Annotated in this window: 51 protein-coding genes and 1 pseudogene (1 of these 52 running past the window's edge); 14 read left to right on the top strand and 38 right to left on the bottom strand. The window is 71.3% G+C overall.

All coding sequences use genetic code 11. From position 1 onward, the window contains the following. Together ACWEKM_RS11760 and hisI are read right to left on the bottom strand one after the other, a co-directional pair. A protein-coding gene (locus ACWEKM_RS11760) for an anthranilate synthase component I (protein ID WP_451621001.1) crosses the window boundary here: on the bottom strand, positions 1–1,147 show its 5' portion. Its footprint begins 386 nt before the window's first position; only the first 1,147 of its 1,533 coding nucleotides appear in the window; its start codon is at positions 1,145–1,147; its stop codon lies off the left edge, out of view. Positions 1,148–1,158: 11 nt separating this feature from the next. Beyond that, positions 1,159–1,617: a phosphoribosyl-AMP cyclohydrolase gene (gene hisI / locus ACWEKM_RS11755; RefSeq protein WP_451621000.1), complete on the bottom strand. Its 459-nt coding sequence runs from the start codon at positions 1,615–1,617 to the stop codon at positions 1,159–1,161. Between the two features lie 121 nt (positions 1,618–1,738). On the opposite strand from hisI, the gene ACWEKM_RS11750 reads away from it, so the two are divergent. Next, positions 1,739–2,374 carry a TIGR03085 family metal-binding protein gene (locus ACWEKM_RS11750; protein WP_451620999.1) on the top strand — a complete coding sequence of 212 codons (636 nt, stop codon included), beginning with the start codon at positions 1,739–1,741 and terminating at the stop codon, positions 2,372–2,374. Between the two features lie 399 nt (positions 2,375–2,773). Here the strand turns inward: ACWEKM_RS11750 and ACWEKM_RS11745 are convergent, their stop codons facing one another. From ACWEKM_RS11745 to hisD, 10 genes are all read right to left on the bottom strand, one after another. After that, a complete protein-coding gene (locus tag ACWEKM_RS11745; RefSeq protein ID WP_451621027.1) occupies positions 2,774–4,165 on the bottom strand; it encodes an MFS transporter in 1,392 nt (463 codons plus the stop codon). 134 nt (positions 4,166–4,299) lie between these two features. Beyond that, positions 4,300–4,887 carry an ArsR/SmtB family transcription factor gene (locus ACWEKM_RS11740; protein WP_451620998.1) on the bottom strand — a complete coding sequence of 196 codons (588 nt, stop codon included), beginning with the start codon at positions 4,885–4,887 and terminating at the stop codon, positions 4,300–4,302. Positions 4,888–4,988: 101 nt separating this feature from the next. Continuing rightward, on the bottom strand, positions 4,989–5,744 hold the full coding sequence (gene hisF, locus ACWEKM_RS11735; protein WP_451620997.1) for an imidazole glycerol phosphate synthase subunit HisF: 756 nt from the start codon (positions 5,742–5,744) through the stop codon (positions 4,989–4,991). Further along, the gene (locus tag ACWEKM_RS11730) at positions 5,741–6,172 is read right to left on the bottom strand and encodes a RidA family protein (RefSeq protein ID WP_451620996.1); all 432 of its coding nucleotides are present in this window, start codon (positions 6,170–6,172) and stop codon (positions 5,741–5,743) included. Before ACWEKM_RS11730 ends, hisF begins: the two co-directional genes overlap by 4 nt. Beyond that, on the bottom strand, positions 6,169–6,894 hold the full coding sequence (gene priA / locus ACWEKM_RS11725) for a bifunctional 1-(5-phosphoribosyl)-5-((5-phosphoribosylamino)methylideneamino)imidazole-4-carboxamide isomerase/phosphoribosylanthranilate isomerase PriA (protein WP_451620995.1): 726 nt from the start codon (positions 6,892–6,894) through the stop codon (positions 6,169–6,171). The genes ACWEKM_RS11730 and priA overlap by 4 nt, the downstream gene beginning before the upstream one ends. Beyond that, entirely contained in the window at positions 6,891–7,538 is a 648-nt protein-coding gene (hisH, locus tag ACWEKM_RS11720; RefSeq protein WP_451620994.1) for an imidazole glycerol phosphate synthase subunit HisH, read from the bottom strand. The genes priA and hisH overlap by 4 nt, the downstream gene beginning before the upstream one ends. Further along, positions 7,529–7,693, bottom strand: a complete 165-nt coding sequence (locus ACWEKM_RS11715; protein ID WP_451620993.1) for a hypothetical protein — start codon at positions 7,691–7,693, stop codon at positions 7,529–7,531. The genes hisH and ACWEKM_RS11715 overlap by 10 nt, the downstream gene beginning before the upstream one ends. A 3-nt stretch (positions 7,694–7,696) precedes the next feature. After that, positions 7,697–8,299 (bottom strand): imidazoleglycerol-phosphate dehydratase HisB, encoded by a 603-nt coding sequence (gene hisB / locus ACWEKM_RS11710; protein ID WP_451620992.1) that lies wholly within the window; start codon positions 8,297–8,299, stop codon positions 7,697–7,699. After that, complete coding sequence (locus ACWEKM_RS11705) at positions 8,296–9,405, bottom strand: histidinol-phosphate transaminase (RefSeq protein WP_451620991.1); 1,110 nt, start codon at positions 9,403–9,405, stop codon at positions 8,296–8,298. The genes hisB and ACWEKM_RS11705 overlap by 4 nt, the downstream gene beginning before the upstream one ends. Next, entirely contained in the window at positions 9,402–10,745 is a 1,344-nt protein-coding gene (gene hisD / locus ACWEKM_RS11700) for a histidinol dehydrogenase (protein WP_451620990.1), read from the bottom strand. The genes ACWEKM_RS11705 and hisD overlap by 4 nt, the downstream gene beginning before the upstream one ends. A 182-nt stretch (positions 10,746–10,927) precedes the next feature. On the opposite strand from hisD, the gene ACWEKM_RS11695 reads away from it, so the two are divergent. From ACWEKM_RS11695 to ACWEKM_RS11670, 6 genes are all read left to right on the top strand, one after another. Beyond that, positions 10,928–12,505, top strand: coding sequence for an oxidoreductase (locus tag ACWEKM_RS11695; RefSeq protein WP_451620989.1), 1,578 nt, complete (start codon positions 10,928–10,930; stop codon positions 12,503–12,505). 854 nt (positions 12,506–13,359) lie between these two features. Then, a complete protein-coding gene (locus ACWEKM_RS11690) occupies positions 13,360–14,415 on the top strand; it encodes a hypothetical protein (RefSeq protein ID WP_451620988.1) in 1,056 nt (351 codons plus the stop codon). A gap of 11 nt (positions 14,416–14,426) precedes the next feature. Then, positions 14,427–15,167, top strand: coding sequence for an LON peptidase substrate-binding domain-containing protein (locus ACWEKM_RS11685; RefSeq protein ID WP_451620987.1), 741 nt, complete (start codon positions 14,427–14,429; stop codon positions 15,165–15,167). A gap of 13 nt (positions 15,168–15,180) precedes the next feature. After that, positions 15,181–15,684, top strand: a complete 504-nt coding sequence (ybaK, locus tag ACWEKM_RS11680; protein WP_451620986.1) for a Cys-tRNA(Pro) deacylase — start codon at positions 15,181–15,183, stop codon at positions 15,682–15,684. 377 nt (positions 15,685–16,061) lie between these two features. Then, entirely contained in the window at positions 16,062–16,715 is a 654-nt protein-coding gene (locus ACWEKM_RS11675) for a DUF6232 family protein (RefSeq protein ID WP_451620985.1), read from the top strand. Further along, complete coding sequence (locus ACWEKM_RS11670; protein WP_451620984.1) at positions 16,712–17,056, top strand: hypothetical protein; 345 nt, start codon at positions 16,712–16,714, stop codon at positions 17,054–17,056. The genes ACWEKM_RS11675 and ACWEKM_RS11670 overlap by 4 nt, the downstream gene beginning before the upstream one ends. 240 nt (positions 17,057–17,296) lie before the next feature. Here the strand turns inward: ACWEKM_RS11670 and ACWEKM_RS11665 are convergent, their stop codons facing one another. The 4 genes from ACWEKM_RS11665 to ACWEKM_RS11650 all read right to left on the bottom strand — a co-directional run bounded on the left by ACWEKM_RS11665 (position 17,297) and on the right by ACWEKM_RS11650 (position 21,257). Continuing rightward, on the bottom strand, positions 17,297–17,959 hold the full coding sequence (locus ACWEKM_RS11665) for an AAA family ATPase (protein ID WP_451620983.1): 663 nt from the start codon (positions 17,957–17,959) through the stop codon (positions 17,297–17,299). Positions 17,960–17,993: 34 nt separating this feature from the next. Next, complete coding sequence (locus ACWEKM_RS11660; protein WP_451620982.1) at positions 17,994–18,815, bottom strand: ABC transporter permease; 822 nt, start codon at positions 18,813–18,815, stop codon at positions 17,994–17,996. A gap of 142 nt (positions 18,816–18,957) precedes the next feature. After that, complete coding sequence (locus ACWEKM_RS11655; RefSeq protein ID WP_451621026.1) at positions 18,958–19,932, bottom strand: ABC transporter ATP-binding protein; 975 nt, start codon at positions 19,930–19,932, stop codon at positions 18,958–18,960. A 56-nt stretch (positions 19,933–19,988) separates the two neighbouring features. Next, on the bottom strand, positions 19,989–21,257 hold the full coding sequence (locus ACWEKM_RS11650) for an NYN domain-containing protein (RefSeq protein WP_451620981.1): 1,269 nt from the start codon (positions 21,255–21,257) through the stop codon (positions 19,989–19,991). A gap of 236 nt (positions 21,258–21,493) precedes the next feature. Here ACWEKM_RS11650 and ACWEKM_RS11645 point away from each other — a divergent pair, with 236 nt between their 5' ends. Then, the gene (locus ACWEKM_RS11645) at positions 21,494–21,673 is read left to right on the top strand and encodes a hypothetical protein (RefSeq protein WP_451620980.1); all 180 of its coding nucleotides are present in this window, start codon (positions 21,494–21,496) and stop codon (positions 21,671–21,673) included. Positions 21,674–21,843: 170 nt separating this feature from the next. Here ACWEKM_RS11645 and dnaE read toward each other — a convergent pair whose 3' ends face one another. Continuing rightward, on the bottom strand, positions 21,844–25,383 hold the full coding sequence (gene dnaE / locus ACWEKM_RS11640; RefSeq protein ID WP_451620979.1) for a DNA polymerase III subunit alpha: 3,540 nt from the start codon (positions 25,381–25,383) through the stop codon (positions 21,844–21,846). A gap of 224 nt (positions 25,384–25,607) precedes the next feature. On the opposite strand from dnaE, the gene ACWEKM_RS11635 reads away from it, so the two are divergent. From ACWEKM_RS11635 to ACWEKM_RS11620, 4 genes and pseudogenes are all read left to right on the top strand, one after another. Further along, positions 25,608–26,948, top strand: coding sequence for a DUF2252 domain-containing protein (locus ACWEKM_RS11635; RefSeq protein ID WP_451620978.1), 1,341 nt, complete (start codon positions 25,608–25,610; stop codon positions 26,946–26,948). Between the two features lie 66 nt (positions 26,949–27,014). Next, complete coding sequence (locus tag ACWEKM_RS11630; protein WP_451620977.1) at positions 27,015–27,782, top strand: hypothetical protein; 768 nt, start codon at positions 27,015–27,017, stop codon at positions 27,780–27,782. A gap of 107 nt (positions 27,783–27,889) precedes the next feature. After that, positions 27,890–28,732 (top strand): thioredoxin domain-containing protein, encoded by an 843-nt coding sequence (locus ACWEKM_RS11625; protein ID WP_451620976.1) that lies wholly within the window; start codon positions 27,890–27,892, stop codon positions 28,730–28,732. 18 nt (positions 28,733–28,750) lie between these two features. Continuing rightward, positions 28,751–29,173: pseudogene (locus tag ACWEKM_RS11620) on the top strand (alkaline phosphatase D family protein); the annotation flags it as partial. A gap of 7 nt (positions 29,174–29,180) precedes the next feature. Here the strand turns inward: ACWEKM_RS11620 and ACWEKM_RS11615 are convergent. Beyond that, a complete protein-coding gene (locus ACWEKM_RS11615; RefSeq protein WP_451620975.1) occupies positions 29,181–29,750 on the bottom strand; it encodes a dienelactone hydrolase family protein in 570 nt (189 codons plus the stop codon). A 102-nt stretch (positions 29,751–29,852) separates the two neighbouring features. On the opposite strand from ACWEKM_RS11615, the gene ACWEKM_RS11610 reads away from it, so the two are divergent. Further along, positions 29,853–30,959 carry a mechanosensitive ion channel family protein gene (locus ACWEKM_RS11610; protein WP_451620974.1) on the top strand — a complete coding sequence of 369 codons (1,107 nt, stop codon included), beginning with the start codon at positions 29,853–29,855 and terminating at the stop codon, positions 30,957–30,959. A gap of 30 nt (positions 30,960–30,989) precedes the next feature. On the opposite strand, the gene ACWEKM_RS11605 is transcribed toward ACWEKM_RS11610, so the two are convergent. The 6 genes from ACWEKM_RS11605 to ACWEKM_RS11580 all read right to left on the bottom strand — a co-directional run bounded on the left by ACWEKM_RS11605 (position 30,990) and on the right by ACWEKM_RS11580 (position 36,901). Beyond that, positions 30,990–31,730, bottom strand: coding sequence for an SDR family NAD(P)-dependent oxidoreductase (locus ACWEKM_RS11605; protein ID WP_451620973.1), 741 nt, complete (start codon positions 31,728–31,730; stop codon positions 30,990–30,992). A 288-nt stretch (positions 31,731–32,018) separates the two neighbouring features. Beyond that, positions 32,019–33,605: a Na+/H+ antiporter gene (locus tag ACWEKM_RS11600; RefSeq protein ID WP_451620972.1), complete on the bottom strand. Its 1,587-nt coding sequence runs from the start codon at positions 33,603–33,605 to the stop codon at positions 32,019–32,021. Between the two features lie 86 nt (positions 33,606–33,691). Next, positions 33,692–34,159, bottom strand: a complete 468-nt coding sequence (locus ACWEKM_RS11595) for a GNAT family N-acetyltransferase (protein ID WP_451620971.1) — start codon at positions 34,157–34,159, stop codon at positions 33,692–33,694. Further along, positions 34,156–35,100 carry an RluA family pseudouridine synthase gene (locus ACWEKM_RS11590; protein WP_451620970.1) on the bottom strand — a complete coding sequence of 315 codons (945 nt, stop codon included), beginning with the start codon at positions 35,098–35,100 and terminating at the stop codon, positions 34,156–34,158. Before ACWEKM_RS11590 ends, ACWEKM_RS11595 begins: the two co-directional genes overlap by 4 nt. A 111-nt stretch (positions 35,101–35,211) precedes the next feature. Then, positions 35,212–35,802 (bottom strand): signal peptidase II, encoded by a 591-nt coding sequence (lspA, locus tag ACWEKM_RS11585; RefSeq protein WP_451620969.1) that lies wholly within the window; start codon positions 35,800–35,802, stop codon positions 35,212–35,214. A gap of 67 nt (positions 35,803–35,869) precedes the next feature. After that, on the bottom strand, positions 35,870–36,901 hold the full coding sequence (locus tag ACWEKM_RS11580) for a TraR/DksA C4-type zinc finger protein (RefSeq protein WP_451620968.1): 1,032 nt from the start codon (positions 36,899–36,901) through the stop codon (positions 35,870–35,872). 606 nt (positions 36,902–37,507) lie between these two features. Here ACWEKM_RS11580 and ileS point away from each other — a divergent pair. Beyond that, a complete protein-coding gene (gene ileS / locus ACWEKM_RS11575) occupies positions 37,508–40,645 on the top strand; it encodes an isoleucine--tRNA ligase (RefSeq protein WP_451620967.1) in 3,138 nt (1,045 codons plus the stop codon). 286 nt (positions 40,646–40,931) lie between these two features. On the opposite strand, the gene ACWEKM_RS11570 is transcribed toward ileS, so the two are convergent. From ACWEKM_RS11570 to ACWEKM_RS11505, 14 genes are all read right to left on the bottom strand, one after another. Beyond that, positions 40,932–42,128 (bottom strand): DivIVA domain-containing protein, encoded by a 1,197-nt coding sequence (locus ACWEKM_RS11570; protein ID WP_451620966.1) that lies wholly within the window; start codon positions 42,126–42,128, stop codon positions 40,932–40,934. A 53-nt stretch (positions 42,129–42,181) separates the two neighbouring features. After that, positions 42,182–42,466: a YggT family protein gene (locus ACWEKM_RS11565; RefSeq protein ID WP_388720719.1), complete on the bottom strand. Its 285-nt coding sequence runs from the start codon at positions 42,464–42,466 to the stop codon at positions 42,182–42,184. A 50-nt stretch (positions 42,467–42,516) separates the two neighbouring features. Then, a complete protein-coding gene (locus tag ACWEKM_RS11560) occupies positions 42,517–43,158 on the bottom strand; it encodes a cell division protein SepF (RefSeq protein WP_451620965.1) in 642 nt (213 codons plus the stop codon). A 128-nt stretch (positions 43,159–43,286) separates the two neighbouring features. Continuing rightward, positions 43,287–44,030, bottom strand: coding sequence for a YggS family pyridoxal phosphate-dependent enzyme (locus ACWEKM_RS11555; protein WP_451620964.1), 744 nt, complete (start codon positions 44,028–44,030; stop codon positions 43,287–43,289). Positions 44,031–44,036: 6 nt separating this feature from the next. Next, complete coding sequence (gene pgeF, locus ACWEKM_RS11550) at positions 44,037–44,765, bottom strand: peptidoglycan editing factor PgeF (RefSeq protein WP_451620963.1); 729 nt, start codon at positions 44,763–44,765, stop codon at positions 44,037–44,039. After that, entirely contained in the window at positions 44,762–45,961 is a 1,200-nt protein-coding gene (gene ftsZ / locus ACWEKM_RS11545; protein ID WP_451620962.1) for a cell division protein FtsZ, read from the bottom strand. The genes pgeF and ftsZ overlap by 4 nt, the downstream gene beginning before the upstream one ends. Positions 45,962–46,238: 277 nt before the next feature. Then, positions 46,239–47,033 (bottom strand): cell division protein FtsQ/DivIB, encoded by a 795-nt coding sequence (locus tag ACWEKM_RS11540; RefSeq protein WP_451620961.1) that lies wholly within the window; start codon positions 47,031–47,033, stop codon positions 46,239–46,241. A gap of 140 nt (positions 47,034–47,173) precedes the next feature. Then, positions 47,174–48,268 carry an undecaprenyldiphospho-muramoylpentapeptide beta-N-acetylglucosaminyltransferase gene (gene murG, locus ACWEKM_RS11535; protein WP_451620960.1) on the bottom strand — a complete coding sequence of 365 codons (1,095 nt, stop codon included), beginning with the start codon at positions 48,266–48,268 and terminating at the stop codon, positions 47,174–47,176. A gap of 6 nt (positions 48,269–48,274) precedes the next feature. After that, positions 48,275–49,636 (bottom strand): putative lipid II flippase FtsW, encoded by a 1,362-nt coding sequence (gene ftsW / locus ACWEKM_RS11530; protein ID WP_451620959.1) that lies wholly within the window; start codon positions 49,634–49,636, stop codon positions 48,275–48,277. A 133-nt stretch (positions 49,637–49,769) separates the two neighbouring features. Next, positions 49,770–51,194 carry a UDP-N-acetylmuramoyl-L-alanine--D-glutamate ligase gene (gene murD / locus ACWEKM_RS11525; protein WP_451620958.1) on the bottom strand — a complete coding sequence of 475 codons (1,425 nt, stop codon included), beginning with the start codon at positions 51,192–51,194 and terminating at the stop codon, positions 49,770–49,772. After that, positions 51,176–52,264 carry a phospho-N-acetylmuramoyl-pentapeptide-transferase gene (gene mraY / locus ACWEKM_RS11520; protein WP_451621025.1) on the bottom strand — a complete coding sequence of 363 codons (1,089 nt, stop codon included), beginning with the start codon at positions 52,262–52,264 and terminating at the stop codon, positions 51,176–51,178. The genes murD and mraY overlap by 19 nt, the downstream gene beginning before the upstream one ends. Continuing rightward, a complete protein-coding gene (locus ACWEKM_RS11515; RefSeq protein WP_451620957.1) occupies positions 52,264–53,679 on the bottom strand; it encodes a UDP-N-acetylmuramoyl-tripeptide--D-alanyl-D-alanine ligase in 1,416 nt (471 codons plus the stop codon). Before ACWEKM_RS11515 ends, mraY begins: the two co-directional genes overlap by 1 nt. Positions 53,680–53,683: 4 nt before the next feature. After that, the gene (locus ACWEKM_RS11510; RefSeq protein WP_451620956.1) at positions 53,684–55,204 is read right to left on the bottom strand and encodes a UDP-N-acetylmuramoyl-L-alanyl-D-glutamate--2,6-diaminopimelate ligase; all 1,521 of its coding nucleotides are present in this window, start codon (positions 55,202–55,204) and stop codon (positions 53,684–53,686) included. 171 nt (positions 55,205–55,375) lie between these two features. Beyond that, on the bottom strand, positions 55,376–57,293 hold a 1,918-nt coding region (locus tag ACWEKM_RS11505; RefSeq protein ID WP_451620955.1), incomplete at its 5' end, for a peptidoglycan D,D-transpeptidase FtsI family protein.

Genomic DNA, 57,293 nt, shown 5'->3' with positions numbered 1-57,293 from the left:
TGACGTGCGAGTACCGCTCGATGGACATGAAGTCGACGACCTCGACCGAGCCGGGCTCGCAGACCCGGCCCAGGTCGTTGCGCCCGAGGTCGACGAGCATCAGGTGCTCGGCGCGCTCCTTGGGGTCGGCGAGCAGTTCGTCGGCGAGCGCCTGGTCCTCCTGCGGGGTGGCGCCGCGCGGCCGGGTGCCGGCGATGGGGTGGACCATGGCCTGCCCCTCCTCGACCTTGACGAGTGCCTCCGGGGACGAGCCGACCACGTCGAAGGCGCCCCCGGCCCCGTCGGGCAGCCGGAGCAGATACATGTACGGGGACGGGTTGGTGGCCCTCAGCACCCGGTACACGTCCAGTGCGCTCGCCGTGCACGGCGTCTCGAAGCGCTGCGAGGGGACGACCTGGAATGCCTCGCCGGCCCGGATGCGCTCCTTGACGTCCGCCACAGCCTCCTGGAAGTCGGGGCCGCCCCAGCGCGCGGTGTACGGGGGCAGTTCAGAGGGTGGCAGCACCGCGGGCGGCTGGGCGACCGGGCGGCAGAGGTCTGCCTCCATGGCGTCCAGGCGGGCCACGGCGTCGGCGTGGGCCTCGTCGACGCCGGTGTCCAGGTCGTTGTGGTTGATCGCGTTGGCGATCAGCAGGACCGTGCCCTCCCAGTGGTCCATGACGGCCAGGTCGCTGGTGAGCAGCATGGTCAGCTCGGGCAGCTTCAGGTCGTCCCGCTCGCCGGGTCCGATGCGCTCCAGGCGGCGGACGACGTCGTAGCCGAGATAGCCGACCATGCCTCCGGTGAAGGGCGGCAGGCCCAGGTCGTGGGCGAGGTCGCGGGGGGTGTGCAGGGCCTCGACGGCGGCGCGCAGGGCGGCCAGCGGGTCACCGCCGAGTGGGACGCCGACGGGTGGGGTGCCGAGCCAGTGGGCCCGGCCGTCCCGCTCGGTCAGGGTGGCGGCCGACCGGACGCCCACGAAGGAGTAGCGGGACCACTGAAACGCGGCGCGGCCGTTCTCGGCGGACTCCAGCAGGAAGGTGCCGGGGCGCTCGGCGGCCAGCTTGCGGTACAGCGCGACCGGGGTGTCGCCGTCGGCGAGGAGCTTGCGGGTGACCGGGATGACCCGGCGGTCGCCCGCCAGCTTGCGGAACGTCTCAAGATCCATGGCGGCAGACCTTACTGACCCGGGCTCTTCGCCCGCGACTGACCCGTGCTCTTCGCCCGCGCCTGCGGGGAGCCGGAGTCCTGGGTGGCGGCCGGCGCGCCGGGGTCGGCGTCCTTGAGGAGCACGTCGGCGTCGAAGCAGGTGCGGGCGCCGGTGTGGCAGGCTGCACCCACCTGGTCGACCTTGACCAGCACCGTGTCGGCGTCGCAGTCGAGGGAGACCGACTTCACCCACTGGACGTGCCCGGACGTGTCGCCCTTGACCCAGTACTCGCGGCGGCTGCGGGACCAGTAGGTGCAGCGGCCGGTGGTCAGCGTGCGGTGCAGCGCCTCGTCGTCCATCCAGCCCAGCATCAGCACCTCTCCGGTGTCGTACTGCTGGGCGATGGCCGGGAGAAGCCCGTCGGCGCTGCGCTTGAGGCGCGCGGCGACCTCCGGGTCGAGGCTGCTGGGCTGGGGCGTGCTGGTCATGGATGCCATTGTGCCGCGCGGCACCGACAGTGCCCGGAGCTGTCCAGTGGTTGGGCGCCGAGAGGGGGGCGGCGCGGGGCGACGGGTGGGCGGAGCGCGAGCCTGGTCGTAGGCTGACGGTATGTCGACCTTCGCCAAGCGTGAACGGCTTCTGCTCGCCGACCTCTTGGAAACCACCGGCCCCGAGGCACCGACCCTCTGCGAGGGCTGGCAGACCCGCGACCTCGCCGCGCACGTGGTGGTGCGCGAGCGCCGCCCGGACGCCGCCGGGGGCTCGCTGATCAAGCAGCTCGCGCCGCGCCTGCAAAAGGTGATGGACGAGTACTCCGCGAAGCCGTACGAGGAACTGCTCCAGCTGATCCGTACCGGCCCGCCCCGCTTCTCGCCCTTCCAGCTCAAGCAGATCGACGAGGCCGCCAACACCGTCGAGTTCTACGTCCACACGGAGGACGTCCGGCGCGCCCAGCCGGACTGGACGCCGCGCGAGCTGGACCCCGTCTTCCAGGAGGCCCTGTGGTCCCGGCTGGAGCGCACCGCCCGGCTGCTGGGCCGGGGCGTGCCGACGGGCCTGGTGCTGCGCCGCCCCGACGGCCAGACGGCCGTCGCCCACCGGGGCGCGCCCGTGGTGACGGCGACGGGCGAGCCCTCGGAACTGCTGCTGTTCGCGTTCGGCCGGCAGGCCGCGGCCGAGGTCGAGCTGACGGGCGACGAGAACGCGATCGCCAAGCTGCGGGAATCCAAGCAACTGGGCATCTGAGGCGCACGCACGCCTCCCACGGGGACGCCAACCTGCGCGTCCGGTGCGGGCAAGGTGCTCGGCAGGGCAGTCGGGGCCCGGCTGCGGTCCCGCGCGCCGGGCATCTGCCTCGCGGGGCGCCAACCGTCCAAGACGCACCAGCCGTCGCCCGCGTGGGCATCCGGGGGCGCGTGCCATGCCTCGCCCTCGGACAGGCACCGCATGGACATCATGGGCACCCCGTACCGTGCAGGTACGCGCGCGGGGCGCCAACCCTCCGAAACGCGCCAGCCGTCACTTTCATAGGCATCCGGGGCCTCTGGGCATCCGGGCCGCGCCGGGCCTCGGCCGGAAAGACACCTCCTGGACATTCATGGCCCCGGCATCTGAGCCGCGCGGGGCATTGCCCGTCCGGGGGCGTCAGCGGGGCAGTTCGGCGTGGCGCAGGCCCGGTACGCACAGGGCGACGATGCCGCCGAGCCCGCACACCGCGGCGCTGACGGCGAACACCGGGCCAAGACCCCAGGCACCGATCGCGGCCGCCGCGACGGGCATGCTCAGCGGAGCGAGACCGAGGCTGACCAGGCCGGCGACGGCAGTGACCCGGCCCAGGTAGGCGGGGTCGGCCTCGGTCTGCAGCAAGGCGATGCAGAGGGCGCCGCTCAGCCCGGCGAACAGCCCGACGAGGAGAGCCACGCCGACGGCGGCGAGGAGATACGGGACGAAGGCGAGGGCGCCGATCGCGACGGAGCCCGCAAGGATCGCATACCCGGCTACCAGGCCGGCCCGCGGCAGCCGGCCCCGGACGGCCAGCAGCAGCGACACGGCGGCCGCGCCGACGCCAAAGCCGGCGAGCACCCAGCCCATACCGGAGGCGCCCCAGCCGCGCCGGTCGGCCAGCAGGGTCAGGCCGACATTGAGCGGGCCGACGAACCCGAAGTCGCCGAGCGCGATGACCGCCATCAGCGGGGCCAGCACCCGGTGCCCCCGGATGTAGCGCAGCCCGCCCACCAGATCACCCCAGGCGCGGGACCGGGCCCTGGGGCGGTCGGTCCGCTCGGCGACATGTGCCTCCACGGCATGTGGCTCCACGGCATGTGGCTCCACGGCATATGCGGCGGCATGAGGCTCCTCGGCGGGACGTCCTTCGGCGACATGTCGCTGGGCCACATGTGGCGCGGAAACATGTGGCCCAGCCACATGTGGCCCAGCCACATGTGGCGCGCCCGGGTGTGGTTCCGAGGTACGTGGCCCGGGTAGCGGTACGGCGTCCGGGCCGGGGATCGTGGTGTCGGCCGGCAGGGCGCGGAACCGTACCGAGATCAGCAGCGGCACCGACGCGGCGATGAGCGCGCCCGCGAGGCCGAACGCGACCGCCGCGCCGCCGAGCGCCACACCCAGGCCGCCGAGCGGGGCGCCGACGACGCTCGCGAAGCGGCTGGACAGCCCGCGCATCCCCTGCACCCGGGCCAGCTGGTCCCTGCCGGTGATCCGGGCCGGGAGGGCGCCCACGGCGGGCATGAACACGGCGTCCACGGCGCCGAAGACCAGGGCGAGCAGGGCCAGGGACCACAGGCCGGGACTGGCGAGGAGGAGCAGCGCGGCCACCGCGAGGACCGCCGCGCAGCGCACCGCGTCGCTGCCGATGACGACCCGGCGCGGCCCGAACCGGTCGGCGACAACACCGCCCCCGAGCATCAGCACGGCTCGCGGCAGGGCGCCGGCCGACATGACGAGACCGGCCTGGGCCGGCGTCCCGGCCTGGACGGCGGCCCAGGACAGCGCGAGGAAGTAGACGTTGTCGCCGAGCATGGAGCAGGTGTAGGCGCTCAGCCAGCGCAGGACGTTGGGGTCGCGGTGGGCGGGGCGGGCGACGGCGGCGCCGGGCGCGGCGGACGGCGCGGTGGCGGAGGGCAAAACGGCGACCTCTCTCAGACGCGGAACTCTCAGACGCGGAATGGGAATCCGTGCACGTGCAGCGCGACGTTCTCGCGCCCGGCGGTGTCGCCGGCGGCCTCTGCGGCCCGGCCCTTCTCCTCGTACCTGCGCAGCAGCGCCGTCAACTCCTCGTGCAGCTCGTCCAGTTCGGCCGCCGTGAGCCTGACCAGCCACTCGCTGTCCGGTGCGGCGGAGTTCCATTCGGCGCTCCAGGTGGCCCGCTCGTCGAGGTAGCGCCGGTGCATGTCGGCGCGCTGGTGGTGGAGGAGCCGACTGGCCGCCAGGTGTGCCGCCGCCCGCTCGGGGGCGTCCCGGAAGTCCTCGTCCCGGATGCTCACGCCCCGCGAGGAGGGCCGCCACCACCGCTCCCGGCCGTCACCGCTCTGCCGCTCGGCCTCCTCGATCAGCCCGTGCTCGGCCAGCTTGCGCAGGTGGTAGCTGACCAGTGACACCGCCTCGTCGACCTGGTCGGCCAGCTGCGAGGCGGTCGCGGTCCGGGCGATGTAGAGCAGGCGGTACAACCGCATGCGCAGCGGATGGGTCAGGGCCTTCAGGGTGCCGAGGTCGGTGATCGGGCGGGTCTCCTCGCGTGCCATGCCATCACCGTAGATACGAAAGAAAAGTTGCACAACAGATTTTGCGCAACTTTCCTTTCGCGTTTCGGCGGACCGTGAGCGCAGGACGGCAGAACAGGGCGTCACCGCACGGGGTGGCCGGCCTCGCGTAGTGCCTGCTTCACCTGGGCGATCCGTAGGTCGCCGAAGTGGAAGACGGAGGCCGCCAGCACGGCGTCGGCGCCGGAGGCGACGGCCGGTGCGAAGTCCGCCAGCTTGCCCGCGCCGCCGGAGGCGATGACCGGGACGGTGACGTGCCCCCGCACGGCCGCGATCATCTCCAGGTCGTAGCCGTCCTTCGTGCCGTCCGCGTCCATGGAGTTGAGCAGGATCTCCCCCGCGCCCAGCTCGGCGGCCCGGTGCGCCCACTCGACGGCGTCGATGCCGGTGCCGCGGCGCCCGCCGTGGGTGGTGACCTCGAAGCCGCCCGGCCCGCTGCGACGCGCGTCGACCGAGAGGACCAGCACCTGGCGCCCGAACCGCTCGGCGATCTCGCGGATCAGTTCGGGGCGGGCGATCGCCGCGGTGTTCACGCCCACCTTGTCGGCGCCGGCCCGCAGCAGCTTGTCCACGTCCTCGGCGGTACGCACGCCACCGCCGACCGTCAGCGGGATGAAGACCTGTTCGGCGGTGCGGCGCACCACGTCGTAGGTCGTCTCGCGGTTGCCCGAGGACGCGGTGATGTCCAGGAAGGTCAGCTCGTCGGCGCCCTCGGCGTCGTACACCTTGGCCATCTCGACGGGGTCGCCCGCGTCGCGCAGGTTCTGGAAGTTGACGCCCTTGACGACCCGGCCGTTGTCCACGTCCAGGCAGGGGATGACTCGGACCGCCAGGGTCATGAATCCACGGCTCCTCTTGCTGCTTCTTGCTGCTTGTGGCCTCGGAAGGCTTCCAGTTCCACCTCGACCAGGATGCGCGGGTCGACGAAGCCCTCCACGACCAGCAGGGTCGAGACCGGGCGCACGGAGTCGAACAGCTCCTTGTGGGCCCGGCCCGCCTCGTCGACGTCCCGCAGATGGGTCAGATACATCCGGGTCCTGATCACCGACCCGGGCCCCAGCCCGAACTCGGCGATCGCCTCCAGCGCGCTGGTGAACGCCACCTTCGCCTGCTCGTACGGGTCGCCCTCCCCGTACAGCACCCGGCCCTTGAAGGCCGTGGTGCCCGCCACCAGCACACGGTCGCCCGCCGCGACGGCGCGCGCGAAGCCGAAGCTCTCCTCCCAGGGACTTCCGCTCTGCACGCGCCGCACGGCTTCGGACGTCATGACGACACAGCCTCCAATGCCTCTTCCAGGGTGAACGCCTTCGCGTACAGCGCCTTCCCGACGATGGCGCCCTCGACTCCGAGGGGTACCAGCTCGGCGATGGCCCGCAGGTCGTCCAGCGAGGACACGCCGCCCGAGGCCACGACCGGACGGTCGGTGGCCCCGCAGACGTTCTTCAGCAGCTCCAGGTTCGGGCCCTGCAGCGTGCCGTCCTTGGCGATGTCGGTGACGACGTAACGGGCGCAGCCCTCCTTGTCGAGGCGCGCCAGCGTCTCGTAGAGGTCGCCGCCGTCCCGCGTCCAGCCGCGCCCGCGCAGTGTGGTGCCGCGGACGTCCAGGCCCACCGCGATCCGGTCGCCGTGCTCGGCGATCACTGCGGCGACCCACTCGGGGCTCTCCAGGGCGGCGGTGCCGAGGTTCACCCGGGTGCAGCCGGTGGCGAGCGCGGCGGCGAGGGTGCCGTCGTCCCGGATGCCGCCGGACAGCTCCACCTTGATGTCCATCGCGCCCGCGACTTCGGCGATCAGCGCGCGGTTGTCGCCGGTGCCGAACGCGGCGTCCAGGTCGACCAGGTGCAGCCACTCGGCGCCCGAGCGCTGCCAGGCGAGGGCGGCCTGAAGCGGCGAGCCGTACGAGGTCTCGGTCCCGGACTCGCCGTGCACGAGGCGGACCGCCTGGCCGTCCCTGACGTCGACGGCGGGAAGGAGTTCGAGCTTGCTCACAGTGTTCCGATCCAGTTGGTGAGGAGCTGGGCTCCGGCGTCGCCGGACTTCTCGGGGTGGAACTGCGTCGCCCACAGGGCGCCGTTCTCCACGGCCGCCACGAACGGCTTGCCATGCGTCGACCAGGTCACCTTGGGGGGGTGCAGCAGCGGGTTCTGTGCCTCGAAGGTCCAGTCGTGGACGGCGTAGGAGTGCACGAAGTAGAAGCGGGCGTCCGCGTCCAGGCCCGCGAACAGTTCGGAGCCGGGCGGCACGGCCACGGTGTTCCAGCCCATGTGCGGCACGATCTCGGCCTCAAGCGGCTCGACCGAGCCGGGCCACTCGCTGAGGCCCTCGGTCTGCACGCCGTGCTCGATACCGCGCGCGAACAGGATCTGCATGCCGACACAGATGCCCAGCACCGGGCGCCCGCCGGACAGCCGACGGTCGATGACCCAGTCGCCGCGGGCCGCGCGCAGCCCCTGCATGCAGGCGGCGAAGGCGCCGACGCCGGGCACCAGCAGGCCGTCCGCGTTCATCGCCTTGTCGAAGTCACGGGTGATCTCGACCTCGGCTCCCGCGCGGGCCAGGGCGCGCTCGGCGGAGCGGATGTTGCCGAAGCCGTAGTCGAGGACGACGACCTTCCTGGCTGCGCTCAATTCCACACCTCCAGCCGCAGCACTCCGGCGACCAGGCACATCGCCGCGCCGATGGACACCAGCACGATGAGGCTGGTGGGCATCTTCTGCTTGACGAAGGAGATGATGCCGCCGACGAGGAAGAGGCCGACGACGATCAGCAGGGTGGACAGTCCGGTCATGGTCTACAGTGCGCCCTTCGTGGACGGGAGGATGCCGACCGCGCGCGGGTCCCGCTCGCTCGCGTAGCGCAGCGCCCGTGCCAGCGCCTTGAACTGGCACTCCACGATGTGGTGCGCGTTGCGCCCGTAGGGCACGTGCACGTGCAGCGCGATCTGTGCCTGGGCGACGAAGGACTCCAGGATGTGCCGGGTCATCGTGGTGTCGTACTCGCCGATCATCGGCGCCATGTGGTCGGGTTCGGTGTGCACCAGGTAGGGGCGGCCGGAGAGGTCGACGGTGACCTGGGCGAGGGACTCGTCCAGCGGGACCGTGCAGTTGCCGAAGCGGTAGATGCCCACCTTGTCGCCGAGCGCCCGCTTGAACGCGGCACCGAGCGCGAGGGCGGTGTCCTCGATGGTGTGGTGCGAGTCGATGTGCAGGTCGCCGTCGGTCTTCACGGTCAGGTCGAACAGACCGTGCCGGCCGAGCTGGTCGAGCATGTGGTCGTAGAAGCCGACGCCGGTGGCGATGTCGGTCCGGCCGGTGCCGTCGAGATCGATCTCGACCAGGACCGAGGTCTCCTTGGTGGTGCGCTCGACACGTCCGACGCGTCCTTCGCGGTTCATGAACTCTGCTCCTTCTTCAACTCACGTACCGCGTCGAGGAACGCGTCGTTCTCCCGAGGGGTTCCGGCGGACACCCGCAACCACCCCGGTACGCCGTTGTCCCGGACCAGGACGCCCCGGTCGAGGATCTTCTGCCAGGTCTCGTGCGCGTCCGTGAACCGCCCGAACTGCACGAAGTTCGCGTCGGATTCCGTGACGTCGTAGCCGATCGCGCGCAGTTCGCGCACCAGCCGGTCCCGCTCCGTCTTCAGCTGCTCGACGTACTTCAGCAGGGTGTCGGTGTGCTCCAGGGCGGCCAGCGCGGTCGCCTGGGTGATCGCCGACAGGTGGTACGGCAGCCGGACGAGCTGGACGGCGTCCACCACCGCCGGGTGCGCGGCCAGATAGCCGAGCCGCAGTCCCGCCGCGCCGAACGCCTTGGACATGGTGCGCGAGACGACGAGGTGCGGCCGGCCCGCGAGCAGTGGCAGCAGCGAGTCGCCGTGGCTGAACTCGATGTACGCCTCGTCCACGATCACCATGGACGGCTTGGCCGCCTGCGCGGCGTCGTACAGCGCGCGGACCGTCTCGGGCGGAACCGCGTTGCCCGTGGGGTTGTTGGGGGTGGTGATGAACACGACGTCCGGGCGGTGCTCGGCGATCGCCCGCTCGGCGGCGGCGAGGTCGATGGTGAAGTCCTCGGTCCGTGGGCCGGAGATCCAGCCCGTGCCGGTGCCCCGCGCGATGAGCGAGTGCATCGAGTACGACGGCTCGAAGCCGATCGCCGTGCGGCCCGGCCCGCCGAAGGTCTGCAGCAGTTGCTGGATGACCTCGTTGGAGCCGTTGGCGGCCCAGATGTTCTCGATGCCGAGCGGGTACTTGCCGGTCCGCGTCAGGTAGGTGGCCAGCTCGGTGCGCAACTGGACCGCGTCCCGGTCGGGGTAGCGGTTCAGGTCGCGGGCGGCGGCGCGCACCCGCTCGGTGATCCGCTCGACCAGCGGCTCGGGCAGCGGGTACGGGTTCTCGTTCGTGTTCAGCCGTACGGGGACGTCCAACTGGGGCGCGCCATAGGGGGACTTGCCGCGCAGTTCGTCCCGTACGGGGAGATCGTCGATTCCGGGGTTCACTTGCTCGTCGGTACCTTCCAGCCGAACCTCGCCTTGATGGCCGCGCCGTGCGCGGGCAGGTCCTCCGCCTCCGCCAGCGTGACCACGTGGTGCGCGACCTCGGCCAGTGCGTCCCTGGTGTAGTCCACGATGTGGATGCCACGCAGGAAGGACTGGACGGACAGGCCGGAGGAGTGGCAGGCGCAGCCTCCGGTCGGCAGGACGTGGTTGGACCCGGCCGCGTAGTCGCCCAGGGACACCGGCGCCCAGGGGCCGATGAAGATCGCGCCGGCGTTCTTGACGCGGTCGGCGACCGCGGCGGCGTCGGCGGTCTGGATCTCCAGGTGCTCGGCGCCGTATGCGTCGACCACCCGCAGGCCCTCGTCCACGCCGTCGACCAGCACGATCGCGGACTGCCTGCCGCCGAGGGCCGGGACGATCCGGTCGTCGACGTGCTTGGTGGCCGCGACCTGCGGCGCCAGTTCCTTCTCCACCGCGTCGGCCAGCTCGACCGAGTCGGTGACCAGCACGGCGGCGGCCAGCGGGTCGTGCTCGGCCTGGCTGATCAGGTCGGAGGCCACATGCACCGGGTCGGCGGTGTCGTCCGCGAGGATGGCGATCTCGGTGGGCCCGGCCTCGGCGTCGATGCCGATCCGGCCGGTGAAGAAACGCTTGGCGGCGGCGACCCAGATGTTGCCGGGGCCGGTGACCATGTTCGCGGGGGCGCAGGACTCGGTGCCGTAGGCGAACATCGCGACCGCGGTCGCGCCGCCCGCCGCGTACACCTCGTCGACGCCGAGCAGCGCGCACGCGGCCAGGATGGTCGGGTGCGGCAGGCCGCCGGCCGGATCATCTTCAAAAGCGGGGGCCTGGGCCGGGGAGGCCAGGGCGATCGAGGCGACGCCGGCCTCCTGCGCGGGCACCACGTTCATGATCACGGAGGAGGGGTAGACCGAGCGGCCGCCCGGCGCGTAGAGCCCGACCCGCTCGACCGGCACCCACTTCTCGGTCACCGACCCGCCGGGCACGACCTGGGTCGTGTGCGTCGTACGACGCTGTTCACGGTGGACGAGGCGGGCGCGGCGGATCGACTCCTCCAGGGCCGCGCGGACCGCCGGGTCGAGGGCCGCGAGCGCGTCCGCGAGGGCCTTTTCCGGCACACGGACGGATTTCAGCCGTACCCCGTCGAACCGCTCCGCGAAGTCGATCAGCGCCGCGTCACCGCGATGATGCACGGCCTCGCAGATCGGGCGCACCTTCTCCAGTGCGGCCTGAACGTCGAAGTCGGCCCGGGGCAGCAGGTCGCGCAGGGCGGGGCCCTCGGGAAGGGCGTCGCCGCGCAGATCGATTCGGGAGATCACGGGGTCAATTCTCGCAGACCGGGGTGACGGACGGTGCGCGCGTATCAATGGCTGATACAGAACCTGGCCGGAATCCGGAAGATCCCCTTCACGTCTAGCGTTCGGAGCGTCACTCAGCGGGCATGAACGGTTGTACGAAACGGGGTGCATCCGCGCGTGACCGTGAGGAGGAGGGAACAGCGGTGACCGAGGGGACCGGCCTGCGCGTCGGGGACCTGCCCGACGACCTGACCGCCGCCGAGGCCGGAATGTGGCAGGCGTTCCGCAACGGCAGCGGCTATGACCTGAGCAGCGGGGACGCCATCGTCGACGATCCGCACGGCGGGCACCCCTGGGGGCCCGAACGCACCGTGCGGGCCCGCATCATCGCCTGGCTGCTGCTCGACGGGCCGCCCGCGCTGGCCGGCCGGGTGTCGTCCCTGAAGCTGGCCGGGGTGCGGATCACCGGCACCCTGGACCTGGCGGGCGGCACGGTCACGCCGTACGTCGAGATGAAGCGCTGCCGGTTCGAACGGGACATTCTGCTGCCGGAGGCCCGGTTCACGACCATGCGGCTGGTGGACTGCTCGGTGCCGCGCCTTGAGGCGGCCCGCGTGCACACCGAGGGCGATCTGCATCTGCCGCGCTGCCGGTTCCACAACGGGGTCCGGCTGACCGACGCGCAGATCGGCACGGACCTGCTGCTCAACCAGGCCGTCGTCTACCGGGACCGGACGGGCCGCTCGATCGCCGCGGACGGACTGACGGTCGGCCAGGACCTCCAGGCGGAGTTACTGGAGTCGCACGGCGAGCTGAGCCTGCGCAGCGCCAAGATCGGCGTGTCGCTGAGCCTGCGCGGCGCGCGGCTGGCCAACCCGTACACCCGCCTCGCCCTGAACGCACCCCAGTTGACCGTTGAGCGCACCCTGTATCTGACCCCGGCCGGCGTGGGCAACCCGCTGCTGAGCGGCACCACACCCGCGCACGGCACCCGGATCCAGCGGTTCGAGTGCCAGGGCGGGGTGCGCCTCGACGACGGGCGGTTCGGGGACGCGGTCGACCTGGAGCGGGCCCGGTTCGTCTTCACCGACGACCAGGAACTGTCGCTGCGCCGGGCGCAGACGCCCGAGCTGCGCTTCCTCGGGGAGCGGCCGGAGCGCGGCAAGGTGGTGCTGTCGGGGGCGCGGGTGGTGACGCTGGTGGACCGGGCGGGCAGCTGGCCGGGGCCGGGCAGTCTGCACATGGGCGGCTTCGGGTACGAATCCCTCGTCCCGCAGGGCCCGTTCCCGCTGACCCGGCGGCTGGAGTGGATCGCGGCGGCGACCGCCGAGTACAACCCGGAGCCGTACGAACGGCTGGCCGCGGTGCTGCGCGCCGCGGGCGAGGACGAGGACGCGCGCGAGGTGCTGCTCGCCAAGCAGCGCCGGCGCCGCGAGACGCTGCCGCTGGCCGGCAAGCTGTGGGGGTACGCCCAGGACTGGACGGTCGCCTACGGGTACCGGCCGGGCCGGGCCGCCGTGTGGATGACGGTGCTGTGGGCGGCGGGCACGCTCGCCTTCGCGCACACCACCCTCAAACCGATGAACGCGACCGGGCATCCCGGCTGGAGCCCGGCCCTGTTCGCCCTGGACCTGCTGCTGCCGGTGATCGACCTGGGGCAGGCGGGCCAGTGGCAGCTGCACGGCGGCTGGCAGTGGCTGGCCGCGGTGCTGATCCTGCTGGGCTGGATCCTGGCCACCACGGTGGCCGCAGGAGCGACCCGCCTACTCAGACGCGGTTAGGACCGGTCTGCGCCCTTCCCGCAGAGCCCGCGCCGCCCGGCATCACACCGGGGACACCCGAGTACGTCCCACAACGTCCCGCACGAGGGCGGCCCTCCCTCTCGCAATGCACGGCACCGGACGCCACGGGTCGATCCGGCACAAATGATTCAGCTGATTCAGCCTGATCCTGCGAGGACTCCCGGGCGTTCACGACTCCGCGCCCGGGAGGAACCGCATCTCTCGGTCCGGGAGCGCGCAGCAGTCCGGACAGTCTCCCCTTCGCCTCCGCCCGCGAGCCTGCGAGGCACGAACCGGCTCACCGGGGGTACGGCTCAGACGGCGTTGACCGGGCGGATGACCGGGCGGATGACCGGGCGGATGACCGGGCGCGCATGTCGCCGGGCCTGCCCCGGCGTGGGGCCCCTGTCAACGGTCCCGCGCCACCCCAGGGCCGCCCGAGATCCCGCTGAGCTCGCGCCGCCCTGCCCCGCGTCTCGCACCCGCGTCTCGCGGCGCGTTCGGGGACGCCCAGTGCAGGAAGGGCCCCTCGGCCGGGAGGTACACGGCTCCGGACGTCTCGGGCCGGTCCGGCGCGATGCCTCGGACAGACCTGGGCCCCGCGATGCCCAGGACCGATCCGGGCCCCGGGCGCCACCCGGCCACCCGGTCCTCCGGAAGCGCCGTCGCCCAGCGGCCGACGCCCAGGCGTCGCGGGGCGGCCGTCGGGCGCGTGTTGTCGGGGTGCACGTCCGTCCTGTCGGGGTGTACGCCAGTACCGAATCACCACCTTTTACTCTCACTTGACCAGGGCGCGTACAACTTTCCGCGGGTTGCGTGAACCCTGTGGCGCCGCCGCGACCTGCGGACTTTCAATGGTCGACACCATGGCTCTGCTGCGCGCGCTGCTCCGTTTCGCACGGAGGTCCCGATCCGCCTCGCGCCACGGCGACACACCGCCCGCCGACGACGAGGTGCTGCTCGACGCGCCCGACGAGCGGCTGGCCCCCGCGCTGATAGCGGCCGGCCGGGGCGAGTACGAGCCCGCGGCGAAGCTGCTCGCCACCACCCGCGAGGCGGCCGAGTGGGAGGACCGCGACCGGTACGCGCGGCGCCTGGCCGCCTTCGCCCGCTCCCGCCCCGAGTGGGCCGAGGAGTGGCACGCGAACGCCCCAGACGACCCGGACGCCCTGCTGCTGCGCGCCCAGCTCGCGGTGGACCGGTGCTGGGCCTCCCCCGCGCGGGCCGAGCTACTCGGCGCGGTGGGCCCGCTCGTCGTCGCCACCACCGAGGCCGATCCGCACGACCCGGTGCCCTGGCGGATCGCGCTGGACCACGCGCGCGGCACCCGTGCCGGCCACACCGGTTTCGAGCGCCTGTGGACGGAGGCGGTCCGCCGCTCCCCGCACCACTACGGCTGCCATGTGGCCGCCCTCCGCTACCTCGCCGCCACCTGGCACGGCTCCCACGGGGAGTGCCTCGACTTCGCCGAGTCGGCCGCCCAGGACGCGCCGCCCGGTGCGCTCGTCCAGGCGCTCCCGGCCCACGCGGCCCTCACCTGCCTCGGCCCGGGCGCCGGGGTGCCCCGGAAGCGCCTGGACGCCGCCGCCGACCGGGCGGTCGCGCTCTCCGCCCGGTACCCGGCGGCCGACCCGTGGCCGGCCGAGGTGCGCAACCTCCTGGCGTACGTCCTGGTGTGCCTCGACCGCGGTCCGGACGCCCTGGATCAGTTCCGGCTGATCGGCCCGTACGCCACGTCCTTCCCCTGGGACCGGGTGTCGGACGACCCGCTCGGGTTGTTCCTGCGGCTGCGCGAGGAGCCTTCGGCGGCGGTCGGGCGGCCCGCCCGGGCCCTTCCGGACGGCCCCGGAGCGGGTCCCGGACGGCCACGGAGTGAGCACGGCGGGCATGCCGACGCCGGTGACCATTAGGCTGTGACGCCGTGACCACCGTCCGTCTCCCCCTCTTCCCGCTGAACTCGGTGCTGTTCCCGGGGCTGGTGCTCCCTCTGAACATCTTCGAGGAGCGCTATCGCGCCATGATGCGCGAGCTGCTGAAGACCCCCGAGGACGAGCCGCGCCGGTTCGCCGTCGTGACGATCCGCGACGGCCACGAGGTGGCGCCGAGCGCACCGGGCATGCCGGACCCCACGGCGCTGCCCGAGCGCGGCCCGGCCGCCGGCTTCGGCGCCGACCCGGTCCGGGCCTTCCACGGCGTGGGCTGTGTGGCGGACGCCGCGACGATCAGGGAGCGCTCGGGCGGCACATTCGAAGTGCTGGCGACCGGGACGAGGCGGGTGCGGCTGCTGTCGGTGGACGCGTCGGGCCCGTTCCTGACCGCCGAGCTGGAGGAGCTGGCGGAGGAGCCGGGCGACGGTGCGGGCGCCCTGGCGGAGGGGGTGCTGCGCGCGTTCCGGCAGTACCAGAAGCGGCTGGCGGGGGCCCGGGAGCGGTCCCTGTCGACGGGCTCCGACCTCCCCGACGAGCCGTCGGTGGTCTCCTATCTCGTGGCGGCGGCGATGATGCTGGACACCCCGACGAAGCAGCGCCTGCTCCAGGCCCCGGACACCGCCTCCCGACTGCGGGACGAGCTGAAACTCCTTCGCTCGGAGACGGCCATCATCCGTAATCTGCCGTCCCTGCCGGCGTCGGAGCTGACCCGCGGCCCGACCAGTCTGAACTGAGACCGGGAACCCGATGACGAAGAAGTCGAAGAAGAAGCAGCAGCAGGGCGGCACCCCGGCCATGGTGGCGCTCACCGCCGCGGGCGTGGGCTACACGGTCCACTCCTATGAGCACGACCCGGCCCATCCCTCCTACGGCGAGGAGGCGGCCGAGGCGATGGGCGTCTCCCCCGACCGCGTCTTCAAGACGCTGGTGGCGGACGTCGACGGCGCGCTGACCGTGGCGGTTGTCCCGGTCGCGGGCTCCCTCGACCTCAAGGCCCTGGCGTCGGCGGTGGGCGGCAAGCGTGCGGCGCTGGCCGACCCGGCCCTGGCCGAACGCACCACGGGCTACGTCCGTGGCGGCATCTCCCCGCTCGGCCAGCGCAAGAGGCTCCGCACCGTCCTCGACGAGTCGGCGTCGGCCCACGCCACGATCTGTGTCTCGGCGGGCCGCCGCGGCCTGGAGGTCGAGCTGTCCCCCGACGACCTGGCCGCGCTCACCGGCGCCGTCCGCGCGCCCATCGGGCGTGCCTGACCCCTCGACGGCCGGCGTCTCCTCGGTTGAACAGAGGGGACATGTCGAAGAAGACCCGGAAACGCACATGGCGCATCAGAAAGGGCAGCGCGAACCAGGGGAGGCGACCGGCGTAGCGAGCACACGCGGGACGCCGTCCGAACCCGCCCGGCGACAAGCACCGGACCGCGCCACGGCACGCAAGCCAACCCGCCGACCCGGCGGACGGCAGACGGCAGACGGCAGACGGCAGACGGCAGACGGCAGACGGCAGACGGCAGCGAGGCAACCGCTGGCGTCCAGTATTGGCCGTTTCTCGTCTGTCGCGCGGAGCCGGGCTGATGCTTAATGGGGCTCCCGCGAGACGCGGGGTGAGCGATGAGTTCACGGGGGAGCACATGGACACCACGGGGCACTTCGGGCCGCCGCCGGCACGGATGCCGTCGGCCGGACCACCACCCGCGCCGCCGTCCTCACCGCCGCCCGGACCGCCGCCCTCACCACCGCCGCAGCCGCCAGCCGAGTCGCCGCCGCCGTTCCCGCCGCTGCCGCGCCCGGGAGGCATCCTGGAGGTCTCGGTCAGCCGCCGGATGCTGTGGGTGGGCTCGGCGGCCTTCCCGCTGCACAACCTCACCCGGGTCGAGGCGTTCAAGCTCAAGCCCCGCCGGGGGGCGACCTTGGTCCGCTTCCTGACGTGGCTGGCGGTCGCCGCCGTCGCTTATGCGGCGCTCAACGTGAAGAACGGCAGCGACGCGAGCATCGGGGAGAGCGGGAGTCCGCTGTTCCTCGCCGTCGTGATCGGTCTGGCCGTCTACTTCGTCATCAAGCTGTTCGAACCGGCGAAGCCGATCCTGGCCGTGGAGACGGCCGGCGGCTCCTTGGCGGTCGTGACCCTGCCGAGCGTGGATGAGCTGCGGGTGATCGCCGGGCAGATCGTCTACGCGATCGACCATCCGGAGGCCGAGTTCACGGCGTACGTCCACCAGTTGAACAACTACAACGGCCCCGTCTTCCACCAGAACGGCGGGATGAACACGGGGATCAAGCTGTGACCGAACCGACGCACCACACGACGTACAACGGGCCCGTCTTCCACCAGACCGGCGATCAGAACATCGGCATCAACTACGGCTCCATCGGCGCCACCCAGGACCCGGAACTCCGCGCCGCGGTGGAAGAGCTGACCGCCCGGCTCCTCGACCTCGGCGCCCACCTCACCCCGGACCAGGCCCGTAGCGTCGAAGAGACTCTGCCCGTGCTCGCCCTGGATCGCACCGCCATGGCCGAGCGCGGCCTCACCCTGGCGCGGCTCGGCCAGATCGCGACCGTCGTCGGCCCGGTGGCCCAGCCCGTCGCGGACGCACTGGGGCGGTTGCTCGGACTGCTGGGCTGAGGCAGCCTAGTGCCCCGGCAGGCAGCGTTTGCCCGTTGAGGAGCGGCGTCGTGGGGGTCCCCCCTGCTCGAACGGAGCCGAGAGCTTGGGGGAGCGTGCTCTCGGCGTGCCGGGTGCACGCCCTCGTACTGGACGTACTTGGGCCTGCGCCCGGTGCGGCGAGTGGGGGTGCCCCCTGCTCGAAGAGCTCGGGGGCGCGTGCCGGACACCGTGACGGGGCGAACGTTGCCTGTTGGGGCACTAGGCCGGCGGTGCCGCGTACGGGGGCTGGTCGGAGGTCTGCTGGTACGGGTCGGGGTCACGGGGGCCGAACAGTGCCGTCAGGCCGAGGTGCACCACCAGCGCGGCCACGGACCACGCGAGCAGCGCCCCCCGCGCGCCCAGCTTCAGCGGGGCCGAGAACGTCACGCCCTTGCCGGCCGCCTTCGCGTGGGCGATCACGTCCTGGGTGGGCCCGAGCCACACCCCGAGCCGCCACGCCAGCAGCGATCCGAGCAGCCCGCCGACGGCCAGCCCGACCACCAGCGGCACCCCGCCGCGCCGCCGCACCAGGAAGACGACGACCGCGCTGACCACACCGAAGGCGAGCGCCAGCAGCGTGAACGTGCCGTCCACGCCGATCGCCTGCTCCCCTTCGCTGTCCTTCAGGTAGACGACCCAGCTCTTGCCCACCCGGTCCCCGACCAGCGGCACATGAGGGGCCAGCCACCACCACAGCAGGCCGAGCAGCACCCCGCACAGCACCATCGCCACGGCGACCACGGCGGCCTCGCGCACTTCGGACTTCATTCCGGGACCGTCCTGTTCGTACCAGCGCCCCACCGCACCGTCGGGCGGCGCCTGCCATACCTGGTACGGGGACTGATCGTGCGGCGGCGGAGGCGGAGTCAGCGGTGCGGTCACCCTGACATCGTGCCAGGCCGACCTGTGCGGCGCGTCATCGGACGGCGGCCCGGCGGTACGCCCAGGTGGCCACGGTCAGCGAGATCACCCCTACCCCGGCGCACACTCCCAGGTCAGCGAGGACGAGGGCCCAGTCGGGGCGGTCCCCGAAGGTCCGCGCATAAGCCTCGACACCGTAGGTGGACGGCAGCAGATCGCGGGCCAGCCGGACGATCTCCGGCATCCGGTCCGGTGGCAGCACGCCCAGCAGCAGCGCCGCCGACATGCCCAACTGCCCGAGCAGGGTGGCCAGTTCGGGGCGGGGTGCGAGCAGTCCGCAGGCCGCGCCGAGCCCGGCGAGCGCGGCTCCGGCGAGCGGGATCACCGCGAGCAGGATCCACAGGTTCGTCAGCGGCAGCCCGAACAGCAGGCAGCCGCACACGGCGGTCACCAGGGTGCCCGGCACGGTGAAGGACGCGTACGCGGCCGCCGCGCCGAGCACTACCGCCGCGGGCGGCACCGGCAGCGTGGCGTAGTGGTCGAGCCCGCCGCTGGCCCGCAGTTGCCCGAAGTACTGGGCGAGCAGATTGAGCGCCACATAGGCGACGACCACGATCGATGCCCCGGCCACCACGGACTGGGCCTCGCCGCGGGTGTCCACCACCCCGCGCATCATGATCATGATGCCGACGGACTGGAAGGTCGCGACGAACAGCAGCGGGATCCGCGCCACCCGGGCCCGGGACAACTGCGCCCGGTAGACGGCCATCAGCGACGGCCACAGCCGCGCGCGCGGCCCGAGCCGGGCCACGCCCCCGGCCGTGTCCGCCACGGTCGGGGCGCTGTCCGGCAGAACCTTCACGGGTACGACGCTCACGTCGTGCTGCTCCTCTTCCTTGCACGGCACGGCTTCCCCACGGCGCCCGAATCCCCCACGCCGCCCGGACCGCCTTGCAGGAACCGTACGGACGAGACGGTCCCGGCGCTCACCGCGCGCGCCACGCTCCTCGCCGTCCCGGTCATGCCTTCACCAGCCCCTGCCGGGCGGCACCGCCCAGCGCCAGGTACACGTCCTCCAGGCTGGGCGTGGTGAGCGTGAAGTCGTCCAGGGCGGCGAACGCGGCCCCGCCGGTCACCGTGGCGACGACCGCCCGCGCTTCGTCGGGCGCGAGCCGCAGCGTCCAGCGGCGGCCGGATTGCACGGCCTGCTCCCGCAGCACGGCGATCTCGGGCACCTCCAGCGGCGCCCGCTCCCGCCACACCAGCTCGACCCGCACCTCGTCGGCCACCCGCTCCTTGAGCCCGGCGGGGGTGTCGCAGGCGATGACCCGGCCCCGGTCGAGGACGGCGACCCGGTCGAGGACCGTCTCGGCCTCGATGACGTTGTGGGTGACCAGCAGCACGGTCGTACCGTGCTCGGCGCGCCGCCGGTCGACGGCCGCCCACACCGCGCGCCGGGCCACCGGGTCCATACCGGTGGTCGGCTCGTCGAGGACGAGCAGCGGCCGCTCGCCGACCAGCGCGGCGGCGAAGCAGGCGAGCCGCCGCTGCCCGCCGGACAGCTTCTTCAGGGCCCGCCCGGCGATCGGCGCGAGCCCCAGCTCGTCCAGTACGGCGTCCCGCTCGGCGCGGGCCTGCCGCACATCGAGGCCGCGCAGCCGCCCGGTGGTCTCGGCAGCGAGGGACACGGTCAGCTCGTCCAGGGCGGTGGACTCCTGGCCGAGGTAGGCGAGGATGCGGGCGGCCCGCTCGGGGTGGCGCACGATGTCGTGGCCGAGGATCTCGACGCTGCCGCCGTCCGGTCTGAGCAACCCGGTCATCTGCCGCACCAGGGTGGACTTGCCGGCCCCGTTCGGCCCGAGCAGTCCGAAGATCTCGCCGCGCCGTACGTCCAGCTCCACCCCGTCGGTGGCCCGCACCTCGGGCGTCCCCGCCGCGCCGCGCCGTCCGCGCACCGCGGGATAGGTCTTGGTCAGTCCGCGCACCGCGCACACGACATCATCCCGGTGCCGAAGTGCCTGTGCCGTGCGCGTCATCACAAGGGACGAGCCTACGGGGTGCGCGGCCCCCGTTCTCCGTTGGGGGCCGTCGGCTCGGCCCGCTCCCCGCCCAGGGCGTGCTCGGCGGCGGTCCGGACGTCGATCTCCCGCCAGAACCCCGCCCGGATGGCGTAACGGTCGTGCTCGTCGATCTGGTCGTCCTTGTGGGCGAGGAGCCCGAAGCGGGCCGCGTATCTGAGCAGCTCGCCGTCGATGCGGTGCGGAACCCGGGGGTACATGCCGGACAGCTTCTGCAGCTGGCCCTGGTCGCCGAGGCGGGACATCCAGCGCCCGGCGAAGACCTGTCCGACCTCGTAGGGGTCGCCGCCGACCGTCGTGATGTCCTCCTCCCGGTCGGCCCAGCGCTGCTCGGCCGTGGTCAGCTGCGCCAGCGTCGGCATGGAGGCGGCGTCGGGGGACTCGGCCGGGACACCGGGCCGGTCCACCCAGCCCTTGTCGGAGGACCAGCGCAGGGTCGCGGTCGCGGGGTGCTGGACGGGCTGGGCGCCGGGGGCGCGCAGCCCGGCGAGGTCCTTGGGGGTGGGTACGCCCTTGGGCGCGGGCACCGGCTCCGGCGCGCCGTCCGACGCCGTCCCGGCCGCCGGGGCGCGCTCGGCGTCCTCGGCGGCGGGCGGTGCGGCGGGGGTGAGCGCGGACTCGGGCAGCGGTGCGGAGAGGATCGCGGCGATCTCGGGCCGGGGCGCGGGCGGCGGCGCGCAGATGCCGGTGAGTTCCTTGGCGCGTACGGCCTTGGTGATCCATGTACGGTCCAGGACGCGCCGCTCGTCGGCCTCCGCGACCAGGTCCTCGGACTGGTTGTAGTCGCCGTCGGCGGCCTGTACGGCCCAGAGGTGTACGGCGACGCCGTGCTCCTTGGCGGCCATCATGCCCGGCAGCAGGTCGCCGTCGCCGGTGACCAGGACGACGTCCGAGCAGGCGCGGTTGCGGGCCAGCTCGGTCAGCTCGGCGTGCATGGCCGCGTCCACGCCCTTCTGCGCCCAGCGTCCGTCGCTTCGGGTCAGGGCGCCGAGCCGGACGGTGACGCGGGGCATCACACGCAGTCGGCGGTGTTCCGGCTGCGGGACCCGGTCGGGGGCGCCGTCGAACCAGTAGATGCGGAGTAACGGCCGTTCCGTGTCGACCTGGGCGCGTTCACGCAGCGCCTGGATGAGCGCGGCGTGGTCGACGGTGATACGGGAGCGGGAGGGCTCACCGGCGAGGAGGCTGGCGGCGGCCCCCAGCAGGTACCCGGCGTCCACCAGGACGACGCAGCGGTCCACGCGACTCACCCTCTTCCCGGGAGGTTTGCTTCGGGCTTGCTTCAGGCTGTGCTTCGAGTCTGCCCGACCACGCGGGGGTTAACGGCCCGAACTCGATCTTCGGCGTGGCGTATCCGGGTCGCAGGCCCTGACCTGCCCTGTCACACACGGTAATTATCCGACATGCGCCCGCTGTCGGCCTATGTGAATCTGATGGCGGCCCTGGCCCCTAGATCCCCCTCAGGAGGCAGATCACCATGGCCAAGAACAAGAACCGCAAGCAGAGTGGCCCGCAGAACCGCGGCGCGCAGGCCGAGCACGCCGAGCAGCAGTCGCCGCGGACGGCGACGGAGTCCCACGAGGCTCCGATGACGCACGCCGAGGGCAGCCCGGCGGATGCGGCCCGTAAGCAGAAGAAGAGCTTCGGCCACAACTGAGGCCCGCCGGTTCGGACTCGCACGGTTCGACGGGACCGTTGAGGCCCAGGCGCGGGACCGTTGAGGCCCAGGCGCACGAGGGGCGCACCCTGCGCGGGTGCGCCCCTCTTCGGCTGGTGGGGGCCGCCGGGCCCGGTGCGGGACGCCGAAGCGGCCCGCGCGGCAGCATGTCAGCCGGCCAGGCAGGACGGGCCGAGCAGCACCTTCAAGTCGCCGAAGAGCGCCGGATCCGGCTTCACCCGGTGCCGGTCCAGGCGCAGCACCGTCGTCGTGCGCGGGCCCTGGAGCTTGATCCGGACCTCGCTGTCGCCCCTGTGGTGGCTGAGGATCTCGCCGAGGCGGCTGACCATCGGCGGGGTCACCTTGAGCGCCGGGATGGTGAGCACCACGGGCGCGTTGGTGCCCGCGTTGGACAGGTCCGGGACCATCAGCTCCATCGCGACGAGCCGCGGCACGTCCTCACGCTTGTCGAGCCGGCCCTTGACGAACACCACGGCGTCCTCGACGAGTTGGGTCGACACCAGCTGGTAGGTGGCCGGGAAGAACATGCACTCGATGGAGCCCGCGAGGTCCTCCACCGTGGCGATCGCCCAGGCGTTGCCCTGCTTGGTCATCTTGCGCTGCAGGCCCGAGATGATGCCGCCGATGGTGACGACGGCGCCGTCCGCGTGCTCGCCTCCGGTGAGCTGGGCGATACCGGCGTCGGCCTTGTCGGACAGGACGTGTTCCAGACCGAAGAGCGGGTGGTCGGAGACGTACAGGCCGAGCATCTCCCGCTCCTGGGCGAGCAGATAGGTCTTCTCCCACTCCTCGGTGGTGAACTCCACGTCGAGTCCGAAGCCGGGCTCGCTGCCGGTGTCCTCGCCCATCCCGCCGAACAGGTCGAACTGGCCCTCGGCCTCCTTGCGCTTGACCGCGACCACATTGTCGATCATCGGCTCGTACTGCGCGGTGAGGCCCTTGCGGGTGTGGCCCATGGTGTCGAAGGCGCCCGCCTTGATGAGCGATTCCGTGGTGCGCTTGTTGCACGCGACCGCGTCGACCTTGTCGAGGTAGTCGGGGAAGGAGGCGTACTTCCCCTTGGCCTTGCGGCACTTGATGATCGACTCAACCACGTTCGTGCCGACGTTGCGCACCGCCTCCAGGCCGAACAGGATCACGTCGTCGCCCTGCGCGGCGAAGTTGTGCACCGACTCGTTGACGTTCGGCGGGAGCACCTTGATGCCCATGCGGCGGCACTCGTTGAGGTAGATCGCCGACTTGTCCTTGTCGTCCTTGACGGAGGTCAGCAGCGCGGCCATGTACTCGGCCGGGTAGTTCGCCTTGAGGTACGCGGTCCAGTACGACACCAGTCCGTACGCGGCCGAGTGCGCCTTGTTGAACGCGTAGCCGGCGAACGGGACCAGCACGTCCCACAGGGCCTGGATGGCCTCGTCGCTGAACTCGTTCTTGCGGGCGCCGGCCTGGAAGATGGTGAAGTTCTTCGCCAGTTCCTCGGGCTTCTTCTTGCCCATGACACGACGGAGGATGTCGGCCTCGCCGAGCGAGTAGCCCGCGATGATCTGGGCGGCCTTCTGCACCTGCTCCTGGTAGACGATCAGGCCGTAGGTGACGTCCAGGACCTCCTTGAGCGGCTCCTCCAACTCCGGGTGGATCGGGGTGATCTCCTGCTGGCCGTTCTTGCGCAGCGCGTAGTTGGTGTGCGAGTTCATGCCCATCGGGCCCGGCCGGTACAGGGCGGACACGGCGGAGATGTCTTCGAAGTTGTCCGGCTTCATCAGGCGCAGCAGCGAGCGCATCGGGCCGCCGTCGAACTGGAAGACGCCGAGGGTGTCGCCGCGCTGGAGCAGGTCGAAGGTCGTCGGGTCGTCGAGCGGGAGGCCGAGGAGGTCGGTGTCGACGCCCTTGTTGGCCTTCACCATCTTGACGGCGTCGTCCATGATCGTGAGGTTGCGCAGGCCCAGGAAGTCCATCTTCAGCAGGCCGAGCGACTCACAGCTCGGGTAGTCCCACTGCGTGATGGTCACGCCGTCCGTGTGCCGCACCCACACCGGGACATGCTCGGTAATGGTCTCGCTGGACATGATGACACCGGCGGCGTGCACGCCCATCTGCCGTACCAGGCCCTCCACACCGCGCGCGGTGTCGATGACCTTCTTCACGTCCGGCTCGTTCTCGTACATCCCGCGGACCTCGCCCGCCTCCGAGTAGCGGGGGTGGCCGGAGTCGGTGATGCCGGACAGCGGGATGCCCTTGCCGAGGACGTCGGCGGGCATGGCCTTGGTGATCCGGTCGCCCATCGCGTACGGGTAGCCGAGCACGCGCGCGGAGTCCTTGATCGCGTTCTTGGCCTTGATGGTGCCGTAGGTACCGATCATGGCGACCTTGTCGGCGCCGTATTTATCCGTCACATACCTGATCACCTCGACGCGCCGACGCTCGTCGAAGTCGATGTCGACGTCGGGCATCGAGATGCGCTCGGGGTTGAGGAACCGCTCGAAGATCAGGCCGTGCGGGATCGGGTCGAGGTCGGTGATGCCGAGGGCGTACGCGACGATGGAGCCGGCCGCCGAGCCGCGGCCGGGGCCGACCGCGATGCCGTTGTTCTTGGCCCACATGATGAAGTCGGCGACCACGAGGAAGTAACCCGGGAACCCCATCTGGATGATGACGTCCATCTCGTACTCGGCCTGCCTCTGGCGGTCGTCGGGGACGCCGCCCGGGAAGCGGCGCGCCATGCCACGACGGACCTCCTCCTGGAACCAGGTGACCTCGGTGAAGCCCTCGGGGATGTCGAACTTGGGCATGAGGTCGCGCTTCTCGAACATGCCCGTGGTGTCGACCTGCTCGGCCACCAGGAGCGTGTTGCGGCAGCCCTCCTGCCAGGCGTCCGAGGAGTCGATGGCGTACATCTCGTCCGTGGACTTCAGGTAGTAGCCGGTGCCGTCGAACTTGAAGCGGTCGGGGTCGGAGAGGTTCTTGCCGGTCTGGATGCACAGCAGGGCGTCGTGGGCGGTCGCCTCGTGCGCGTATGTGTAGTGCGAGTCGTTGGTGACCAGCGGGGGGATGCCGAGCTTCTTGCCGATCTCCAGGAGGCCGTCGCGGACCCGGCGCTCGATGTCGATCCCGTGGTCCATCAGCTCCAGGAAGTAGCGGTCCTTGCCGAAGATGTCCTGGTACTCGGCGGCCGACTTCAGTGCCTCGTCGTAGTGGCCGAGGCGCAGTCGGGTCTGGAGCTCGCCGGACGGGCAGCCGGTGGAGGCGATCAGGCCCTCCGACCACTGGGCGATGGTCTCCTTGTCCATCCGGGGCCACTTCTGCAGCCAGCCCTCGGCGTACGCGTCCGAGGAGAGCCGGAAGAGGTTGTGCAGGCCCGTCCTGTTCGCCGCCCAGATCGTCTTGTGGGTATAACCGCCGGAGCCGGAGACGTCGTCCCGCTTCTGGTGCGGCTGGCCCCACTGGATCTTGCGCTTGTTGCGCCGGGACTCCGGGGCGACGTACGCCTCGATGCCGATGATCGGGGTGACCCCGGCCTTCTTCGCGGTGTGGAAGAAGTCGTACGCCCCGTGGAGGTTGCCGTGGTCGGACATGGCGATGTGGGTCATGCCCATCTCGTTGCAGGCGTTGAACATGTCCTTGAGCCGCGCGGCACCGTCCAGCAGCGAGTACTGGGTGTGGACGTGCAGGTGCGTGAAGGGCGGCTTCGACACGGTTTCGGCCTCCAAAGGAAACAATCGTCGACGATCTTCCGATCGGCTGCGGACGGTCCGGGGGGACAGCGTCGAAGTCTATGCCTCGGCACTGACACTCGGCGGGGTCCCCCGCGTACCTTCATGCCGAGAGCACGGGCACTCCCCCGGCCCGTCGCACGTTGCCGGGTGGGGGAAGATCCACCCCCATGTCACGCACCATCCGCACCAGGAGGCACCCAGCGATGTCGGTCCCCCAGCTCAACGACGAGCAGCGCGGCGAGGAGATCCTCGCCGTCTTCGACACCGCCTTCGGCGAGCTGCTGGCCGCCGACCCGGCCGCGTTCCGCGTGAAGTTCCGGAAGATGGCGTCCTCGGCGTTCGCGTTCTATCGGGGCACGGCGTGCCTCTTCTACCACGACCTCGACGCCGAGCGGGGCGCCGGACGGATACTCGGCGGACCGTACCTGGACGAGCGCACCTCGCGCGTGTGGATCCACGGCGACCTGCACGCCGAGAACTTCGGCACCTACATGGACTCCAACGGCCGCCTGGTCTTCAACGTCAACGATTTCGACGAGGCGTACGTCGGCCCCTTCACCTGGGACCTGAAGCGCTTCTCCGCCTCCATCGCCCTCATCGGGTACGCGAAGGCGCTGAGCGACGCGCAGATCACCGAACTGGTCACCGTCTACGCGACCGCCTACCGCGAGCGCGTCCACGCCCTGGCCACCGGCGCCAAGCGCGACGAGGTGCCGCCCTTCACGCTGGACACCGCGCGGGGTCCGCTGCTCGACGCCCTGCGTGACGCGCGCTCGCTGACCCGTTTCGGACTGCTGGACTCGATGACCGAGATCCGCGACTTCGAGCGCCGTTTCGCGCCCGGCGGCGGTTCCATCGAGCTGGACGCGGCCACCCGCTACAAGGTGCTCGCCGCCTTCGACGGCTATCTGGAGACGCTGCCGGAGTCGTCCCTGGAGCGCCCGGACTCCTACCGTGTGAAGGACGTCGTGGGGCGGCGCGGCATCGGCATCGGCTCGGCCGGGCTGCCGTCGTACAACATTCTCCTGGAGGGCAACAGCGACGCCCTGGAGAACGACGTCGTGATCTACATCAAGCAGGCCCAGACCCCGGCCGTCTCCCGGCATGTCACGGACCCGGCGATCCGCGACTACTTCCAGCACGAGGGCCACCGCACGGTGATCTCCCAGCGTGCCCTGCAGGCGCACGCCGACCCGTGGCTGGGCTGGACCGAGCTGGACGGCGCGGGCCAGCTGGTCGCCGAGGTCTCGCCGTACGCCGTGGACCTGGACTGGGGCGACATCGACGACCTGGAGGAGATCGCCTCCGTCGTCGCCGACCTGGGCCGGGCCACCGCGACGATGCACGCCGCGGCGGACGACACCTCCGGCGAGTCCCTGGTGCCGTTCTCCACGGAGCGGGCCATCGACGCGGCGATCGCGGCCGACGAGGAGGGTTTCCCCGCCCTGCTGACCGACTTCGCCCACCGCTACGGCGCACGCGCGCGTGCCGACCACCAGGTCTTCGTCGACCTGTTCCGCAACGGCCGGATCCCGGGGCTGTGACCGGCGGGATCCACAGGCACCCTTTAGGGGTCTCTTACCTGAGTACGTGACAGACTCTCCACCGCTATGGACATATCCGGGACCCCGCTCAGAGCCGTGCGCGCGGCGCTGTTCACGGCCTTCGTCGTGACGCTCAGCACCGCGTCGCACGTGCTGCTGTCCCAGGTCCCGCTGCCGCTGCCGACCGTGGCCGCGGTCGCCGCCGGGGTCTTCGTCACCGCGTACGCGCTGGCGGGCCGCGAGCGCGGTTTCGGCCACATCGCGGCCCTGCTGATTCCGCTGGAGCTGGCCGCCGACACGGTGTTCACCACCGGCCAGCACGCCTGCTACGGCCGGGCCGGTGGCCCGGTCGCCGGCCCGCTGCGCGCGGTCGGGCTCGACATGCTGTGCCAGGGCGGCACCGTGGGCGCCCCGCTGGCCCAGGTGACAGGCGGCCCCGGCCGCGCCTCCGCGCTCCTCGCGCACGCCGACCCGGCCGCCGCCTGGCTGCTGCTCGCCGCGCACGTCTGTGTCGGCCTCCTGGCGGCCTGCTGGCTGCGGCGCGGCGAGCGGGCGCTGGCCCAGCTGCTGCGCGCGGTCGCGGCCACCACGTTCCGGCCGCTGCTGCTGGCGGTGGCCGCGGTGGCGGTGGTGGTGCGGCTCACCCCGGTGCGCCGGCTGCCGCGCCCCGTGCCATGGACGACCGCCGCCCGCGAGCGGCTCCTCGTGCACTCCCTGGGACGGCGTGGACCGCCGTGCTCGTGCTCTCCGGCCCCGTCGGCCTCCCCGGCCACACCGGTTTCATCGGTTTCACCGGTCTCTTTGGCCTCTTTGGCCACTCCGGCCTTCGCCTGAGCGAGGCCACCGGCCCGTCGCAGTGGGCCAGGCACAGCTGAGCACCAGAAGTCCCTCACACGTATCCCGCGTACGACATGTGCGCGTCCCACATGGAGATCACCCATATGAGCAAGCGGAACAGCCAGGCGTCGAAGACGGCGGCCCGGGAGCGGCTGCGTCAGGAGCGCGAGCGGCAGGCCAAGCGCGCCAAGGTCAAGCGGCAGGTCGTCGTGGCCTGCTCGGTGGTGGCCGTGCTCGCCGCCGCGGGCGGCATAGGCTACCTCGTCGTCCAGGCCAACAAGCCCAGCTACTGGGAGGCCCAGAAGGACGACAAGGTCGTCGCCCCGGCCAACACCACCGGCACCGACGGCACCACCGTGGTGATCGGAGAGAGCAGCGCGAAGAAGACTCTCAAGGTCTACGAGGACCCGCGCTGTCCGGTCTGCGCCCAGTTCGAGCAGACCGTCGGCTCGACCCTGAAGAAGGACATCGACGACGGCAAGTTCAAGATCCATTACATCGGCGGCACGTTCATCGACGGCGACTCGCTGGGCAAGGGCAAGGTCGGCAGCAACGGCGAGGGCTCCAAGAACGCGATGAGCGCCATGGGCGCCGCGCTGAACGTCGGCCCGGAGGCGTTCCTCGAGTACAAGACCGCGCTGTACTCGGCGAAGTGGCACCCGAAGGAGACGGACGACAAGTTCAAGAGCGACGACTACCTCATCCAGGTCGCCGACACCGTCCCCGCTCTGAAGGGCAACACCAAGTTCCGGGACGCGGTGAAGAACGGCACCTACGACGCCTGGGCGCTGGCCATGTCGAAGACCTTCGACACCAACAAGGACGGCGTGACGGGCACCCCGAGCTTCGTCATGGACGGCAAGATCCTCACCGCCGACAGCCAGGGCAACCCGCCCATGACGGTGGACGACTTCAACCGGGTGGTGGACACCGCGCTCAACGGCTGACGCCCAGCCGGATCCGGCCCCGGACGAAGAGCGGGCGAACTTCCCACGTTCGCCCGCTCTCCCGCCGACCACCGCGCCCGGCACGGCGCGTACGAGACCGACCCCGAACTGCGGGCCCTGCACCGGCAGGCGCCGGTCATCACGATCTGGGACGACCATGAGTTCGCCGACGACGCCTGGTCCGGCGGCGCCGAGAACCACACCGAGGGCGCCGTCTCGGCGATCACCGTGCCGGGCATCCGCGCGGTCGGCCGGAACGTCCGTCGGGTCGACACCGACCGCCACGGCTACGGCGTGCCGGACCTCACCGCGGTCCGCGCGCAGATGGACCGCTACGTCCTGTCCGACCGCACCGCCGTGAACGCGACCTCGTCCCATGCGCGTTCGTACCGCACCCGCAGCGGCACGCGGAAGGTCGAGCGCATCTACGACCCGGTGTAGCCGCGGACTACAGAGCGTCGAGGAAGCCGAGCGCCACCCGCCAGGTGGCCTCGGCCGCCTCCTCGTCGTAGTCCGGCAGTCCGGGGTCCGTGTACAGATGGCCGGCCCCGGCGTACCGGTAGACCTCGACGTCCGCCCCTGCCCTGCCCATCTGCAGATACCAGGCGCTCAGCCAGTCGTCCGGCTCGAACGGGTCCGGCTCGGCCACATGCAACTGGACCGGCAGGTCGTCCACCGAGACGCCCGGCGCGAGGTCCGACGTGCCGTGCAGAAGCAGCAGGCCGCGCGCCCTCTCGTCGCCGAGGGCCAGGGTCTGCGCGATGGAGGCGCCGAGCGAGAACCCGGCGTACACCAGCCCGCGGCCCGAGTAGGGCGCCGCCGCCAGCACGGCCCGCTTCAGCAGTTCGTTCTTGCCGATCTCGTCCTTGCAGGCCCTGCCCTCCTCGACCGTCTCGAACGTGCGTCCCGCGAAGAGGTCCGGCGTCCACACCTCGTGCCCGGCGGCCCGCAACCGGTCGGCCGCGGCCCGCACCGCCGGTCTGAGGCCATAGGGCGAGTGAAAGAGCATGATGTTCATGCCGCCATCGTGCCAGCCGGGTACAACAACGCCGCACGGCCGGATCCGAGCCGTCATCGATCCGCATGTTCACGGCCACCGGGGCCGGTTACTTTCTCAGGCATGGAAAACGTGCTCCGCCCCCTGATCGTGGTCGGTGGCTGTGTCGTTCTGACCCTGCTCATCGGCTGGGCCACGGACCTGCTGCTGCGCAAGGCCGACGCGCGGCACAACGAGACCCCGCTGTGGGAGCTGCTGCGACGCGGCCGGATCCCGTACCAGCTGGTGCTCTGCGCGGCCCTGCTCAGAGGCTCCTACGAGCAGGCGCGACTGTTGCCGGACCACCGGGTCACGGTCGGCCGGACGCTGACCCTGGTGCTGATCGGGTCCGCGGCCTGGCTGGTGGTGCGGATCGCGGCGGCGATCGTCGAGACCTCCTACTCCCGCTACGCCCGCGTGCACCGCGATCCGGCGCGGGTCCGCCGGGTCCGTACGCAGGTATCGCTGATCATGCGTGTGGTGGCCGCCGTGGTCGGCGTGATGGCCGTGGCGGCGATGCTGCTGACGTTCCCGGCGATGCGCGCGGCCGGGGCATCCCTGCTGGCCTCGGCAGGCATCCTCGGCATCGTCGCCGGTGTCGCCGCCCAGTCCACGCTGGCCAATCTGTTCGCGGGGCTGCAGATCGCGTTCGGTGACATGGTGCGGCTCGGCGACGTGGTGGTCGTGGACGGCGAGTGGGGCACCGTAGAGGAGATCACGCTGACTTTCCTGACCGTGCGGACCTGGGACGAGCGCCGGATCACCATGCCCGTGTCGTACTTCACCTCCAAACCGTTCGAGAACTGGTCGCGCGGCACCCCGCAGATGACCGGCATCGTCTCCTGGCACCTCGACCACTCGGCGCCGCTGGAGGCGATGCGGGAGAAACTGCGCGACATCCTGCGCGAGTGCCCGGCCTGGGACGGCCGCTCGGGCAACCTCGCGGTCACCGACGCGACACCGAACACCATCCAGGTCCGTGCTCTGGTGACCGCCAAGGACGCGGACGACGTGTGGACGGTCCGGGTCACCGTGCGCGAGCAGATGATCCGCTGGCTGTGCACGGAGCACCCGTACGCGCTGCCCCGGGTCAACACGGCGGACGCGGTGCCGCCGCCGGGCGGCGTCCCGTCCCAGGACGGCCCGGCCGCGCGGCGGGCGCACGAGCCGCCGAGGACGGGTCGCGGGTGAGCCCGTCGACCGCCTGCCGCGCCGGGTCGGTCAGTGGCCGCGCTCTGCACCTCCGTTGACCTGGATGATCTGCGATGTGATGTGCCCGGCGCCCGGCGAGGCCAGCCAGTGCAGGGTGGCCGCGACGTCCCCCGGAGTGCCGGCCCGGCCCGTGGACGTCTCGGCGATCAACCGCTCCCGTCTCACCTCCTCGATCGTCTCCCCGAAGAACTCGGTGTCCTCCACATAGCCGGGCGCGACCACGTTCACGGTGATGCCGCGTGGGCCCAACTGCCGGGCCAGATCGTGGGCGTACGGGTGCAGGGCCGCCTTCGCCGCCGCGTACGCCCCGGTTCCCGAGCCGCGGTAGGCGGCGATGGAGCTGAGGAACAGCACCCGCCCGCCGGGCTCGGCGAGTCGCTCCTTGAGCGCCTCCGTGAGGAGCACGGCGGTCAGGGTGTTGATCCGGAAGTTGACCGACCAGGTGTGCGCGACGGCGTCGAGGGGATCCTCGGCGGGCCCCTCGGGTTCCCGGCCCCCGCTGCCGCCGGCGCTGTGCACGAGTACGTCCACTGTGCCGAGTTCCTCGGCGACCAGCCGCGCCACGCCGCGCACGCCCGCCGGGTCGCCGAGGTCGACCGCGTACGTCAGCGCCCCCGGCACTCTCGCCTCCTCCAGGACCCCGCCGCGCCGCCCGAGCAGCAGCACCCGGTCCCCGTCCGCCGCGAAGACCCGGGCCGCCGCGAGCCCGATCCCCGTCCCACCACCACTGATCACAATGTTGCGAGCCATGATCCGAGAGTACGAGCGGGGCGCCGCCCGGGCCTCCGGATATCCACAGCCCCCGTGTGTTCATATGACAGCCCTCCGGGCCAGCCCTCCATGCCCACCATCCGATCCGATCACCCGGACCGATCGCCCGGACCGGCCACCCGGATCAAGCCCTCGGACCGGCCCCCATAACCAACCACCCATACCGGCCCCCCTACCAACCACCGGCCCGCGGCCAGCCGAGCGGATGGGGTCACCGAATCAGCAGGTCACCGGATCAGCGGGCCGGCGGGCCAGCGGTTCAACGCCTCACCGCAGGCTGCGCACATCCAGATGCCGCAGCACCCGGTCCACGATCTCCGGATCCGCCCCCGGCTCACTCCGTGCCGCCAGCACCTCGTGCCGCGCCGCGCTCAGCAGTTCCCCCTGGATCCGCCGCAGCCGCTTCACCCGCCGCACCCGCTGCACGTGCGCCTCCCGGCGCTCGTCCTCGCCGATGTCGGGACTGATCCGCACCCCGATGTCGAAGGCCCGCCGCAGCATCTGCTCGGACAGCTCCTCCGACAGGTCCTCGACCTCCTCGATCTCCCGCAGCCTCCGCTTCGCCGCCCGCGCCGCCCGCACCGCCAGCTGCTTCTCGAACTCCTTCTCCCGCTCCGTGTCGGCCCGCACCCCGAGCCGCTTCACCAGCCACGGCAGGGTGAGTCCCTGGAGCACCAGCGTCGCCATGATCACTCCGAACGCGATGAACACGATCTCGTCCCGGTCGGGGAACGGGGACCCGTCCGCGGTCGTCAGCGGAATGGCCAGCGCCAGGGCCACCGAGGCCACCCCGCGCATGCCCGACCACCACATGACGACGGTCTCGCGCAGGCTCATCGGGATGTCCTCGTCGTAGTCCCGTTTGGCGTGCAGCCGTTTGGTGAGCCAGGTGGCGGGCAGCAGCCACAGCAGCCGCACGAACACCACGACGCCCACCACGGCGGCGGCCCAGCCGAGCATCTCGGTCCAGTGTCCGGAGGCCGTCCGGATCGCGTTGTGCAGTTCGAGCCCGATCAGTCCGAACGCGACCCCGGTGACCAGCGTGTCGACGATGTCCCAGAAGGTGTGCCCGGCGAGCCGGGTCATCACGTCGTCGGCGTCGGTGGCGTACTCGGAGATGAACAGCGCGGTGGTGAGCACGGCCAGCACGCCGGAACCGTGCAACTCCTCGGCGAGCACATACGCCACGTACGGCACGAGCAGGGTCAGCCCGATCTGCAGCGTCGCGTCCCCGAGCACGTCCATCAGCTTGTTCGCGCCCCAGCCCAGGACGAGTCCCACGGCGACGGCGACCACGGCGGACAGCACCAGGTCGAGCCCGGCTCGCCAGGGCGAGAAGGTGCCGCTGACGACGACGGCGATCGCCACGTGGTACAGCACGATCGCGGTGACGTCGTTGAACAGCCCCTCGCCCTCCAGGATCGACACCAGTCGGCGCGGCAGCCCCAGTTGCCCGGCGACGGCGGTGGCGGCGATCGGGTCGGGCGGGGCGACCAGCGCGCCCAGCGCCACCGCGGCGCCGATCGGCAGACCGGGCACGATCGCGTTGGCCACGACCGCCACGCAGACAGTCGTGACGAACACCAGGGCCACGGCCAGCAGGAAGATCGGCCGCTTGTTGGCCGCGAACTGCCGCCAGGACGTGCGTCGTACCGCCGCGTACAGCAGTGGCGGCAGCAGCGCGGGCAGAATCAGCTCGGGCGGGATGCTCACGTTCGGCACGAAGTCGAGCACCGCGAGGACGATGCCGAGCAGGGTCACCAGGATCGGCGCCGGCAGTCCGAGCCGGTCCCCCACCGGGACGCTGACCAGAGCCCCGAGCAGCAACACGAACAACAGGGCCAACTGATCCACGGCCAGCGCTCCGGGAGTCGACGATCACGCACCGGTGCCCAAGCCTGCCATGTCCCCCTTTGCCCGCGCCCGCCCGGCTTTCCCGGCTACAGGGCGCGCCGCATCGCCCGGTGCGGAATCCCCGCCTCCGGGTACTCCGGCCCGTACGGCGCGTAGCCCAGCCGCTCGTAGAAGCCGAGGGCGTGCGTCTGGGCGTGCAGGTCGACCGCCGCGAGACCACGCGCGTGTGCCGCCTCCTCGATGGCCCGCACCAGCGCCGCACCGACGCCGAGCCCGCGCGCCTCCCGCCGGACCGCAAGCCGCCCCAGCGAGCCGAGCGACGGGTCGCCGCCGGTCTTCTCGGCGGCCTGCGCGCCGTACACCAGTCGGCCGGTGCCGAGCGGCTCCCCGTCCTCGCGAACCGCCAGCACGTGCACGGCGACGGCGTCGTACGCGTCGTACTCCATGTCCTGCGGGACGCGCTGTTCGACGACGAAGACCTCCTTGCGCACCGCGAAGCATGCCTCGCGGTCGGCCGGGTCCTCGGCGATCCGCACCATGTACGGCGCGCTCATGCGTAGGTCTCCTCGCGGACCCGGTCCAGCGCCTGCCGCAGATCCTCGGGGTAGTCGCTGGTGAACTCGGCCCATGTGCCGTCCCCCGGGTGCTCGAAGCCGAGGCGCACGGCGTGCAGCCACTGGCGGCCGAGGCGCAACCGCTTGGCGAGCGTGGGGTCGGCGCCGTAGGTGAGGTCGCCGACGCAGGGGTGGCGATGGGCGGCCATGTGGACCCGGATCTGATGGGTACGGCCGGTCTCCAGCTTCACGTCGAGCAGGGAGGCGGCGCGGAACGCCTCGATGAGGTCGTAGTGCGTGACGGAAGGCTTCCCGTCGGCGGTGACCGCCCACTTGTAGTCGTGGTGGGGGTGGCGGCCGATGGGGGCGTCGATGGTGCCGCTGGTCGGGTCCGGGTGGCCCTGGACCAGGGTGTGGTAGCGCTTGTCGACCGTGCGCTCCTTGAACTGGCGCTTGAGCGACGTGTACGCGTACTCGGACTTGGCGACCACCATCAGGCCCGACGTGCCGACGTCCAGGCGGTGCACGATGCCCTGGCGCTCGGCCGCGCCGGAGGTGGAGATCCGGTAGCCGGCGGCGGCGAGCCCGCCGATGACCGTCGGCCCGCTCCAGCCCGGCGACGGGTGGGCCGCGACGCCGACCGGCTTGACGATCACCACGACGTCGTCGTCGTCGTGCACGATCTCCATGCCCTCGACCGGCTCGGCGACCACCTGCACCGGGGCGGGCGCCTGCGGCATCTCGACCTCCAGCCAGGCCCCGCCGCGCACCCGCTCCGACTTGCCGACCACCGTGCCGTCGACCTGCACCTTGCCCGCCGCGGTCAGCTCCGCCGCCTTCGTCCGGGAGAAGCCGAACATGCGGGAAATGGCGGCGTCGACGCGCTCGCCCTCCAGGCCGTCGGGTACGGGCAGGGTACGGATCTCGGGAAGCGTGCTCACCCGTCGAGTATGCCGGACGGGTCCGACAGCCTCGTACGAGAGTCCCGCGGCCCCGGGCCCGGATCGGGCCGCTCCGGTCAGTCCCGGTGTCCGGTCAGTCCCGATGTCCGGTCAGTCCCGGTGTACCGTGCCGTCCGGGTCGAGGCCGCGGAACGACAGCAGCACGATCAGGATGCCGCCGCAGACGATCGCCGAGTCGGCCAGGTTGAACACCGCAAAGCCCTTGGGGGCGATGAAGTCGACGACCTCGCCCTCGAAGACGCCCGGCGAGCGGAAGATCCGGTCGGTCAGGTTGCCGAGCGCGCCGCCGAGCAGCAGACCGAGCGCGATCGCCCAGGGCAGGCTGTAGAGCTTGCGGGCCAGGCGGATGATCACCACGATCACGGACGCCGCGATCACGGTGAAGATGATCGTGAACGCCTGGCCGACGCCGAAGGCAGCGCCTGCGTTGCGGATGGCGTTGAACTCCAGCCACTCTCCGATGACCTTGATCGGCGCATGGTGCTCCAGCCTGGCGACCACGACCAGCTTGCTGATCAGGTCGAGGGCGTACGCGAAGACGGCCACCGCGAAGAGCACGGCGATCCGACGCCTGCCCCGGGGCCGCTCGGCCGGGATGTCCTGTTCGTCCGCTCCGGCCGTCCGCTCGTCGCTGTCGTCCGGGGTGTCCGGCGTACCGATGATGCGCTCCGCCTCTGCCACGTGAGTCCCTCAACCTAGGTACCTGACTGGGGACGAGACTACGGCACGCCCGGGACGACCCATGCGCTCAGTAGCGGCGTTCCTGCTTCTGCTTGCACTCGACGCACAGGGTGGCCCTCGGGAAGGCCCGCATCCGGGCCTTCCCGATGGGACGGCCGCAGTTCTCGCACAGGCCGTACGTGCCCGTGCCCAGCTGTCGCAGGGCGCGCTCGGTCTGGACGACCATCTCGCGCGCGTTGGCGGCCAGCGCCATCTCGTGCTCGCGCGTGATGTTCTTGGTGCCGGTGTCCGCCTGGTCGTCGCCCGCGCCGTCCCCGGAGTCCCGCATCAGGCCCGCGAGCGCGGCCTCGGAGGAGCTGATCTCGGTGCGCAGCCGCTCCACCTCGGACAGCAGTTCCGCGCGGGCCTCCTCGACCTCCTCCGACGTCCAGGGGTCCTCGCCCGGGCGGACCGCGAGCTCGCCGGGTTCCGCCGCCGCGGCGACCCGTGCCTTGGGGACGGCGGACTTGGCCGCCGCGGCCGTGCCAGGAGTCTTCTTCGCAACCACCGTCGTGGCTCCCGTCTGCTTCGCGGCCTGCGCCGCGCCCGCCTTCTTGGCCGTGCTCTTCTTGCCCGCGCCCTTGGCGGCGCCTTTCGGGGAGCCGCCCTCCTGCGCCACCGTCCGCTCGGCGGCCGCCGCCCCCGTGACCGCCGTCTTCTTGGCGACCGTCTTCTTCTGGGCAGCCCTCTTCTGGGCCGTCTTCTTCACGGCCGGCCCCTCGGCCGTCTTCCTGGCCGTCTTCTTGGCCGACTTTCTGGCCGTCGTCTTGACCGTCACCTCGGCTGCCTTCGCGGCCGTCTTCCTGGCCGTCTTCTTCCGCGCGGCGGCCTTCCCAGGAGGCACAGTCCCGGCGGTCTCCTCGACCGGGCCCGTCGCCACCGGGGCATCGGGCGCCTGCTTCGAAGGCGCCCGCTTCGACGCGGGCGGCTTCTTCGCGGCCGGTCCCTGCGTGCTCTTCTTGCCTCCCGCGCCCTTGGCCGGGCCGCCGGAGGCACCCGCGGCGGCGGCCCGGGGCCTGCCCGATGCCGACTGCTGTACGGCGGTCTTCTTCGCCACCATGGCCGCGGCCCCTTCACATAGTGTGACCTTGCTCGCGAATCGTGCTGGGACGATAAATCGACTTGAGTCCCGCGGCAACGGGGCACGCCACCCGATCGGCCCACCCCGCGCCCCCCGCGCGGCAAGCCCTCATGCGTTGTGCCCAGCCGCCCGCCGGGTAATCCGCCGAGCCGGGCATCCCAGGATACGAACACCCGTACCTCTCCATTCGGGTCATCTCACCACCTGCGGAGGTCCCCCGCCACCGGTGCCGGAATTCGGGTCGGCCGCTGTCCCCGGGGCGCCGTACACTGGGCGGAGCGAAAAGCGTGGATGGGGACGAGTAGCGGCGTACGCAGCCCAGAGCGACCCGGGGACGGTGGGAGCCCGGGGGCGAGCACGACGTGAAGATCACCCCGGAGCCGCCGGAAGAAAGCCGTGGAGGACCCGCCGCGGCGAGTAGAACCGGCATCGCGACCCCAATGAGGGGGCTCACCGGCGCATGCGACGCACCGGGGGGCCAAGGAGGGTGGTACCGCGGGAGCGCGCCGCACACGGCGTCGACAGGCCAGAAGGCTCTCGTCCCTCCGACGGAAGGCAGCACGTTCCGTTGGAGGAAGCCCGCAGATGACAGCGCCGACGTACCGCCAGGTGCCCGCCCAGGTCGACCTGCCCGCGCTTGAGCACGGAGTGCTCGATTTCTGGCGCGAGCAGAAGATCTTCGCCAAGAGCCTGGAGCAGTCCGAGGGCCGCCCCGAGTGGGTGTTCTACGAGGGCCCGCCGACCGCCAACGGCATGCCCGGCGCCCACCACATCGAGGCCCGCGTCTTCAAGGACGTCTTCCCCCGCTTCCGCACCATGCGCGGCTACCACGTGGGCCGCAAGGCGGGCTGGGACTGCCACGGCCTGCCGGTGGAGCTGGCGGTCGAGAAGGAGCTGGGCTTCTCCGGCAAGCAGGACATCGAGGCGTACGGCATCGCCGAGTTCAACGCCAAGTGCCGCGCCTCCGTCCTGCGGCACACCGACGCCTTCTCCGACCTGACGACCCGCATGGGCTACTGGGTCGACCTGGACGACGCCTACGTCACGATGGACCCCGAGTACATCGAGTCGGTCTGGTGGTCACTGAAGGAGATCTTCGGCAAGGGCCTGCTGGTCCAGGACCACCGCGTCGCCCCCTGGTGCCCGCGGTGCGGCACGGGCCTGTCGGACCACGAGCTGGCGCAGGGCTACGAGACGGTCGTCGACCCGTCCGTCTACGTCCGCTTCCCCCTCACCTCCGGTCCGCTCGCGGGCGAGGCCGCGCTCCTGGTGTGGACGACCACCCCCTGGACCCTGGTGTCCAACACGGCGGTCGCCGCGCACCCCGAGGTCACCTATGCCGTCGCGACCGACGGCAAGGAGCGGCTGGTCGTCGCCGAGCCGCTGGTCGCCAAGGCGCTCGGCGAGGGCTGGGAGACCACCGGCCAGACCTTCACCGGCGCCGAGTTGGAGCGTTGGACGTACCAACGCCCGTTCGAGCTGGTGGAGTTCCCCGAGCCGGCCCACTACGTGGTCAACGCCGAGTACGTCACGACGGAGGACGGTACGGGCCTGGTCCACCAGTCCCCCGCCTTCGGTGAGGACGACCTCAAGGTCTGCCGCGCCTACGGCCTGCCGGTCGTGAACCCGGTCCGCCCGGACGGCACCTTCGAGGCGGACGTCCCGCTGGTCGGCGGCGTCTTCTTCAAGAAGGCCGACGAGAAGCTCACCGAGGACCTCGCCACGCGCGGCCTGCTCTTCCGGCACGTGCCGTACGAGCACAGCTACCCGCACTGCTGGCGCTGCCACACGGCGCTGCTCTACTACGCGCAGCCGTCCTGGTACATCCGCACCACGGCGGTCAAGGACCGGCTCCTTGAGGAGAACGAGAAGACCAACTGGTTCCCGGAGACGGTCAAGCACGGCCGCTACGGGGACTGGCTGAACAACAACATCGACTGGGCCCTGTCCCGCAACCGCTACTGGGGCACCCCGCTGCCCATCTGGCGCTGCGAGGACGACCACCTCACCTGCGTGGGCTCCCGCGCCGAACTCACCGAGCTGACCGGCGCCGACCAGTCCGGCCTCGACCCGCACCGGCCGTTCATCGACGCGGTCACCTTCGCCTGCCCCGAGTGCGCCAAACCGGCCACGCGTGTGCCGGAGGTCATCGACGCCTGGTACGACTCGGGCTCGATGCCGTTCGCGCAGTGGGGTTACCCGTACAAGAACAAGGAGCTGTTCGAGAGCCGGTACCCGGCACAGTTCATCTCCGAGGCCATCGACCAGACCCGTGGCTGGTTCTACACGCTGATGGCGGTCGGCACACTGGTCTTCGACCGGTCGTCGTACGAGAACGTCGTCTGCCTCGGCCACATCCTCGCCGAGGACGGCCGCAAGATGTCCAAGCACCTGGGCAACATCCTGCAGCCGATCCCGCTGATGGACCGGCACGGCGCGGACGCGGTGCGCTGGTTCATGGCGGCCGGCGGCTCACCGTGGGCGGCCCGCCGCGTGGGGCACGGCACCATCCAGGAGGTCGTCCGCAAGACGCTTCTCACGTACTGGAATACGGTCGCGTTCCAGGCCCTGTACGCGCGCACGTCGCAGTGGGCCCCGTCCGCGGCCGACCCGGCCCCGGCGGACCGCCCGCTGCTTGACCGCTGGCTGCTGTCCGAACTGCACGCGCTCTCCGACCAGGTGACCCAGTCCCTGGAGGCGTACGACACCCAGCGCGCCGGCAAGCTGCTGTCCGCGTTCGTCGACGACCTCTCGAACTGGTACGTGCGTCGCTCGCGCCGCCGCTTCTGGCAGGGCGACAAGGCCGCGCTGCGCACCCTGCACGAGGTCGTCGAGACAGTGACGAAGCTGATGGCCCCGCTGACCCCGTTCATCACGGAGCGCGTCTGGCAGGACCTGATCGTGCCGGTCACCCCGGGCGCGCCCGAGTCGGTGCACCTGGCGTCCTGGCCCGAGGCGACGCTGTCCGCGATCGACCCGGAGCTGTCGCGGCAGATGGTCCTGGTCCGCCGACTGGTGGAGCTGGGCCGCGCCACGCGCGCGGAGTCGGGCGTCAAGACCCGGCAACCGCTGTCCCGGGCGCTGGTCGCGGTCGCGGGCTTCGAGTCCCTCCACCCCGAGTTGCACGCGCAGATCACCGACGAGTTGAACGTCAGCTCCCTGGCCTCCCTCTCGGAGGTGGGCGGCTCCCTCGTCGACACGACGGCCAAGGCGAACTTCCGCGCGCTGGGCAAGCGGTTCGGCAAGCGTGTCCAGGACGTCGCCAAGGCCATCGCAGACGCCGACGCGGCGGCGCTGTCGCTGGCCCTGCGTGCGGGCACGGCGTCCGTGGAAATCGACGGCGAAACGGTCACCCTGGCCCCGGACGAGGTGATCATCACGGAGACCCCGCGCGAGGGCTGGTCGGTGGCCTCGGACTCGGGCGCGACCGTGGCGCTGGACCTGGAGATCACGGAGGAGCTGCGCCAGGCCGGCCTCGCCCGTGACGCGATCCGGCTGATCCAGGAGGCCCGCAAGAACAGCGGCCTCGACGTGGCCGACCGGATCGCGCTGCGCTGGACCGCCACGGACCCGGCGGTCATCGCGGCGCTGACCGAGCACACGGCCCTGATCGCAGACGAGGTCCTGGCCACGGACTTCGCCCAGGGCGAGGCGGACGGCTCCTACGGGAAGCCGTTCACCGACGAGGGGCTGTCGCTGGCCTTCCGCCTGCGCAAGGCGTAGCCCCGCAGAGCCGCAGAGGGCCGGGCCACCGGGACTTCCCGGCGGCCCGGCCCGTCGGCTTCGCACCCGCCGAACAAGTGCGCCCCATAAGACACTTGCCGCACCTGCCGTACCGGGCACACATGACACACAAGGCACACCCGTCGCGTGCGCCTCAATTCACCGCGGACACCGCAGATACCGTGAACACGCGTAACACAAGGGCGGGGCCCCGAATCGAAATTCGGGGCCCCGCCCTGTGAACGCTGCCGACGCCTACGGCGTACTACTTACCGTCCGGCGGCCCTCAGTTGTCGTCCTCGTCGATGAGGAACCCGCGCATCGGCGAGGGGGCCTGGCCCATCGGGGACGGACCCTGCGGACGGACGGGAGCCATCGGCTGGGTCATCGCCGGGGACATCTGCTGCTGACCGCCGTAGGACGGAGCGGAGGGCGCGGGCGGACCACCCATCGCCTGGTTGCCGCCGTACGACGGGGCGCTCGCGCCGGCCGGGGCCATGGAAGGCGCCGGGGACGGTGGCAGGGAGGCGGCGGCCGGAGCACGCGGCGGGGCCAGCGAGTCGTCGGCCTGGGTCTCCAGCTGACGCAGCTGCGACTCCAGGTACGACTTCAGACGCGTGCGGTACTCGCGCTCGAAGCCGCGCAGGTCCTCGACCTTGCGCTCCAGCGTGGCCCGCGCGGACTCCAGCGAGCCCATCGCGACCCGGTGCTTCTCCTGCGCGTCCCGCTCCAGGGCGTCGGCCTTGGCACGGGCGTCACGCTCCAGACCCTCGGCGCGGCTGCGGGCCTCGCCGACGATCTTGTTGGCCTCGGAGCGGGCCTCGGCGATCGCCTGGTCGGCGGTCTGCTGGGCCAGCGAGAGGACGCGGGCGGCGCTGTCGCCACCGGGGCCCTGACCGGGGCCGCCCATCGGACCGCCCATGGGGCCACCCATCGGGCCGCCCATCTGCTGCTGCATGGGGGGCTGGCCACCCATCGGGCCCTGGTTCATCGGGCCCTGACCCATCGGACCTTGGTTCATCGGGCCCTGACCCATAGGTCCTTGGCCCATAGGCCCTTGGCCCATAGGTCCCTGACCCATCGGACCCTGACCCATCGGGCCGGGACCCTGCGGACCGCCCTGACCGCCGGGACCGGGGGGCAGTTGCGGGGCACCGCTCGGCAGCTGGGGCGGGCCACCCATGGGGCCACCCATCTGCTGCTGCGGCGGGCCCGATATGCCGGCGGGCACCGGAGCGCCCGGACCTCGCATCCCCTGTTGCTGGTCCTGCTCCGGAGGTTTGCGCATGTTCTGCTGGTTCTGGGCGGCGGCACGCGTGGCGGCCGCCAGCTTGGCGCGCAGGTCCTCGTTCTCGCGGAGCAGACGGGTCAGCTCGGATTCGACCTCGTCGAGGAAGGCATCGACCTCGTCCTCGTCATAGCCTTCTCGGAGGCGGACGGTCGTGAACTGCTTGTTCCGCACGTCCTCGGGGGTCAACGGCATCTCTTCACCTCAACGTAGTCGTCGGCATTCGGCAAGACGGTAGTTCACATCGCTCACAGCCGACTCACGATCGCGATCAGGATGTAGACGATGATCATCAGTACGAAGAAGGACAGGTCGAGCGCCACGCCCCCGAGACGCAGCGGCGGGATGAACCGTCGCAGGAGCTTGAGCGGTGGATCGGTGACAGTGTAGGTGGCCTCCAGAACGACCACCATCGCCTTGCCGGGTTGCCATGAGCGGGCGAACTGGAAGACGTAGTCCATGACCAACCGGAAGATGAGCACGATGAGGAAGCACATCAGCGCGATGTAGACGACGTCCAGGAACACGCTCATGATCCGTGCTTCCCTCTCCCCTGTTTCCGTGCGCTGTCCGGTGTTGTGTCTCAGCTCTGGTTGAAGAACCCGCCCTCTGCGATGCGGGCCTTGTCCTCCGCCGTGACATCGACGTTAGCAGGCGACAACAGAAACACCTTCTGCGTCACTCGCTCGATGCTGCCATGAAGACCAAACACCAATCCGGCCGCGAAGTCGACAAGTCGCTTTGCGTCGGTGTCATCCATCTCGGTCAGATTCATGATCACCGGAGTGCCCTCACGGAAGTGTTCCCCGATGGTACGGGCCTCGTTGTAGGTCCGGGGATGAAGCGTGGTGATCCGGTAAGGCTCACGTTCGGACACGACCTTGGGCATGATCACCGGCGCGCTCTTCTCCAGGGACTGACGTTCTTGTGTGATGGATGCCACGGGCGCGATACGCGCTGGACGTCCCGATTCCGCGGAGAGCGAAGCGGAATGGGACACCGGTTCGCGTGGTGCCGGCGGCTGTACCACCCGCACCGGTTCATCCCTTTGGGACTGATGTGATCCGTGCGACTGGTGTGACGGCTCGTGCCGTCGGTGGTCCCGCTCCGGCTCCGGGTCAAGTTCGGGCTCGAAGTCGTCATCGGGGTCGAATCCGCGGCCGTCGTACCCATCGTCCTCCACGAGGCCGAGGTAGACCGCCATCTTGCGCATCGCGCCGGCCATGCTCTGAGTCCTCCGCTCTGTGGTGGATCGGCTGACGACTGCCAAGTGCCCGCGATCCACGAGGTCGTTGCGCCGCCTTTCGGCGACATTGACCATATTTTCTGCTGTGGTCCGACTTCTTGGCGACGTTACCCGAGCCTGGGGCGGACTCCGAGTACCGCGGTGCCGACGCGCACATGTGTCGCTCCGGCCGCCACGGCCTCTTCGAGGTCCGCACTCATCCCTGCCGAGACCATGTTCGCAGCCGGATGGGCCCGGCGCAGGTCGGTCGACAAATCCATCAAGCGCTCGAACGCGGCGCGTTGACGCCCGGCGTACTCCCCGGCCAGCGGAGCGACGGTCATCAGCCCGTCGAGCCGCAGACCCGGAGCACCGGCGACGAGGTCGGCCAACTCTTCGATTCCGCCCGGTGCCACGCCGCCCCGCTCGCCCCTCGCGCCCCCGCCCGGCGCCGCCGGGTCGGCCTCCGCCGCGTCGAGCGCGACCTGGATGAGGCAGCCCACCTCGCGGCCGACGCGCACGGCCTCCTTCGAGAGCGCCGTGACAAGCCGGGAACGATCGACGGACTGCACGACATCCGCGTAACCGACCACGGAACGCACCTTGTTGGTCTGCAACTGACCGACAAAGTGCCACACAAGAGGCAGATCCGAACAGGCGGCGGCCTTGGGCGCGGCATCCTGGTCGCGGTTCTCCGCCACATGACGCACACCGAGTTCCGACAGGATCCGCACGTCGCTCGCCGGGTAGGTCTTGGTCACCACGATCAGGGTCACCTCCTCCCGCTTGCGCCCGGCGGCCGCGCATGCCGCGGCGATTCGTTCCTCCACTTTCGCCAGATTTACGGCGAGTTCAGCCCTACGGTCTGTCATGCCCCATCAGTCCAGCCACACATAGCCCGCGAGTCGCCCGGTGGTGCGGTCGCGGCGGTACGAGAAGTGATCGTCCGACTCCAGTGTGCACACCGGCGACTGCGCCCGGTCGCGCACCCCGAGCCGTTCGAGCTGCGCATGCACGCCGGCGCTCACGTCGACCGCCGGTGTGCCCCAACTCGTCTCGGAGTGCGCCGCCGGTTCGACGGCGCTCACCTCGGCGCGCATCGCCTCCGGCACCTCGTAGCACCGGCCGCAGACGGCGGGCCCGGTGCGGGCGACGATCCGGGCGGGGTCCGCGCCCAGTTCCATCATCGCTCGGACCGCAGCGGGGACCACCCCGGCCACCAGGCCGGGCCGGCCCGCGTGGGCCGCGGCGGCGACCCGGGCGACGGGGTCGGCGAGCAGGAGGGGCGTGCAGTCGGCGGTGAGCACGGCGAGCGCGAGCCCGGACCGCACGGTGACGATCGCGTCGACCTCCGGCGCCGGGCGGTCCGCCCAGGGTTCGTCGACCACGGCGACACCGGCGCCGTGGATCTGGTTCATCCACACCACCCGCGCCGGGTCCAGCCCCAGCGCCTTGGCGGCCAGTTCGCGGTTGGTGCGTACGACGTCGGGGTCGTCGCCGACCGCTCCCCCGAGGTTCAGCTCCTCGTACGGAACGGCGCTCACCCCGCCCCACCTGTCGGTGAAGCCGAAGTGCGCGCCGTTCGCGGTCCCGCGCTGTCCTATCACTTCAGGAAGTCCGGCACGTCCAGCTCCTCGACCGCGCTGTCCGCGTAGGTCCGCGGCGCCGGGGGGATGGGCGGGGCGATGGGGGCCTCGTTGACCGGGGCGGGCGCGGGCTCCGGCTCCTCCTTCGGGGTGACGCTGCCGAGCGAGCCGAAGGACGAGCGGCTCTCGGGCTGCCGGGCCGGGGCGGGCTCCTCGCGGCGCCCCGGTGAGGAGGCCGAGCCGAGCATGTTCTCCCGGCGGGCGGGCGGCTGGCCGCCGTCGAAGCCGGCCGCGATCACGGTGACCCGCACCTCGTCGCCGAGGGCGTCGTCGATGACCGCGCCGAAGATGATGTTGGCCTCGGGGTGGGCCGCCTCGCTGACCAGCTGGGCGGCCTCGTTGATCTCGAACAGGCCGAGGTCGGAGCCGCCGGAGATGGAGAGCAGGACACCCCGGGCGCCGTCGATGGAGGCTTCCAGCAGCGGCGAGGAGATCGCCATCTCGGCGGCGGCCACCGCGCGGTCGTCGCCGCGGGCCGAGCCGATGCCCATGAGGGCGCTGCCGGCCTCGGACATGACCGACTTCACGTCGGCGAAGTCGAGGTTGATCAGGCCGGGCGTGGTGATGAGGTCGGTGATGCCCTGGACACCGGAGAGCAGGACCTGGTCGGCCGACTTGAAGGCGTCGAGCACCGAGACCTGGCGGTCCGAGATGGACAGCAGCCGGTCGTTCGGGATGACGATGAGGGTGTCGACCTCTTCGCGGAGTTCGGCGATGCCGTCCTCGGCCTGGTTCGCGCGGCGCCGGCCCTCGAAGGTGAACGGGCGGGTGACCACGCCGATGGTGAGGGCGCCCAGGGAGCGTGCGATGTTGGCCACGACGGGCGCGCCGCCGGTGCCGGTGCCGCCGCCTTCACCGGCCGTCACGAAGACCATGTCGGCCCCCTTGAGGACCTCCTCGATCTCCTCGCGGTGATCCTCGGCGGCCTTGCGGCCGACGGCCGGGTTGGCGCCCGCGCCGAGTCCGCGGGTGAGTTCGCGGCCGACGTCGAGCTTGACGTCGGCGTCGCTCATCAACAGCGCCTGCGCGTCGGTGTTGATGGCGATGAACTCGACGCCCTTGAGACCGACTTCGATCATCCGGTTGATGGCATTGACACCACCGCCGCCGACACCGATGACTTTGATGACTGCGAGGTAGTTCTGCGGTGCTGCCACGTCGAAGGCCTCTCGCCTCGATTACGTGTCGCCGCCTCGCGGCCTTGCCGCGATCCGACGACTGATGCCGAATGGGACGGTCCGAACGCCGACCCGAACCCTAACGCTGAAGTTTAGGGTTACCAGTGTGCCTGTTCCTAGGACTCTTCCGAACAGGACACTAAGTCGACAAGTGGCGCACGTTCAACGAACACGCCGAACCTCCCGTTTTTCTTTTCACCCTATGTGATCAGCCATAGCAGTGCCCACCCAGGGTGCTGGCCTGCGCTGATGTGCGTCAACTGCCCGCTGACGCGGGGGCGGTGGGAACGGTGACGTCGAAGTGCCGCGCATCGGGTGCGGCTTTCATGAGAGCGGTGAGTGTACGGGCCTTCGCCGGGCCGTTCTCGGCGCTCCCCCACCCGACGGTGCGGCCGTCGCTCAACTCCAGTGTGATGTCGTCGTAGGAACGGACCTTGACGGTCCGGGTGGCATGGGCGACGGCGGCCGGAATGTCGGCGGCGGCCCGCACCGCCTCGCGCACCAGCCCGTCGGTACCGAAACGCCGCAGGCCGGCCGCGCCCGAACCGGTCCGGGACACGATCAATTCCAGTGCGGGAACGCCTTTCGGCGCTTGGGGAACCATGGCGAAACGGACACCTTTGTCGTCCACTTCCACGAAGTCCCCGCCCTTCTTCATGACCAGAACCGGAGTGCGCTCGGTCACCTTCAGCCCGATTCCCTGCGGCCATGACCGGACGACGTCGACCGTGTCAATTCGGGGCAGTTTCCTGCGCAGTCGGGCCTCGACCGCATCGGTGTCGACCGACACCAGCGGTGCCCCGACCGGAAGGGCGGCGGCCGTACGCACCTGAGCGGGCGTCAGCACCCGGGTCCCGGAGACGGAGACCCGTTCCACGCGCAGCCACGACGAGCCGTACAGCAGCCAGACGGCACCGCCCCCAAGGAGCACGGCCGCCATGGCCAGGATGACGATCGTACGAAGACGGGGCCTCCTCGACCGTCGGGCGGGCGGCGGGCCGGACGACTCCCGCTGGCGTGCACCGCGCTCGGCGGTGGTCGGTCCGGCCACGCTTGCTCCCTGTTCTTGGCTCGGTTCACCTCCGGGGCGCCTCAGCCGGTGCCGAGAGCCCGACCGTGCTCAGCCCTTCGGGCCTGTGCGCGCTCGACCTCTCGACACCGGCGCATCCCTTCGGCTCACTCGCCGATCGGTTACTGGCGACGGTGTGAGGCGATCGCCTCGTACACCATGCCGACGAGCAGGTCGTCGGCGTCCCGGCGGCCGAACTCGCCCGCCGCGCGGGACATCTCGTACAGCCGGTGCGGATCGGCGAGCACGGGCAGGACGTTCTGCTGCACCCACTCGGGCGTGAGTTCCGCGTCGTCGACGAGGAGCCCGCCGCCGGCCTTCACCACCGGCTGGGCGTTCAGGCGCTGTTCGCCGTTGCCGATGGGCAGCGGGACATAGACGGCCGGTAGTCCGACGGCGGAGAGTTCGGCGACGGTCATCGCACCCGCGCGGCAGAGCATCACATCGGCCGCGGCGTACGCGAGGTCCATCCGGTCCAGGTAACTTACCGGGATATAGGGGGGCATTCCCGGCATCTGGTGGACCTGCGGCAGTTCGTTCTTCGGGCCGACCGCGTGCAGGATCTGGATGCCGGCCTGCTGGAGCCAGGGAGCGACCTGTTGGACCACCTCGTTGAGGCGGCGGGCGCCCTGCGAGCCGCCGGAGACGAGCAGCGTCGGCAGGTTCGGGTCAAGACCGAACATCGCGCGGGCCTCCGGGCGCGCGGCGGCGCGGTCCAGGGTCGCGATGGAGCGGCGCAGCGGGATGCCGATGTAGCGGGCGCCGCGCAGCTTGCTGTCCGGGGTGGAGACGGCGACCTGGGCCGCGTACCGGGAACCGATCTTGTTGGCCAGGCCGGGGCGGGCGTTGGCCTCGTGGATCACGATCGGGACGCCGAGGCGCTTGGCGGCCAGATAGCCGGGCAGGGCGACATAGCCGCCGAAGCCGACGACGGCGTCCGCCTTGGTGCGTTCCAGGATCTGCTCGGCCGCCTTGATGGTGCCGCGCAGCCGGCCCGGGACGGTGATCAGTTCGGGAGTGGGCTTGCGCGGCAGCGGTACCGCGGGGATCAGCGCCAGCTCGTAGCCGCGCTCGGGAACGAGCCTGGTCTCCAGGCCGCGCTCCGTGCCCAGGGCCGTGATCCCCACGGTCGGGTCCTGCCTGCGCAAGGCGTCCGCGAGGGCGAGCGCGGGCTCGATGTGGCCCGCGGTGCCCCCGCCGGCGAGTACGACATGCACCGAAATTCACCGCTCTCCGGACGAACGCGCCGCCGAGGCACGCCGTCGCATCGTGTTCCATCTCCGAGGCCCCCGGCCGAAGCCGGCGCCCCCCGCCCGCTTTCTACCAAAGCGAGGTTGCCGCATCGCAAGCGCCGCTCGCGCAGCGGGCTCGTCGCGCGCGAAGGCGATCAGCAGCCCGATGGCGAACATGGTCGGCAGCAGGGCGGATCCTCCGTAGGAGAACAGCGGGAGCGGGACGCCGGCGATCGGCAGCAGGCCGAGCACCGCACCGATGTTGATCACCGCCTGGGCGGTGATCCAGGTGGTCACGCCTCCCGCGGCGTACCTCACGAAGGGGTCCTCCGTGCGTCCGGCCACGCGGATACCCGCATAGCCTAGAGCCGCGAAGAGGGCCAGTACCGACAGCGTCCCCGCGAGGCCCAGTTCCTCACCGGTGACGGCGAAGATGAAGTCGGTGTGGGCTTCGGGGAGTTGGCCCCATTTTTCCACACTCGCGCCGAGACCGGAGCCGAACAGTCCGCCGGAGGCGAGGGCGTAGATGCCGTGCACGGCCTGCCAGCAGTCGGCGACGCCCTCCTTGGGTTCGGTGGCGCCGACGCAGGCGAGGCGGGCCATCCGGTTGTCGCTCGTCTTGATGAGGATCACACCGAGCGTGGCGGCGATCGACAGCACGCCGACGAACAGCCGGGTCGGCGCCCCCGCGAGCCACAGCAGCCCGAACAGGATCGCGGTCAGGATGATCGCGGTTCCCATGTCGCCGCCGAGCATGATCAGCCCGAGCAGCAGGAAGGTGACCGGGACGAGCGGCACCAGCATGTGCTTCCACTGGGCCAGCAGCTTCTTGTCCTGCTTGCGCGCGATCAGGTCGGCGCCCCACAGCACCAGCGCCAGCTTGCCGAACTCGCTCGGCTGGATCTGGAACGAGCCGCCGAGGGAGATCCAGTTCTGGTTGCCGTTGACCGCCATCCCTATCCCCGGCACCTGTACCAGAGCCATCAGAAAGACGGCGCCCGCGATGATCGGGTAGGCCAGCGCCCGGTGCAGCTTCACCGGCATGCGGGAGGCGGCGAACAGCAGTCCGCCGCCGATGACGGCGGCCAGGAACTGCTTGCGGAAGAAGTACGACCCCGGCAGCGACAGCTGCAACGCCTTGATCTGGGAGGCCGAGTAGACCATCACCAGACCGAGCACGGTGATCAGCATGCTGCCGCCGAGGATCAGGTAGTACGCGGTGAGGGGCCGGTCCCAGGCCCTCTTCGCGCGGTCGCGCAGCCGTCGCAGCGGGTTGTCCCGGGGGGATCTGGGGGGCGCGGGGCGCCGTACGGACCGCTGCACCGGAGGACGGCCCGTACGGCTACCGGGCATCGCCGACTCCTGCCCGGCCACGGGGGAGCCGCCCGCCGGGGGGCGCCCCGGTCCGTCCGAGCGCCGGCAGCCACATCCGAGTCACGCGTCCCTCCATGGGTCCCGGAGCACCCGCCGTGGCCGAGTACCGCCGTCAGGCGCCCGCGCCGAGTTCGCGCACCGCCGCCGCGAACGCGTCACCGCGCTTGTTGTAGTTGGTGAACATGTCCATGGAGGCACAGGCCGGGGCGAGCAGCACCGTGTCGCCGGGCCGCGCGAGCCGCGTCGCCTCCTGGACCGCCTGGAGCATCGCCCCAGTGTCGGTCCGGCCGAGGTCGACCACGGGTACTTCCGGCGCGTGTCGCGCGAGGGCTTCACGGATCCGGGCACGGTCCGCGCCGATCAGGACCACGCCGCGCAGCCGCGCAGCCGCCCCGGCGACGAGTTCGTCGAAGGCCGCGCCCTTCGCGAGGCCGCCGGCGATCCAGACGACGGACTCGTAGGCCGCCAACGAGGCTTCTGCCGCATGCGTGTTGGTGGCCTTGGAGTCGTCGACGTACGCGACGCCGTCCACGTCGGCCACGTGCGCGATGCGGTGGGCGTCGGGAGTGAAGGCCCGCAGGCCGTCCCGTACGGCCTTGGCGGGCACGCCGAAGGCGCGCGCGAGGGCCGCGGCGGCAAGGGCGTTGGCGATGTTGTGCGGGACGGGCGGGTCGATGTCGGAGACCTCCGCCAGTTCCTGGGCGTTGCGCTGCCGGTCCGCCACAAAGGCGCGGTCGACCAGGATGCCGTCCACGACGCCGAGTTGGGACGGGGCCGGGGCGCCGAACGTGAACCCGACGGCCCGGCAGCCCTCCTCGACGTCCGCGGCGCGCACCAGGTCCTCGGTGGCCTTGTCGGCCGCGTTGTAGACGCAGGCGACCCGATTGCCCTCGTAGACGCGGCCCTTGTCGGCGGCGTACGCCTCCATGGAGCCGTGCCAGTCGAGGTGGTCCGGTGCCAGGTTCAGCACGGCGGCCGAGTGGGCGCGCGGCGAGGTCGCCCAGTGCAACTGGTAGCTGGACAGCTCCACGGCGAGTACGTCGTACTCCTCGTCGCCGAGGACCGCGTCGAGCAGGGAGACGCCGATGTTGCCCACGGCGGCGGTGCGCAGGCCCGCCGCCTCCAGGATGGCGGCGAGCATCCGCACGGTCGTGGTCTTGCCGTTGGTGCCGGTGACGGCAAGCCAGGGCGCCGCGTCGGGGCCGCGCAGCCGCCAGGCCAGCTCCACGTCGCCCCAGACGGGCACACCGGCCCGTTCGGCTGCGGCGAACAGCGGCTTGTCCGGCCGCCAGCCGGGCGCGGTGACGATGAGGTCGGTGCCCTCGGGCAGGGTGGCACCGTCGCCGAGGCGCACGGTCACGCCCAGCGCCGTCAGCTCGGCCGCCTGGGCACGGGCCCGCTCGTCGTCGCCGTCGTCGACCACGGTGACGTGCGCGCCGAGGCCGTGCAGCACCTTGGCCGCCGGGACGCCGGAGACGCCGAGTCCCGCGACGGTGACATTCCTGCCCTGCCAGTCGGTCACTTGTCCGCTGCCCATCCCGCGTAGAAGAGGCCCAGTCCGACAATCACACAGATGCCTTGAATGATCCAGAATCGGACCACCACTAGGACTTCGGACCAGCCCTTGAGTTCGAAGTGATGTTGGAGCGGTGCCATCCGGAAGACCCGCTTCCCGGTGAGCCGGAAGGAGCCGACCTGGATGACCACCGACATGGTGATGAGCACGAACAGGCCACCGAGGATGGCCATCAGCAGCTCGGTGCGGGAGCAGATCGCGAGGCCCGCGAGCACACCGCCGAGCGCCAGCGAACCGGTGTCGCCCATGAAGATCTTCGCCGGCGAGGTATTCCACCACAGGAAGCCGAGGCAGGCACCCATCAGCGCGGAGGAGACGACCGCGAGGTCGAGCGGATCGCGCACCTCGTAACAGGCGTTGGGGTTGGTCAGGGTCGTCGCGTTGGCGCAGGACTCCTGGAACTGCCAGACGCCGATGAACGTGTACGCGCCGAAGACGAGCACGGAGGCACCGGTGGCGAGGCCGTCGAGACCGTCGGTGAGGTTCACGCCGTTCGACATCGCGAGGATCATGAACAGCGCCCAGACGACGAACAGCACCGGGCCGATCGTCCAGCCGAAGTCGGTGATGAACGACAGCTTCGTGGAGGCCGGGGTGTTGCCGCGGGCGTCCGCGAACTGGAGCGAGAGCACCGCGAAGGCGATGCCGCCGAGCAGCTGGCCCGCCATCTTCGCCTTGGCCCGCAGACCCAGCGAGCGCCGCTTGACGATCTTGATGTAGTCGTCCAGGAAGCCGACCAGGCCCATGCCGACCATCAGGCCGAGGACCAGCACACCGGAGAAGGTCGGCGTGGCCGCCCGGTCGGTGGTCCAGGTCGTGATCAGCTTCGACAGGAAGTAGGCGGCGACCGTCGCCAGGATGAAGGCGATACCACCCATCGTCGGCGTACCGCGCTTGCTGGCGTGCTCGCGCGGGCCGTCGTCGCGGATGTACTGCCCATAGCCCTTGCGGGCCAGGAGCTTGATCAGCAGCGGGGTGCCGACCAGCGTGAGGAACAGACCAATGACTCCTGCGAACAGGATTTGCTTCATCATCGGGCAGCGACCTCACCCTCGGCACCGGTCGCGAGCAGCGCCTGGGCGACGCTCTCCAGACCGACCGAACGGGACGCCTTCACGAGTACGACGTCTCCCGGGCGCAACTCGCTGCGCACCAGGTCGACCGCCGCCTGTGCGTCGGACACGTGCACCGACTCCTCACCCCACGAACCCTCGTTATATGCGCCCAGTTGCAGCCAGGACGCTTCCCTGCCCCCGACCGCGACGAGCTTGCTGACGTTGAGCCGGACGGCAAGCCGCCCGACGGCGTCGTGCTCGGCGAGCGCCTCGTCCCCCAGCTCGGCCATCTTGCCGAGCACCGCCCACGTGCGGCGCCCCTTGCCCATGGCTGCCAGCGCGCGCAGGGCGGCCCGCATGGACTCGGGGTTGGCGTTGTAGGCGTCGTTGACGATGGTCACGCCGTCCGGGCGCTCGGTGACCTCCATCCGCCAGCGGGAGAGGGTGCCCGCCTCGGAGAGCGCGGTGGCGATCTCTTTCGCGGACATGCCCAGCTCATGGGCGACGGCGGCCGCGGCGAGCGCGTTCGACACGTGGTGCTCACCGTACAGGCGCATGGTCACATCGCTTGCACCGGAGGGTGTGTGAAGCCTGAACGAGGGCTGTCCGCTGTCCGTGAGTCGCACGTTCTCGGCGCGTACGTCCGCTTCGCCCGACTCTCCGAAAAGGAGCACCTTCGCCTTCGTACGGGAGGCCATGGCCCGTACGAGGGGATCGTCGGCGTTGAGGACCGCCGTGCCGCCGTCCGCCGCCGCCGGCAGCGCCTCCACCAGCTCGCCCTTCGCCTGCGCGATCTGCTCCCGGCCGCCGAACTCGCCGAGGTGGGCGGTGCCGACGTTGAGGACGAGGCCGATCCTCGGCGGGGTGAGGCCGGTGAGGTAGCGGATGTGGCCGATCTTGCGGGCGCCCATCTCCAGCACGAGGAACTTCGTCTCCTCGGTGGCGGACAGGGCGGTCAGCGGCAGCCCGATCTCGTTGTTCAGGGAGCCTGGCGTGAACACGGTCGGCGCCTTGCTGCGCAGCACCTGCGCGACGAGGTCCTTCGTGCTGGTCTTGCCCGCGGAGCCGGTGAGGGCCACCAGGGTGGCACCGAGGCGGGCCACGACGTGCCGGGCGAGGGCGCCGAGGGCGCTCTGGACGTCCGCGACGACGACCGCGGGCACCCCGACGGGGCGCGACGCCAGTACGGCGACCGCGCCCGCCTCGACGACCGCTCGCGCGAAGTCGTGGCCGTCGACGTGCTCGCCGACGAAGGCGGCGAACAGGCTGCCGGGCTCCACCTCACGGGAGTCCCGGACGACCGGCCCGGTGACCTGTACGGACGGATCCGGTATGTCGTGCGTCTGCCCGCCGACGACTGCTGCGATCTCGGCGAGAGAGAGGGCGATCACAAGTTCATCCCTGGGTCTGCTGGATAGCTTCGCGAAGCACCTGGCGGTCGTCGAAGGGACGCACCACCCCGGCGATGTCCTGGCCCTGCTCGTGGCCCTTGCCCGCGACCAGCACGGTGTCCCCGGGCCGTGCCCGGCCGACCGCGGCGGCGATCGCGGCGGCCCGGTCCTCGAAGAGAAGCACCTCGCCGCGCTCGTGGGCGGGCACGGACGCGGCGCCTGCGAGCATGGTGGCGAGGATCGCCAGGGGATCCTCGGAGCGGGGGTTGTCGGAGGTCAGTACGGCCGTGTCGGCGAGCCGGGCCGCGGCGGCGCCCATCGGGGCGCGCTTGTTCTGGTCACGGTCACCGCCGCAGCCGAGGACGACGTGCAGATGGCCCTTGGTGACCTTCCGCAGGGCCTTGAGGACCGATTCGACGGCGTCGGTCTTGTGGGCGTAGTCGACGACCGCGAGATACGACTGCCCGGCGTCCACACGCTCCAGCCGGCCGGGCACGCCCGGTACGGCGGCGACGCCGTCGGCCGCGGCCTGCGGGTCGATGCCCGCGGCGGCGAGCGCGACGACGGCGGCGAGCGTGTTGGCCACATTGAACGGGCCGGGCAGCGGCGACCTGGCGGCGATCCGCTCGCCCCGCGGGCCGAGCACGGTGAACGTCGAGTCCAGGGGGCCGATCCGCACGTCCTCGGCGCGCCAGTCCGCGTCGGGGTGGCCCTCGGCGGAGTAGGTGACGACCGGGACGGATGCCTCCTCGGCGAGCCTGCGGCCGTACGCGTCATCGGTGTTGATCACGCCGAGCCTGCTGCGCGCGGGCGTGAACAACTGCGCCTTGGCACCGAAGTAGTCCTCCATGTCGGAGTGGAACTCCATGTGCTCGGGGCTGAGGTTGGTGAAGACGGCGACGTCGAAGACACAGCCGTCGACCCGGCCGAGGACCAGGGCGTGGCTGGAGACCTCCATGGCCACCGCGTCCACGCCGCGTTCGCGCATGACGGCGAACAGGGCCTGCAGATCGGTGGCTTCGGGGGTGGTGCGCTCGGACTTGATGCGCTCGTCGCCGATGCGCGTCTCGACCGTGCCGATCAGTCCGGTGGACCTGACGGTGCGCAGGCCGCCCTCGACGAGGTAGGCGGTGGTGGTCTTGCCGGAGGTGCCGGTGATGCCGATCTGGAGCAGGTCGCGGCCCGGGGCGCCGTAGATCGTGGCCGCGAGCGCGCCCATCCGCGCGCGCGGGTCGTCGACCACCAGGACCGGCAGGCCGGACGCGGCGGCGCGCTCGGCGCCCGCCGGGTCGGTCAGCACGGCGACCGCGCCGAGACCGGCGGCCTGGGTGACGAAGTCGGCGCCGTGCAGGCGAGCGCCGGGCAGGGCGGCGTACAGGTCGCCGGGGCGGACGGCACGCGAGTCATGGGTGATGCCCGTGACCTCGGCGGCGCCGGCCGGTGCGGCGGCACCCAGCTGATCGGCGAGCTCCGCGAGGGATGTGGCGGAGACCTGAACCGGTCGTGGCGGCCCCGGACACCTCACGGAAGCGCCCTTCTGGGTGGTTTGGGACTGATCAGCGTGTGGCACGGCGGTGAGCGTACCGGGCGCGGCTGCCCCGGAGCGAAGCGAGGGCGCGGGGGGTGTGTGGTTCCCGGGGTCGGGAGTGATCGTTGTCACGGGCTGGTTCCTGGTGGTCGTTCCCGGAGGTGCTGATCAGGGCTTGTAGGTCACGGGCAGGTTGGCGGCCTTGGCGCCGGTCGGCGGGACCTGGAGGGTCTTCAGGGCGAACTCCATCACCTCCTTGTAGACGGGCCCGCAGATCTGGCCGCCGAAGTAGCTGCCGGAGGTGGCGTTCTGGATCGCGCAGTAGACGGTGATCCGGGGGTTGTCCGCGGGTGCGAATCCGGCGAACGACGATGTGTAGCCGCGGTACTTTCCGGTGGCCGGATCCACGCGGTTGGCGGTGCCGGTCTTGCCCGCGACCCGGTAGCCGGGGATGCGGGCCTTGACGCCGGTGCCCTGCTCGTCGTCGACGACGGACTCCAGCATCTGGGCGAGGGTCTGGGCCGTCTTCTCGCTGACCACCCGGGTCTTCTTGGGCTGCGGGGCCGGGGTGAAGCGCCCGTCGGCCCCTCTCTCACCGCGCACCACGGTCGGCTCGACGCGGACGCCGCCGTTGGCGATCGTCGAGTACACGGAGGCGGCCTGCATGGCGTTGATGGAGAAACCCTGGCCGAAAGGGATCGTGTACTGCTGCGACGTCGACCAGTCGTCGGGGGCGGCCAGGATGCCCTTGGTCTCGCCGGGGAAGCCGAGGCCGGTGTAGCCGCCGATGCCGAACTTGCGCAGATAGGAGTAGAGGATCCGGTTGGCCTCCGGCTGGGTCTTGCCGAGCTGGCCGGTGGCGAGGATGGTGCCGATGTTGCTGGACTTGGCCAGCACTCCGTTGAGCGTGAGATACCAGGTCGCGTGGTCGACGTCGTCCTGGAAGAGCCGGTCGCCGCGGTGCAGCCGGTTGGGCACGACGACATGCGTGAGCGGGGTGGCGGCGTTCTCCTCCAGCACGGCCGCCATCGACATGACCTTCGCGGTGGAGCCGGGCTCGTAGGCGTCCTGGAGGGCCGCGTTGCCCATCGCCGACGCATTGGCCTTCGACAGATCGTTGGGGTCGAAGCCGGGCGAGTTGGCCAGGGCGAGGATCTCGCCGGTGCGGGTGTCCTGGACGATCACATAGCCGCGGTCGGCCTTGGACTTCTTGACCTGCTCGGTGATGGCGTTCTGCGCGGCCCACTGGATGTCGCGGTCGATGGTCAGCTCGATGTCGGAGCCGGGCACCGCGGGGGTCTCGGTGGAGCCCGCGGTGGGCACCTGACGGCCGCCGGCCTGGGCGTAGCGGATCTTGCCGTCCTTGCCGGCCAGCTCCTTGTCCAGCTGCTGCTCGATGCCGCCGCCGCCCTTGCCCTCGGCGTTGACCCAGCCCAGTATCCCGGCGGCGAGGTCGCCGCCCGGGTACACGCGCTGGCTGCTGGGGTCGGAGAAGACCCCGGCCAGCACGTTGACGGTGGACTTGTCCGTCTGGGCCTTCTGGGCGAGCGCGCTCCTGAGATCCTTGATCTGCTTCCAGACCTGCGGGGTCTGCCGGCCGGCCAGCTTGACGTAGCGCAGCTCCTTGTTCGCCGGGCGCAGCTTGCCGACCAGGTCGGCCTGGTCCCGGCCGAGGATCGGCGCGAGGAGCGCGGCGGCCTGCTCGGGGCCGTCGTCGATGCCCAGCTGCTTACGGGTGAACATCGTCGGGTCGGCGGTGATGTCGTCCGCGTCCTCGCTGACGGCGAGGGAGACGCCGCTCCGGTCGGTGATCCCGCCGCGCTCGGCGGTCAGGGTGTGCACCACGTAGCGGTTCTGCTCGGCCTTCGCGGCGTAGGCGCTGGCGTCGACGGCCTGGACCTGGAGCAGCCGGACGACGAAGACGAGCAGGACGAGGGTCAGGGCGACGCTGACCATGCGCAGGCGGGGGCGTGGGCTGCCGAGCCGGAGGGCCGACTGGGCGGGCCGGGGCGGGCTCGGGCGCCGGGCCCCGTGCCCAGGGCGCGCGCCCGCCGCGCGTCGGCGGCGGGCGCGGAGTAGGCGGAGC

It is taken from the genome of Streptomyces sp. NPDC004752 (assembly GCF_053601275.1).
This window is presented reverse-complemented; position numbering and strand designations above follow the sequence as displayed.

What these genes read in the sequence shown, in the direction of transcription:
- hisI (WP_451621000.1), bottom strand. Translation starts at nt 1,617, where the DNA reads ATGACCAGCACGCCCCAGCCCAGCAGCCTCGACCCGGAGGTCGCCGCG.
- ACWEKM_RS11750 (WP_451620999.1), top strand. Translation starts at nt 1,739, where the DNA reads ATGTCGACCTTCGCCAAGCGTGAACGGCTTCTGCTCGCCGACCTCTTG.
- ACWEKM_RS11745 (WP_451621027.1), bottom strand. Translation starts at nt 4,165, where the DNA reads ATGCTCGGCGACAACGTCTACTTCCTCGCGCTGTCCTGGGCCGCCGTC.
- ACWEKM_RS11740 (WP_451620998.1), bottom strand. Translation starts at nt 4,887, where the DNA reads ATGGCACGCGAGGAGACCCGCCCGATCACCGACCTCGGCACCCTGAAG.
- hisF (WP_451620997.1), bottom strand. Translation starts at nt 5,744, where the DNA reads ATGACCCTGGCGGTCCGAGTCATCCCCTGCCTGGACGTGGACAACGGC.
- ACWEKM_RS11730 (WP_451620996.1), bottom strand. Translation starts at nt 6,172, where the DNA reads ATGACGTCCGAAGCCGTGCGGCGCGTGCAGAGCGGAAGTCCCTGGGAG.
- ACWEKM_RS11715 (WP_451620993.1), bottom strand. Translation starts at nt 7,693, where the DNA reads ATGACCGGACTGTCCACCCTGCTGATCGTCGTCGGCCTCTTCCTCGTC.
- hisB (WP_451620992.1), bottom strand. Translation starts at nt 8,299, where the DNA reads ATGAACCGCGAAGGACGCGTCGGACGTGTCGAGCGCACCACCAAGGAG.
- ACWEKM_RS11690 (WP_451620988.1), top strand. Translation starts at nt 13,360, where the DNA reads ATGGTCGACACCATGGCTCTGCTGCGCGCGCTGCTCCGTTTCGCACGG.
- ybaK (WP_451620986.1), top strand. Translation starts at nt 15,181, where the DNA reads ATGACGAAGAAGTCGAAGAAGAAGCAGCAGCAGGGCGGCACCCCGGCC.
- ACWEKM_RS11675 (WP_451620985.1), top strand. Translation starts at nt 16,062, where the DNA reads ATGGACACCACGGGGCACTTCGGGCCGCCGCCGGCACGGATGCCGTCG.
- ACWEKM_RS11645 (WP_451620980.1), top strand. Translation starts at nt 21,494, where the DNA reads ATGGCCAAGAACAAGAACCGCAAGCAGAGTGGCCCGCAGAACCGCGGC.
- ACWEKM_RS11635 (WP_451620978.1), top strand. Translation starts at nt 25,608, where the DNA reads ATGTCGGTCCCCCAGCTCAACGACGAGCAGCGCGGCGAGGAGATCCTC.
- ACWEKM_RS11630 (WP_451620977.1), top strand. Translation starts at nt 27,015, where the DNA reads ATGGACATATCCGGGACCCCGCTCAGAGCCGTGCGCGCGGCGCTGTTC.
- ACWEKM_RS11625 (WP_451620976.1), top strand. Translation starts at nt 27,890, where the DNA reads ATGAGCAAGCGGAACAGCCAGGCGTCGAAGACGGCGGCCCGGGAGCGG.
- ACWEKM_RS11615 (WP_451620975.1), bottom strand. Translation starts at nt 29,750, where the DNA reads ATGAACATCATGCTCTTTCACTCGCCCTATGGCCTCAGACCGGCGGTG.
- ACWEKM_RS11610 (WP_451620974.1), top strand. Translation starts at nt 29,853, where the DNA reads ATGGAAAACGTGCTCCGCCCCCTGATCGTGGTCGGTGGCTGTGTCGTT.
- ACWEKM_RS11605 (WP_451620973.1), bottom strand. Translation starts at nt 31,730, where the DNA reads ATGGCTCGCAACATTGTGATCAGTGGTGGTGGGACGGGGATCGGGCTC.
- ACWEKM_RS11595 (WP_451620971.1), bottom strand. Translation starts at nt 34,159, where the DNA reads ATGAGCGCGCCGTACATGGTGCGGATCGCCGAGGACCCGGCCGACCGC.
- ACWEKM_RS11580 (WP_451620968.1), bottom strand. Translation starts at nt 36,901, where the DNA reads ATGGTGGCGAAGAAGACCGCCGTACAGCAGTCGGCATCGGGCAGGCCC.
- ileS (WP_451620967.1), top strand. Translation starts at nt 37,508, where the DNA reads ATGACAGCGCCGACGTACCGCCAGGTGCCCGCCCAGGTCGACCTGCCC.
- ACWEKM_RS11570 (WP_451620966.1), bottom strand. Translation starts at nt 42,128, where the DNA reads ATGCCGTTGACCCCCGAGGACGTGCGGAACAAGCAGTTCACGACCGTC.
- ACWEKM_RS11565 (WP_388720719.1), bottom strand. Translation starts at nt 42,466, where the DNA reads ATGAGCGTGTTCCTGGACGTCGTCTACATCGCGCTGATGTGCTTCCTC.
- ACWEKM_RS11560 (WP_451620965.1), bottom strand. Translation starts at nt 43,158, where the DNA reads ATGGCCGGCGCGATGCGCAAGATGGCGGTCTACCTCGGCCTCGTGGAG.
- ACWEKM_RS11555 (WP_451620964.1), bottom strand. Translation starts at nt 44,030, where the DNA reads ATGACAGACCGTAGGGCTGAACTCGCCGTAAATCTGGCGAAAGTGGAG.
- ftsW (WP_451620959.1), bottom strand. Translation starts at nt 49,636, where the DNA reads ATGCCCGGTAGCCGTACGGGCCGTCCTCCGGTGCAGCGGTCCGTACGG.
- murD (WP_451620958.1), bottom strand. Translation starts at nt 51,194, where the DNA reads ATGGGCAGCGGACAAGTGACCGACTGGCAGGGCAGGAATGTCACCGTC.
- mraY (WP_451621025.1), bottom strand. Translation starts at nt 52,264, where the DNA reads ATGAAGCAAATCCTGTTCGCAGGAGTCATTGGTCTGTTCCTCACGCTG.